This window comes from Pseudomonas fluorescens (genome assembly GCF_902497855.1).
GTDB classification, from domain to species: Bacteria; Pseudomonadota; Gammaproteobacteria; order Pseudomonadales; family Pseudomonadaceae; genus Aquipseudomonas; species Aquipseudomonas fluorescens_BI.
The window spans coordinates 1-56,988 of record NZ_CABVHU010000030.1 but is presented as its reverse complement, the minus strand read 5'-3'; the positions used below and the strand labels follow the sequence as shown (position 1 = coordinate 56,988).

Annotated in this window: 53 protein-coding genes and 1 pseudogene; 17 read left to right on the top strand and 37 right to left on the bottom strand. The window is 60.2% G+C overall.

Features of this window, described 5'->3' with window-relative positions; translation table 11 throughout:
* Both F8N96_RS33730 and F8N96_RS33725 read left to right on the top strand, forming a co-directional pair.
* On the top strand, positions 1–204 hold a 204-nt coding region (locus F8N96_RS33730; RefSeq protein ID WP_412071837.1), incomplete at its 5' end, for a c-type cytochrome.
* Between the two features lie 87 nt (positions 205–291).
* A complete protein-coding gene (locus F8N96_RS33725; protein WP_150801462.1) occupies positions 292–1,074 on the top strand; it encodes a TSUP family transporter in 783 nt (260 codons plus the stop codon).
* Between the two features lie 8 nt (positions 1,075–1,082).
* On the opposite strand, the gene dsdC is transcribed toward F8N96_RS33725, so the two are convergent.
* The 6 genes from dsdC to F8N96_RS33695 form a co-directional block, all read right to left on the bottom strand.
* Complete coding sequence (gene dsdC / locus F8N96_RS33720; RefSeq protein ID WP_150801461.1) at positions 1,083–2,054, bottom strand: DNA-binding transcriptional regulator DsdC; 972 nt, start codon at positions 2,052–2,054, stop codon at positions 1,083–1,085.
* Between the two features lie 161 nt (positions 2,055–2,215).
* Positions 2,216–3,568, bottom strand: coding sequence for a D-serine ammonia-lyase (gene dsdA / locus F8N96_RS33715; protein WP_150801460.1), 1,353 nt, complete (start codon positions 3,566–3,568; stop codon positions 2,216–2,218).
* A gap of 44 nt (positions 3,569–3,612) precedes the next feature.
* Entirely contained in the window at positions 3,613–4,953 is a 1,341-nt protein-coding gene (locus F8N96_RS33710; protein ID WP_150801459.1) for a gluconate:H+ symporter, read from the bottom strand.
* Positions 4,954–5,080: 127 nt separating this feature from the next.
* Complete coding sequence (locus F8N96_RS33705; RefSeq protein WP_224789568.1) at positions 5,081–5,575, bottom strand: cytosine permease; 495 nt, start codon at positions 5,573–5,575, stop codon at positions 5,081–5,083.
* Positions 5,576–5,868: 293 nt separating this feature from the next.
* The gene (locus F8N96_RS33700) at positions 5,869–6,852 is read right to left on the bottom strand and encodes an MDR family oxidoreductase (protein ID WP_150801458.1); all 984 of its coding nucleotides are present in this window, start codon (positions 6,850–6,852) and stop codon (positions 5,869–5,871) included.
* A 46-nt stretch (positions 6,853–6,898) separates the two neighbouring features.
* Entirely contained in the window at positions 6,899–7,525 is a 627-nt protein-coding gene (locus tag F8N96_RS33695) for a TetR/AcrR family transcriptional regulator (RefSeq protein WP_150801457.1), read from the bottom strand.
* A gap of 351 nt (positions 7,526–7,876) precedes the next feature.
* Here F8N96_RS33695 and F8N96_RS33690 point away from each other — a divergent pair, with 351 nt between their 5' ends.
* Complete coding sequence (locus F8N96_RS33690; RefSeq protein WP_150801456.1) at positions 7,877–9,460, top strand: ABC-F family ATP-binding cassette domain-containing protein; 1,584 nt, start codon at positions 7,877–7,879, stop codon at positions 9,458–9,460.
* A 6-nt stretch (positions 9,461–9,466) separates the two neighbouring features.
* On the opposite strand, the gene F8N96_RS33685 is transcribed toward F8N96_RS33690, so the two are convergent.
* Positions 9,467–9,805 carry a hypothetical protein gene (locus tag F8N96_RS33685; protein ID WP_150801455.1) on the bottom strand — a complete coding sequence of 113 codons (339 nt, stop codon included), beginning with the start codon at positions 9,803–9,805 and terminating at the stop codon, positions 9,467–9,469.
* A gap of 450 nt (positions 9,806–10,255) precedes the next feature.
* Between F8N96_RS33685 and F8N96_RS33680 the strand changes: the two genes are divergently transcribed.
* From F8N96_RS33680 to F8N96_RS33660, 5 genes are read left to right on the top strand one after another with little or no spacing between them, the layout of a single operon-like run.
* Entirely contained in the window at positions 10,256–11,722 is a 1,467-nt protein-coding gene (locus tag F8N96_RS33680) for a c-type cytochrome (RefSeq protein ID WP_150801454.1), read from the top strand.
* 50 nt (positions 11,723–11,772) lie between these two features.
* Positions 11,773–13,548 (top strand): cytochrome c oxidase subunit I, encoded by a 1,776-nt coding sequence (gene ctaD, locus F8N96_RS33675; protein WP_150801467.1) that lies wholly within the window; start codon positions 11,773–11,775, stop codon positions 13,546–13,548.
* Positions 13,545–14,237 (top strand): cytochrome c oxidase subunit 3, encoded by a 693-nt coding sequence (locus F8N96_RS33670; RefSeq protein ID WP_150801453.1) that lies wholly within the window; start codon positions 13,545–13,547, stop codon positions 14,235–14,237. Before ctaD ends, F8N96_RS33670 begins: the two co-directional genes overlap by 4 nt.
* Positions 14,238–14,243: 6 nt before the next feature.
* Positions 14,244–14,957 carry a heme-copper oxidase subunit III family protein gene (locus F8N96_RS33665; RefSeq protein ID WP_150801452.1) on the top strand — a complete coding sequence of 238 codons (714 nt, stop codon included), beginning with the start codon at positions 14,244–14,246 and terminating at the stop codon, positions 14,955–14,957.
* 13 nt (positions 14,958–14,970) lie between these two features.
* The gene (locus tag F8N96_RS33660; protein ID WP_150801451.1) at positions 14,971–15,288 is read left to right on the top strand and encodes a cytochrome C oxidase subunit IV family protein; all 318 of its coding nucleotides are present in this window, start codon (positions 14,971–14,973) and stop codon (positions 15,286–15,288) included.
* A gap of 48 nt (positions 15,289–15,336) precedes the next feature.
* On the opposite strand, the gene F8N96_RS33655 is transcribed toward F8N96_RS33660, so the two are convergent.
* The 21 genes from F8N96_RS33655 to F8N96_RS33555 all read right to left on the bottom strand — a co-directional run bounded on the left by F8N96_RS33655 (position 15,337) and on the right by F8N96_RS33555 (position 38,285).
* Positions 15,337–15,897: a magnesium transporter gene (locus F8N96_RS33655; RefSeq protein WP_150801450.1), complete on the bottom strand. Its 561-nt coding sequence runs from the start codon at positions 15,895–15,897 to the stop codon at positions 15,337–15,339.
* Positions 15,898–16,233: 336 nt separating this feature from the next.
* Positions 16,234–19,194, bottom strand: a complete 2,961-nt coding sequence (locus tag F8N96_RS33650) for a DUF6701 domain-containing protein (RefSeq protein ID WP_150801449.1) — start codon at positions 19,192–19,194, stop codon at positions 16,234–16,236.
* On the bottom strand, positions 19,191–19,562 hold the full coding sequence (locus F8N96_RS33645) for a hypothetical protein (protein WP_224794172.1): 372 nt from the start codon (positions 19,560–19,562) through the stop codon (positions 19,191–19,193). Before F8N96_RS33645 ends, F8N96_RS33650 begins: the two co-directional genes overlap by 4 nt.
* Before the next feature lie 46 nt (positions 19,563–19,608).
* Positions 19,609–20,505: a prepilin-type N-terminal cleavage/methylation domain-containing protein gene (locus tag F8N96_RS33640; protein WP_150801447.1), complete on the bottom strand. Its 897-nt coding sequence runs from the start codon at positions 20,503–20,505 to the stop codon at positions 19,609–19,611.
* On the bottom strand, positions 20,505–20,960 hold the full coding sequence (locus F8N96_RS33635) for a prepilin-type N-terminal cleavage/methylation domain-containing protein (protein ID WP_224789558.1): 456 nt from the start codon (positions 20,958–20,960) through the stop codon (positions 20,505–20,507). The genes F8N96_RS33640 and F8N96_RS33635 overlap by 1 nt, the downstream gene beginning before the upstream one ends.
* Positions 20,957–21,409 carry a type II secretion system protein gene (locus F8N96_RS33630; protein ID WP_150801446.1) on the bottom strand — a complete coding sequence of 151 codons (453 nt, stop codon included), beginning with the start codon at positions 21,407–21,409 and terminating at the stop codon, positions 20,957–20,959. The genes F8N96_RS33635 and F8N96_RS33630 overlap by 4 nt, the downstream gene beginning before the upstream one ends.
* Positions 21,409–21,858: a prepilin-type N-terminal cleavage/methylation domain-containing protein gene (locus F8N96_RS35835; RefSeq protein WP_150801445.1), complete on the bottom strand. Its 450-nt coding sequence runs from the start codon at positions 21,856–21,858 to the stop codon at positions 21,409–21,411. The genes F8N96_RS33630 and F8N96_RS35835 overlap by 1 nt, the downstream gene beginning before the upstream one ends.
* Positions 21,859–21,963: 105 nt before the next feature.
* Positions 21,964–23,196 carry a type II secretion system F family protein gene (locus tag F8N96_RS33620; RefSeq protein ID WP_150801444.1) on the bottom strand — a complete coding sequence of 411 codons (1,233 nt, stop codon included), beginning with the start codon at positions 23,194–23,196 and terminating at the stop codon, positions 21,964–21,966.
* Between the two features lie 61 nt (positions 23,197–23,257).
* The gene (locus F8N96_RS33615; protein WP_150801443.1) at positions 23,258–24,982 is read right to left on the bottom strand and encodes a GspE/PulE family protein; all 1,725 of its coding nucleotides are present in this window, start codon (positions 24,980–24,982) and stop codon (positions 23,258–23,260) included.
* Positions 24,983–25,000: 18 nt separating this feature from the next.
* Positions 25,001–26,395: a tetratricopeptide repeat protein gene (locus tag F8N96_RS33610; protein WP_150801442.1), complete on the bottom strand. Its 1,395-nt coding sequence runs from the start codon at positions 26,393–26,395 to the stop codon at positions 25,001–25,003.
* Positions 26,392–27,318, bottom strand: coding sequence for an ExeA family protein (locus F8N96_RS33605; RefSeq protein WP_150801441.1), 927 nt, complete (start codon positions 27,316–27,318; stop codon positions 26,392–26,394). The genes F8N96_RS33610 and F8N96_RS33605 overlap by 4 nt, the downstream gene beginning before the upstream one ends.
* A gap of 4 nt (positions 27,319–27,322) precedes the next feature.
* Entirely contained in the window at positions 27,323–28,945 is a 1,623-nt protein-coding gene (locus F8N96_RS33600; RefSeq protein WP_224794171.1) for a pilus (MSHA type) biogenesis protein MshL, read from the bottom strand.
* Between the two features lie 8 nt (positions 28,946–28,953).
* Positions 28,954–29,301: a Type II secretory pathway component gene (locus F8N96_RS33595; protein ID WP_224789560.1), complete on the bottom strand. Its 348-nt coding sequence runs from the start codon at positions 29,299–29,301 to the stop codon at positions 28,954–28,956.
* Positions 29,294–29,962 (bottom strand): type II secretion system protein GspM, encoded by a 669-nt coding sequence (gene gspM / locus F8N96_RS33590; RefSeq protein WP_150801439.1) that lies wholly within the window; start codon positions 29,960–29,962, stop codon positions 29,294–29,296. Before gspM ends, F8N96_RS33595 begins: the two co-directional genes overlap by 8 nt.
* A complete protein-coding gene (locus tag F8N96_RS33585) occupies positions 29,959–30,564 on the bottom strand; it encodes a PilN domain-containing protein (RefSeq protein ID WP_150801438.1) in 606 nt (201 codons plus the stop codon). Before F8N96_RS33585 ends, gspM begins: the two co-directional genes overlap by 4 nt.
* Positions 30,564–31,442: an MSHA biogenesis protein MshI gene (locus F8N96_RS33580; protein ID WP_224794170.1), complete on the bottom strand. Its 879-nt coding sequence runs from the start codon at positions 31,440–31,442 to the stop codon at positions 30,564–30,566. Before F8N96_RS33580 ends, F8N96_RS33585 begins: the two co-directional genes overlap by 1 nt.
* Before the next feature lie 269 nt (positions 31,443–31,711).
* Positions 31,712–33,028 carry an MFS transporter gene (locus F8N96_RS33575; protein ID WP_150801436.1) on the bottom strand — a complete coding sequence of 439 codons (1,317 nt, stop codon included), beginning with the start codon at positions 33,026–33,028 and terminating at the stop codon, positions 31,712–31,714.
* A 121-nt stretch (positions 33,029–33,149) separates the two neighbouring features.
* Complete coding sequence (locus F8N96_RS33570) at positions 33,150–33,971, bottom strand: enoyl-CoA hydratase (RefSeq protein ID WP_150801435.1); 822 nt, start codon at positions 33,969–33,971, stop codon at positions 33,150–33,152.
* Positions 33,968–35,407, bottom strand: coding sequence for an aldehyde dehydrogenase family protein (locus F8N96_RS33565; protein ID WP_150801434.1), 1,440 nt, complete (start codon positions 35,405–35,407; stop codon positions 33,968–33,970). Before F8N96_RS33565 ends, F8N96_RS33570 begins: the two co-directional genes overlap by 4 nt.
* Positions 35,404–36,198: an enoyl-CoA hydratase/isomerase family protein gene (locus F8N96_RS33560; protein WP_150801433.1), complete on the bottom strand. Its 795-nt coding sequence runs from the start codon at positions 36,196–36,198 to the stop codon at positions 35,404–35,406. Before F8N96_RS33560 ends, F8N96_RS33565 begins: the two co-directional genes overlap by 4 nt.
* Positions 36,195–38,285: an acetate--CoA ligase family protein gene (locus F8N96_RS33555; protein ID WP_150801432.1), complete on the bottom strand. Its 2,091-nt coding sequence runs from the start codon at positions 38,283–38,285 to the stop codon at positions 36,195–36,197. Before F8N96_RS33555 ends, F8N96_RS33560 begins: the two co-directional genes overlap by 4 nt.
* A gap of 75 nt (positions 38,286–38,360) precedes the next feature.
* Between F8N96_RS33555 and F8N96_RS33550 the strand changes: the two genes are divergently transcribed.
* On the top strand, positions 38,361–39,353 hold the full coding sequence (locus tag F8N96_RS33550; protein ID WP_224794169.1) for a LysR family transcriptional regulator: 993 nt from the start codon (positions 38,361–38,363) through the stop codon (positions 39,351–39,353).
* 36 nt (positions 39,354–39,389) lie between these two features.
* On the opposite strand, the gene F8N96_RS33545 is transcribed toward F8N96_RS33550, so the two are convergent.
* The 8 genes from F8N96_RS33545 to F8N96_RS33510 form a co-directional block, all read right to left on the bottom strand.
* Positions 39,390–40,604, bottom strand: coding sequence for an MFS transporter (locus tag F8N96_RS33545; protein ID WP_150801431.1), 1,215 nt, complete (start codon positions 40,602–40,604; stop codon positions 39,390–39,392).
* A gap of 84 nt (positions 40,605–40,688) precedes the next feature.
* Positions 40,689–41,408 carry an IclR family transcriptional regulator gene (locus F8N96_RS33540; RefSeq protein ID WP_150801430.1) on the bottom strand — a complete coding sequence of 240 codons (720 nt, stop codon included), beginning with the start codon at positions 41,406–41,408 and terminating at the stop codon, positions 40,689–40,691.
* 81 nt (positions 41,409–41,489) lie between these two features.
* Complete coding sequence (locus F8N96_RS33535) at positions 41,490–41,867, bottom strand: hypothetical protein (protein ID WP_412071836.1); 378 nt, start codon at positions 41,865–41,867, stop codon at positions 41,490–41,492.
* Between the two features lie 50 nt (positions 41,868–41,917).
* Positions 41,918–42,058, bottom strand: coding sequence for an MFS transporter (locus F8N96_RS33530; protein ID WP_150801428.1), 141 nt, complete (start codon positions 42,056–42,058; stop codon positions 41,918–41,920).
* A 42-nt stretch (positions 42,059–42,100) separates the two neighbouring features.
* The gene (locus F8N96_RS33525; RefSeq protein ID WP_150801427.1) at positions 42,101–42,958 is read right to left on the bottom strand and encodes a sugar phosphate isomerase/epimerase family protein; all 858 of its coding nucleotides are present in this window, start codon (positions 42,956–42,958) and stop codon (positions 42,101–42,103) included.
* A gap of 67 nt (positions 42,959–43,025) precedes the next feature.
* Entirely contained in the window at positions 43,026–44,201 is a 1,176-nt protein-coding gene (locus F8N96_RS33520) for a dihydrodipicolinate synthase family protein (protein WP_150801426.1), read from the bottom strand.
* A gap of 19 nt (positions 44,202–44,220) precedes the next feature.
* Positions 44,221–44,991 carry a 3-ketoacyl-ACP reductase gene (locus F8N96_RS33515; protein WP_150801425.1) on the bottom strand — a complete coding sequence of 257 codons (771 nt, stop codon included), beginning with the start codon at positions 44,989–44,991 and terminating at the stop codon, positions 44,221–44,223.
* Positions 44,988–46,133 (bottom strand): acyl-CoA dehydrogenase family protein, encoded by a 1,146-nt coding sequence (locus F8N96_RS33510; RefSeq protein ID WP_150801424.1) that lies wholly within the window; start codon positions 46,131–46,133, stop codon positions 44,988–44,990. The genes F8N96_RS33515 and F8N96_RS33510 overlap by 4 nt, the downstream gene beginning before the upstream one ends.
* Before the next feature lie 190 nt (positions 46,134–46,323).
* Between F8N96_RS33510 and F8N96_RS33505 the strand changes: the two genes are divergently transcribed.
* Positions 46,324–47,835, top strand: a complete 1,512-nt coding sequence (locus F8N96_RS33505) for an acyl CoA:acetate/3-ketoacid CoA transferase (RefSeq protein ID WP_150801423.1) — start codon at positions 46,324–46,326, stop codon at positions 47,833–47,835.
* Between the two features lie 56 nt (positions 47,836–47,891).
* Here F8N96_RS33505 and F8N96_RS33500 read toward each other — a convergent pair whose 3' ends face one another.
* A complete protein-coding gene (locus tag F8N96_RS33500; protein ID WP_150801422.1) occupies positions 47,892–48,548 on the bottom strand; it encodes a TetR family transcriptional regulator in 657 nt (218 codons plus the stop codon).
* A gap of 227 nt (positions 48,549–48,775) precedes the next feature.
* On the opposite strand from F8N96_RS33500, the gene F8N96_RS33495 reads away from it, so the two are divergent.
* The 7 genes and pseudogenes from F8N96_RS33495 to F8N96_RS33465 form a co-directional block, all read left to right on the top strand.
* Positions 48,776–50,287 (top strand): aldehyde dehydrogenase family protein, encoded by a 1,512-nt coding sequence (locus F8N96_RS33495; protein WP_224789562.1) that lies wholly within the window; start codon positions 48,776–48,778, stop codon positions 50,285–50,287.
* Positions 50,288–50,324: 37 nt separating this feature from the next.
* Positions 50,325–51,977 (top strand): GMC family oxidoreductase, encoded by a 1,653-nt coding sequence (locus tag F8N96_RS33490; protein ID WP_150801421.1) that lies wholly within the window; start codon positions 50,325–50,327, stop codon positions 51,975–51,977.
* A 193-nt stretch (positions 51,978–52,170) separates the two neighbouring features.
* Complete coding sequence (locus F8N96_RS33485) at positions 52,171–53,277, top strand: sugar ABC transporter substrate-binding protein (protein ID WP_150801420.1); 1,107 nt, start codon at positions 52,171–52,173, stop codon at positions 53,275–53,277.
* An 86-nt stretch (positions 53,278–53,363) separates the two neighbouring features.
* On the top strand, positions 53,364–54,308 hold the full coding sequence (locus F8N96_RS33480; RefSeq protein WP_128869958.1) for an ABC transporter permease: 945 nt from the start codon (positions 53,364–53,366) through the stop codon (positions 54,306–54,308).
* Between the two features lie 9 nt (positions 54,309–54,317).
* A complete protein-coding gene (locus tag F8N96_RS33475) occupies positions 54,318–55,820 on the top strand; it encodes a sugar ABC transporter ATP-binding protein (RefSeq protein WP_150801419.1) in 1,503 nt (500 codons plus the stop codon).
* 12 nt (positions 55,821–55,832) lie between these two features.
* Complete coding sequence (locus F8N96_RS33470; RefSeq protein WP_150801418.1) at positions 55,833–56,780, top strand: ABC transporter permease; 948 nt, start codon at positions 55,833–55,835, stop codon at positions 56,778–56,780.
* A 27-nt stretch (positions 56,781–56,807) separates the two neighbouring features.
* Positions 56,808–56,988, top strand: a pseudogene (locus F8N96_RS33465) (electron transfer flavoprotein subunit beta/FixA family protein); the annotation flags it as partial.

Below are 56,988 nucleotides of genomic sequence, written 5' to 3'. Positions count from 1 at the left end.
CACGCGATCGATCATAAGGTCGTCGGCCCGGCCTATCACGAGGTGGCGGCCAAGTATGCCAATGACCCGCAGGCACTGGCCAAGGTAACGTCCAGCATCCAGCGCGGCAGTACCGGCAAATGGGGGGCGATCCCCATGCCGCCGTTCGCGCAGTTGAGTGCGGACGACCTGCACAGTGTGGCGACTTTCATTCTGCACCAGTAATCCCGGTCCCGGCCCGGCCGGTACCTGAGGGTACCGACCGCCCCGGGCGTGCGGCCAGAACAACAACCGATCCCGGCAGGATGATCCATGGAACTACACTCAGAACTGCAATCGCTGCTCATCATTCTTGTCGCGGTGGCCGTTGGCAGCTACCTGCAAGCGTTCACCGGGTTCGCACTGGGCATTGTGGTACTGGCGATTGCCGTACTCACCCACGCCGCCCCCATCGCTACCGTCGCCACCACCATCACCATCGTCGCGTTGCCCGGCATCGTCATCGCCCTGTCTCGCCACTGGCGGCACATCGATCGGGCATCGTTCCTCCAGACGTTCGTTGGCGTGGTACCGGGCACGCTACTGGGTCTGTGGTCACTGGGGATCATGGGCGAAGAGCATACCGCGCTGCTGCAACTGTTGCTGGGCGGACTGATCGTGGCCGGCGGTATCGCCTTGTTTATCAAACCACGTCCTCATCCATCCCGCTCAAGCCGCATGAGCTTCGTCATGATGGGGGTGCTCGGCGGCCTGTTGGGTGGCCTGTTCAGCGTACCGGGGCCGCCGATGATCTATCACTACTATCGTCAACCGGTGTCCATCCAGGCCATCCGCACCAGCTTGCTGGCGCTGTCCGGCGCCATGGCCCTGGTCCGCTTGATCATGCAGGGCCTGCAGGGGGAATTGAACGCAGAGGTCATGTCGCTGGGCATGCTGTCGATCCCGGTCGCCATGCTGGCCAGCTGGCTGTATGTGCGTTTTCCGCCGCAACTCTCCGACCTGAGCATGCGTCGCGGTGCCTTCGCCCTGTTTGTCGCGATGGGCAGTTTCATCCTGCTCACCGCGATGCTACCGAGCAGCCTGGCCGCCCCGTGAAACAGCGCTCATCCGAGCAGGTCTTCGTTCGCACCCAGGGGGGATGATTGACTGGCGCACTCGCGCAACCAGTTCATGAACACCAGCAATCGTTTGGGGATGGTGTCGAGCGGCGGGTGGACCAGATAATAATCATAGTGGCCCGAGCGGCTGAAACCGGCGAGGGGAAGCACCAGTTCGCCGCGATCGACGCGCTTCTGCACCAGCTGTTGACGGCCAATCGCGATACCGGCGTGGTTCATGGCTGCCGTCACACTCAAATCGGAGCGATCGAAGGTCAAGGTGCGTTTGGGCAGTGCCGCGAGCAGGTTGTGCTGCTCTGCCCAGAGCGTCCACTCTGCATCATAGGCCGCATGATCCCAGGCCAGGGAGTCATGCAAGGTGGTGCAGTGCCGCAAGTTCTGCGGGTTTTCCGCCAGGCGATGGCGTCGCGCATAGTCGGGACTGCACACGGGGGCCAGTTGTTCTTGCATCAATCGATGGCTCGTCAGACCGGGGAATTCGCCGTTGGCGTAGTACAGGGCCAAGTCGATTTTGCGGGTCCGGAAGTCGACATTGTCATTGCCTACTCGCAGGTCCAGTGACACCAGGGGGTAACGGTCGACAAAGTCCGCCAGCCGCGGTACCAGCCAGCATTGGGCGATGGAAGGCCTTACGTAGAGCGCGATGGAGCCAGCCACTTCAGCTTGTGACGATTGCTCAAGAGCTTCGGACAATTCCCCCATCGCATTCTGCAGTATTTCGAAGATCCGTTCGCCTTCATCAGTCAGGCTGACCTGCCGGGTCAGGCGCTGGAACAGTTTCATGGCCAACGCGGTTTCCAGCCGGCTTATGCGGTGGCTCACTGCGCTGGCGGTCAAACACAGTTCCTCCGCCGCACGGGCGAAGCTCAGGTGACGGGCGGCTACCAGAAAGGTGTGAAGGTTCGCAAACTGGCTGCTGTTGAGCCTGGAACTGATACGAGGAGGAAGGTTGAGCACGACAGTTTTCCCTCGAGCACAAAAGCCGCGGGTGCAGGACGCATTTGCAGCGGTCAAACGTACCCGGATGCGGCAAGTCGTTCATCTTGCCACATCCGGTTTTGCCCTTGAATCAGCGTGTACCCGGGTGCATCCCTGCCGCGCGGATACCTATTGCCCGATCAACCCTTGCCGAGCAATGCACGGCCCTTGGCCAGATACGCGTCCATCTCGTCGCCAGGCACCATGTTGCCGCCGGTTGCCCAGACCAGATGGGTGGCTTGCACCATGGCCTGCTCGTCCAGGCCCGCGCGGGCCAGGTAGCCTTGCCGGTCGGCATGGACTCGGGCAATGCCGGGCACGCCGGCGAGCGCGGACGGTTCGAGGCGCATACCTTCACAGCGCTCCAGCAGAGCCAGCAAGCTGTACATTTCCTCGTCGCTGACGGTGTAGAAACCATCGAGCAAGCGCTGCATGGCCTTGCCGACAAAACCTGAAGCGCGGCCGACGGCCAGGCCGTCGGCAGCCGTCACGTTGTCAATGCCGAAGTCTTGCACGCTCACTTCGTCGTGCAGCCCGGTATAGACGCCCAGCAGCATGCAGGGCGAGTGAGTGGGCTCGGCGAAGATGCAGTGGACGGCGTCGCCGAAGGCCAGCTTCAGGCCGAAGGCCACGCCGCCCGGCGCGCCACCGACGCCACAGGGCAGGTAGACAAACAATGGATGTTGCGCATCCACGGTGATATGGGCCTGCGCCAATTGCGTTTTCAGGCGCTCGGCGGCTACCGAGTAGCCCAGGAACAGGTTGACCGAGTTTTCATCGTCCACAAAATGGCAGGCGGGATCGGACTCCGCTTGTTGGCGGCCTTGCGCAACGGCCACGCTGTAATCGGAGGCGTACTCGACAACCGTGACGCCGTGCGAGCGCAACTTGTCCTTCTTCCATTGGCGCGCGTCCGCCGACATGTGCACGGTCACCTGGAAGCCCAGCGCAGCGCCCATGATGCCGATGGACATGCCGAGGTTACCGGTCGAGCCGACGGCAATTTTATACTGGCCGAAAAACGCCCGCGCCTTATCGCTGTCCAGCACGGCGTAGTCGTCGTCAAGGGTCAGCAGATTGCCGGCCAGCGCCAGGTCCTCGGCATGCTTGAGCACTTCATAGATACCGCCGCGCGCCTTGATGGAGCCCGAAATGGGTAGATGGCTGTCCCGCTTGAGCCACAGCGCCCCGGCCAATGCCTGGCCGTAGCGCTCGCTCAGCGCTTGCTGCAGGTGTGGCACCGGCACCACGTCTGACTCGATGATGCCGCCACTGCCTTGGGTTTGCGGGAACGCACGGCAAAGGTAAGAAGCAAAGCGCGTCAGGCGAGCGCTGGCATCGGCGACGTCGTCGGCCGTCAACCCTGCATCGCTGATCGATTCCGCGACCGGAGCCACGGCAGGATTGAACCAGGTGGTTTCTTGCAGCGCGACCAGATCGCGAATCAAAGGATGACTGGCGTACCAGCTTTCAAGTGTTTTTCCCAAAATCATGACGTGGTCCTTCTAAACAGATAAGGCTGAAAATACAGGTTGATTCAAACGAAGTTCGACAGCAGCAGGGTCAGCCCCAGCGCGACCAGGGACGCCAGTACGGTGGCCAGGGTGAATTTCTTCAAGGCTTCGGCGAGGGAGACACCCAGGTATTCCTTGACCACCCAGAAGGCGGAGTCCGTCACATGGGTCCAGCCAATGGCGCCGGCGCCGATGGCAATGCAGATGATTTCCTTGCTCACGGCGGGATGCGCGCCCAGCATCGGCAGCACCATGCCAGCCGCGCTGATCATTGCCACTGTCGCCGAGCCGACGGCGAAGTGCATCAACCCGGCCACCAACCACGCAAGGACGATGGGGTTCATGTTCAATTGCGTCAACGAACCGGCCAGCGCGTTACCCACGCCGCTGTCGACCAGGATGCCGTTGAATGCCCCGCCAGCACCGATGATCAGCAGAATGCTGGCCAGTGGGGGAAAGCTCTTCTGAGTGTGCGCGAGCAAGTCAGGCATCGATAAGCCGCGGCGCAGGCCCAGCGCCCAATAGGCGAACACCACCGCAATGGACAGGGCAATCAGTGGCGTGCCCAGGAACGAAATGACACTGAGTGCGCCCGAGTCATGGGGCAGGGCGGTCGCGAGGCTTTTCCCTACCATCAGCAGCAGTGGCAACAGGATGGTCAGCAGCGTCAAGCCGAGGCCTGGCAAGTCCCGGGTCGTGCTGTCGTCGCAATGTTCGTCCAGAAACGCCGCTTGAGTTTCAGGCGCTTCACTCTTGCAGACCAGCTTGATCCACAGCGGCCCGGCAATGATGGCGGTCGGCAGCGCGACAATGAGGCCGTACACGATGACCTTGCCCACATCGGCGCCCAGCATCCCGCTAATCGCCATGGCTGCAGGGTGCGGGGGCAACATGCAATGAACGGCCATCAGCGACACGGCCAAGGGCACGCCCAGGTACAGCAGGTTGATCCTGGTCTCTTTCGCGACCACATAGATCAGCGGAATGAGCAGGACGAATCCAACCTCGAAGAACACGGGGATGCCCGCAATGAACCCGACGAGCATCATGGCCCATGAAGCACGCTCTTTACCCATGGCGCTCAATAGCGTGCGGGCGATGCGTTCCGCGCCACCGGACTCTTCGAGCATTTTTCCGAGTATGGCGCCAAGGCCTATGACCGTTGCCAGGAACCCGAGTGTTCCGCCGACACCTTTTTCATAGGAAGAGGCCATTTGCGCCAGTGGCATGCCTGAACCGATCCCCACCACAAAACTCGCTGCGGTCAAGGCCAGGAAGGCGTGGACGCGAACTTTGACGATGAGAAAAACGATCAGAAAGATGGCGCAAAACAACACCAGCAATAAAGTGGGACCGCTGTGCATGGTATCTCCTGGAAGAGCTTTTATTGTTGAAATCAGTGATAGGGATCACTGGCTTCGCGGCATTAGAGGCCACTCTTCAGGGACTGACAAAGGATGGATTATCAAGGTATGGATGACGTGGGATCATCTATGAGGGGAAGGGCAAGGGGCTCCTGCCAGCTTGATGACCTGCCGCTTCACCAGGTAGTTTGATGAAGTTGACCGGAAGGCCCCAGAAGTTGCCCTTTTTCATCACGGATTCGCTCTTGGCAAAGCGTGACGTCTGTACCCCGTACCAGACGATGCCGACGATCCCGCGCACGGTCGCTGCCAGATTGGCGCCCATCACGCCGAAGGACAGGCGCGCGACCACTGGAAACGGAATGCCGTACTTTTGCGACGGCCTGCCGATCAGGTTCATCAGAAAGTAGACAATCTTGATCCCGACCGTCATCGACAGCAGCACCTGCCAGCCCGCCAGCCCCAGAAAGAACAGGCTGGCGGCAAAGGTATAGCCGCCGACCGAGTGCACGTCGGACATCCACATCGCGAACAGGCTGAACGTTCCCCAGGTTCGCCCCTCTGGCTGTGTGGGGACGAGGTCCTGGTTGCAGAGCTGGGAGAGGGCGCTCGGGATAACCACGCTCAAATTAGTGTGCCCGTATTTCCCGCAGGATGAGAACACGACTCCAAAACTGATAATAGCTACCTATACTGGAGCCATGAACGATTCTGGAACCTCCAGGCTGAAGCCAGTGCTGGCGGCGCTGGTGCAGCAGTTCATGGGGTTTAAACCCAGTTGAGTCTCACCACGAAAACGCCTCATCCGTAGGAGCGAGCTTGCTCCGGGCGGCGTTCCGACGATGGACTCCAGAACACCGCGGTTATCCAGCAATCACGCGTTATCGTTGGCGACCATCGCGAGCAAGCTTGCTCCTACACATCCATTGCCACCACCAGACGTCCTCGTACCTGGCCAGCCAACAGTTGCCGGGCCATCGGTATAATGTCTTTGAGCGCGACCGTCTGGGTGATCCGCTCGAGCAGTTGGCGGTCCAGATCGCGATCCAGCCGATTCCAGGCGTCGATCCGGTCCTGCCGTGGGCGCATCACGCTATCGATACCGGCCAGGGTGATCCCGCGCAGAATGAAGGGGGCCACGCTGGCAGGGAAGTCCATCCCCTGGGCCAGTCCGCAGGCGGCGACTGCACCACCGTAGCGGGTGGCGGCACAGGCATTGGCCAGGGTGTGGCTGCCCACGGAATCGATCACGCCCGCCCAACGTTCCTTGACCATGGGTTTGCCCGGCTCGCTCAAGCTGGCACGGTCGATGATGTCGCTGGCGCCCAGCGCCTTGAGGTAGTCCGACTCCTGCGGTCGGCCGGTGGACGCGACGACCTGATAGCCCAGGCCGCTCAATAGCGCGATGGCGAAACTGCCGACCCCGCCGTTGGCGCCGGTCACCAGGACCTCGCCATTGCCGGGCGTGACACCCTGGCGTTCCAGGGCCATGACGCAGAGCATGGCAGTGTAGCCGGCGGTACCGATGGCCATGGCCTGTGCCGCGGTGAATCCGGCGGGCAGGGGGATCAACCAGTCGCCGTTGAGTCGTGCCTTCTGCGCGAGGCCGCCCCAATGATTTTCACCCACGCCCCAACCATTGAGCAGGACCTGATCGCCGGCCTTGTAGGCCGCGTTGTTGCTGTGCTCGACGGTTCCGGCCAGGTCGATGCCGGGGACCATCGGAAACTTGCGCACCACCGGGCCCTTGCCGGTGATGGCCAGGGCATCCTTGTAGTTCAGGGTGCTGTAGTGAACGCGTACCGTGACGTCACCCTCGGGCAACTGCGCCTCTTGCAGCTGCTGAAGGTTGGCGCGATAACCCGCGTCGTCTTTCTCAATCAGAATGGCGTCAAACATCGCTCTGCTCCTTTTAGACTGATCGTCTACAAATAGTGCAAAAAAGTCAGGCTCTAAGTCCTGACAAGAAACCGCGCAGGAAAATATCCAACGGATGAGTGTTGCCAGTCAGGCGCGCGCGCAGTACCGCACCCTCCCAACCGATCCAGAAAAACGCCGCCTGGTCCTCGCAATCCACCGCCGGGTCCAATTCGCCGCAGTCCTTGGCCACTTGCAGGCACCGACTCAAGCGTGTTTGCCAGGAGATGATCACAGCGTCCAGGCGTTGTTTAAAGCTGGCCGGCAGCAGGGTCACTTCCTGGCCCAGGTTACCCACCAGGCAGCCACGCCTGAATTCATACTTGGTCATGCCGCGTTTGGCGTCTTCGACGAAGGCGGCTACCCGTTGCAGCGGCGTCAGGTCTTCATTGAGGAAATGCCGATCCAGGCGCCGTGCGAAATAGTCGGCATAGTTGTCCAGCACGGCATGCCCGAAGGCTTCCTTGCTTTCGAAGTAATAGTAGAACGAGCCTTTGGGCACACCGACCTGCGCGAGCAGCAAATCGATGCCGGTACTCATGAAGCCCTGCTCGGTCAGCAGGGCGGTACCGCTACGAATCAACGCATTGCGGGTGTCGGGATTGGTGCGGGGGCTTTTCGGCGGACGCCCGCGGCGTTTAGGCAAGTCGGTCATGGCATGAATATAGACCGATCGTTTATTAATGCAAGCTGAAAAAAAGATCCGTGCCTGATGTAGGTCAAATGTGTCGATGCAGACGTCCGGACGCAATGAGCGTGGCAACTAACCGGCGAACCACTTTGGCGACCAGGGCACTGGCCAGCGAGCTGTCCCGCAGTTCGACCAGCCAGTGAAAACGCCTTCCAGTCTCCTGACTGGGCATCGAGCCCGGTCCAGTCTTTGCGTGACAAACCGATTTTGATACGGCACGTCTGGTCGAGTACATTGGCCCTCGGTGCCGGATGCTGTTGCGCACCATCAGGGAGTGGTTCAGTGCCTATCGGGCCGATTGTTCAAGGACGCGTCATGACTCAACGGTTACTTCAACTTGATCAAGTGTCGTTCAACCTGCCCGACGGGCGCATGCTGTTCGAGCACTTGAACCACACCTTCAGTACCAGGGCCAGCGGCATCGTGGGCGCCAATGGCTGTGGCAAGTCCTTGCTTGGCCGGCTCCTGACGGGGGAGCAACTGCCCACCGGCGGCATCGTCCGTCGCGAAGGGCAGGTTTACGCCGTGGCGCAGTTACTGGAGCCCGAGCGCTATCCCAGCGTTGCCGCGCTGGCCGGGGTCGCCCCTATTCTGGCGGCGCTGGATCGCATTGCCCAAGGCAGCGTCGACGATGACGACCATTCGCTGGCGGTCGACCAATGGGATTGCGCCACACGCCTCGAGGCGCAACTGCAGCAGATCGGCCTGGGCCATTTGAATGCCGACTCGCGCACCGACGCCCTCAGTGGCGGCGAACGGCAACGGGTGGCGCTGTTGGGGGCGTGGTTATCCCGGGCCGACTGGCTCATTCTGGATGAGCCCAGCAACCATCTGGATATCGAGCAGCAACACAAGCTTGCGCAGCAGATCGATCGCTGGCCCAACGGCCTGGTGTTGATCAGTCACGACCGGGGTCTTTTGGAGCACGTAAACGAAATTGTCGAGCTTTCGCCATTGGGGCTGGCGGCCTATGGCGGCAACTACAGTCAGTATGCGGCGGCGCGCGAGCAGGAACAGCAGGCGTTCCAGTCGGCATTGCAAGGGGAGCGGGCACAGGCCAGGCGCGAGCAACGTGAGATGGCCGTGCAGATGGAACGTCAGCAACGGCGTAATGCCCGCGGCGACCGTCAGGCCCGCGACGGCAATCAGACCAAACTGATCACCAATGCCCAGAAAGAGCGCAGTGAAAACAGTCAGGGAAAATTGCGCCTCAATCAACAGGTGGCCCGGGAGCAGCAACAACAACGTATCGACGAGGCCCGGGCGCGCTGTGCGCCAGACATTCAGCGCATGATGCAGTCCCCGGAAAGCATGGTGCCCAATGGCAGGCTGATATTGCAGCTCAACGACGTCGTGCTGCCGTTCGGTCACACGGCGCCGGTCAATCTGACGCTGACGGGGCCGATGCGCATGGCGATCCTGGGCGTCAACGGCAGCGGCAAGTCGACCCTCTTGCGAGTGATCGCCGGCCAGCTGCCGATGCGCGAAGGCGAGCTCATACGCAGTTGCCAGGTCGGCTGGCTGGATCAGCACGCCGGATTACAGCATCCCGAACGAACAGCGTTGCAATGGCTTCATGAGAGTAATCCGCAGTTGCCCGAGGCCGAGGCGCGAACCCGGCTGGCCCAGATGGGGATTGATGCGGGCCGTGCGATGCTCAAGACTTGCCAATTGAGCGGTGGCGAACGCCTGAAAATAGCCCTGGCTGCGCAGCTATACGCACAGCGCCCCCCGCAATTGCTGTTGCTGGACGAGCCGGATAACCATTTGGATCTGCCCAGTAGAATCGCGCTGGAGCAGATGCTCAATCAGTACCAAGGGGCATTGATCGTGGTCTCCCACGACAGCGCGTTCTTACAGGCCATTCATCTGGATGCCGAACTCCATCTCAACAGCTAGAGGTGGCTACTCAAGCAACTGATCAATCAAAATCGCGTTGCTATAGATCAAGCTTCCATCACTCGCGCGATGCCCGACCAAATGGAACTGGCCGCGCTCGAGGTGTATATAGACGCGCATCTGGCAGTCGGACAAAGGTCCGTATCCCTCTGGCAATTTCAATTCCAGCGTGTTCATGTCGACATCGACCATGGCTTCGGGCTCATGGGTTTTCTGCAGGCGTTCTTCAGCTTGCTCCAGACCCAGATGGAGTGGGCCATCGACGTAAAAATGGATTTCACCTGTCGGGGTCGGCTTTGGTTCTCCGTTGACTTTGCACCAGCCTTCGATCGTCAAGGCACTCATGGCGAAATCTCCGTTGTGGACGGCTGGACGGCTGGACGCTATCGCTGTTGGCCGTCGATTGTCTGACTGCTATGCATAGGCGAGGATCTTTGCGGGCGCTGTTAACCGATCTTTGCCTTCCGTAATCCGACTTTGATTATAGCTGGCAACCGGACCTCGTTTGCCCGACGTGTCGTTCAGGCGAGATGTGTTGCTCATTAGTTACAGTTATATATAGCGAATAGGTTTCAAGTGAACAAGTTGACGCTGAAGTCGGAATATCCAGGCAGCAAGGCTTTTTTGGAAAAGCGCTGGTTCCGGCCATGAACTATACTTCCTGCGGACTTTGCCACGAAGACAGGTGGTAGTTGTCTAGCCTGTTTTGGCGTCAGATCAGTATTGATTTGACGATGTTGTTCTGTGGCGATGCTGATGCATGCCGATGAGTAACAGGAATAGGATGAAAGTAAAATGGCAATGGCAATTATTCTTGTACTAATCGTTATTGCATCCGTGCTGTTCCATCTACTAGCGCCTTGGCATGCGACACCGGCAGCTTCCAACTGGGGATCCATAGACACCACCCTGTTCATCACCCTGATCATCAGCGGAATATTTTTCATCGCCATCACGGTATTCATGGCAGTCGCGGTGATGCGTTATCGTCACAAGGAGGGTGCCAGGGCGGCCTACCAGCCAGAAAATAAAAAGTTGGAAACATGGTTGATCATCGTGACCTCGGTAGGTATTGCTGCGATGTTGGCGCCGGGCCTGGTGGTTTACAGTGACTTCATCCGGGTGCCGAACAATGCTTATGAGCTTGAAGTGGTCGCCCAGCAGTGGCAGTGGGCCTTTCGTTTTCCTGGCCAGGACGGGAAGCTGGGAAAATCGGATATCAAGTTTGTTGATTTCACCAATCCCCTCGGCCTTGACCCCAAGGATCCTGTTGGGCAAGACGATGTCATTATAAGAAACAATGAAGTTCACCTTCCGCTCGATCAGCCAGTGAAAGTTTTACTGCGTTCCAAAGATGTGCTGCACAATTTCTACGTGCCGCAAATTCGCAGCAAGATGGACATGGTGCCGGGGATGGTGTCGTACTTTTGGTTTACGCCGACAAAAATCGGTAAATATGAAGTCCTTTGCGCTGAATATTGTGGCGTAGGTCATTACAACATGCGCGGCCAGATGATCGTGGAAGAGCAGGGGGTCTTCGATCAATGGCTGAACAGCCAACCGACTTTTGCGCAGACATTAACCACAGCTGCCAAACCCAGTCAGGACAGCGTGCTGGAAAAAGGTCGCCAGTTGGTCGAACAATATGGCTGCGGTGCCTGCCATAGCCAGGATGGCAGTCCTCGTCTCGGCCCGGGATGGAAGGGGCTGTACGGCCGCACTGAACAGTTTGCCGATGGCACCAGTGCGCTGGTCGATGAGGCCTACCTGAAAGAGTCGATCCTCGATCCGAAGGCCCGACTGGTCCAGGGCTACCCGCCAGTGATGGTGGCCTATACTCTCACTGAAGATGAACTGGGTGCTGTCGTCGCCCTGATCAAATCACTGGGTGCCGCGCAGCAAGCACCTTCTGCCAGCGACAAGTTGGACAAAGGTGATGACTTGGCGACGCAGGGGCAGCGGCTGGCCGAGTCGCTCGGCTGTCTGGCCTGCCACAGCGTCGACGGCAGCAAGGGTGTCGGCCCCAGCTGGCAGGGCCTGTATGGCGAGACCGTCTCCCTGGCCGACGGTACGAGTATCAAGGCCGACGAGGGCTATTTAAAGGATTCGGTTCTTAATCCGGGCGCCAAAATCGTCAAAGGCTACGCAGCCGTCATGCCGGTCTTTACCCCGAGTGATCAGGAGTTGGACGCACTGATCGCCTTTATCAAATCCAAAGCGAATGCCGACGCCGATGCGAGCAAGGCGGAGCCAGGGAAGTAGCCGTAAAGCAGCCAGGAATGCACCGAAACTTCGAACCGGAGGATGACGTGATGGCTTATGCGGAGCAAGCCGAAACAGAAGCACTGCACGAACCCAAAAGTTTCCTGACCAAATATATCTGGAGTCAGGACCACAAGGTCATCGCCATTCAATATTCCGTGACGGCTATATTCGTGGGCGTTATCGCCGTGGTGCTGTCCGGCTTGATGCGCATACAGATTGGCTTCCCCGGCGCTTTGGAGTTCATGGACGCCAGTGCTTACTATCAGGCGATGACCATGCACGGCATGATCATGGTCATTTACTTGCTGACGGCCTTGTTTCTGGGGGGCTTCGGCAACTATCTGATCCCGCTGATGGTGGGCGCCCGCGACATGGTCTTCCCCTATGTCAACATGCTGAGTTATTGGTTCTACCTGCTGGCGGTAGTGGTGTTGCTCTCCAGTTTCTTTGTCCCTGGCGGTCCCACCGGTTCGGGCTGGACGCTGTATCCGCCACAGTCCATTTCCCAGGGCACACCGGGGGTCGAGTGGGGGATCGTCCTGATGCTCGTCTCCCTGGCGATTTTTATTGTCGCGGCCACCATGGGCGGGTTGAACTACGTCACCACGGTGTTGCAGGCGCGCACGCACGGCATGACATTGTTTCGCATGCCGCTCTCCGTATGGGGCATCTTCATGGCCTCGATCATGGCCTTGCTGGCGTTCCCGGCGTTATTTGTCAGTGCGGTCATGATGCTGTTTGACAAGCTGTTGGGCACCAGCTTCTTTATGCCGGCGATGGTCTCGCTGGGGCAGCAGATCGATCATCAGGGTGGCAGCCCGATATTATTCCAGCACCTGTTCTGGTTCTTCGGCCACCCGGAGGTCTACATCGTTGCGCTCCCTGCGTTCGGTCTGGTTTCCGACTTGATCAGCACGCATGCGCGTAAAAATATCTTCGGCTACCGAATGATGGTGTGGGCCATTATTGCGATTGGCGTACTCAGCTTTGTGGTGTGGGCGCACCATATGTATGTCAGCGGAATGAACCCGTACTTTGGCTTTTTCTTCGCCGTTACCACCTTGATCATCGCGGTGCCGACCGCACTGAAAGTCTACAATTGGGTGCTGACCCTGTGGAAGGGCGACATTCATCTGACCGTGCCGATGCTGTTTGCCCTGGCCTTTATCGTCACCTTCCTGGTCGGCGGCCTGACCGGGTTGTTTCTGGGCAATGTGATCGTGGATATTCCGCTCTCGGACACCTATTTCGTCGTCGCCCATTTTCATATGGTCATGGGCGTCGCGCCGGTGCTGGTGGTGTTCGGCGGCATTTATCACTGGTTCCCGAAAGTCACCGGGCGCATGTTGAACGACACCCTGGGCAAATTGCATTTCTGGATTACCTTTCTGGGCACCTACGCCATCTTCTTCCCCATGCACTACCTGGGATTCCAGGGCATGCCACGCCGTTACTACGCCTATGAAAACTACGCGTTCATCCCGCAGTCGGCGCAAGAGTTGAATGCCTTCATTACGGTGATCGCATTGACCGTCGGCGTTTCGCAGCTGCTGTTCCTGTTCAACCTGGCCTGGAGTGCATTCAAGGGCAAACCCGCAGGCAGTAATCCCTGGGGTGCGGCCAGCTTGGAATGGCAAACGCCCGATACCCCGCCGAAACACGGTAACTGGGGAGCGAAGTTGCCGATCGTGCATCGCTGGGCCTATGACTACAGTGTGCCGGGGATAGAACAGGATTTCGTTCCTCAAACGGTCTCCGCCGAGGAGTTGGAGCAGATGCGGCAACTGAGTGCCGGAACCAGGATAGCGGACGTTAAAACATGAGCAGGTTACTGTTGAGAAACGCCGATGGCGCTGATCCCGGTGGCAGCTGGAATCGCGATCCGGAGGGTATTCAGGCCCCCCAGGGTGCCGATAGAAGCCATATCGCAAGAACGGGCCTGCGCTTGTTCCTGGTCGTGGTGAGTTCGTTATTCTTTCTCTTCCTGATCGCCTTTATTGCCCGTTCACAAATGGCCGACTGGCGACCCCTGACAGAGCCCTTGGCGCCGTTAGCCAATCTCTGGCTGCTATGGCTGAACTCGGCTTTTCTGGTATGCAGTTGCGTCGCACTGCAGTGGTCGCGCATGGCGGCCCGACAGGCTCGACTGGACGCTACGGTGATTGGTTTTGTAGTGGGGGGGGTATTTGCCATTGCCTTTCTGGCGGGACAACTCTGGGTCTGGCAGCAGTTTGTCGCCTGGGGTTATTTCGTCGCCAGCAATCCGGCCAACAGTTTCTTCTACTTGTTGACGGGTATGCATGGGCTCCACCTGCTGGGCGGGTTGATCGCCTGGAGCATAATCGTCGCTAAATTCCTGCGTCGCGTGCCGTTGCCGCAACTCAGCGTCAGCGTAGAGCTCTGCACCATCTATTGGCATTACTTACTGGGCCTTTGGTTCGTGTTATTCGCTTTGCTGGCCAGCACGCCGCAAACCTACGAAGCCATCGCCAGATTCTGCGGCCTGAGGTGAAAAGCCATGGCATTACACCCACTTGCCCCAGGCGAATCCAGTTCATCCAATCCACCAGACTCACCGCCTGCACCGGGATGGCAGGGCATCGCCAGCGACTGGGCCTCGGATAAGGAGGCTTTCAAGCAAGTCCCCTGGGGCAAGGCGATGATGTGGATATTCCTGCTCAGCGATACTTTTGTATTTACCTGCTTCTTGACCGGCTACATGTCGGTGCGCATGACCATCACCACCGCCTGGCCGAACCCCAGTGAAGTGTTCGCCTTGACCATCGGCGGTCAGGCGATCCCACTTGTGTTGATCGCCATCATGACCTTTGTGCTGATCAGTAGCAGCGGCACCATGGCCATGGCAGTCAATTTCGCCTATCGCCGTGATCGTGCGAAAACCACTGCCATGATGCTGGCGACCGCTGCCTTGGGGGTGACCTTCGTCGGCATGCAGGCATTCGAATGGAGCAAGCTCATCGCAGAAGGGGTGCGTCCCTGGGGAAACCCTATGGGGGCGGCGCAGTTTGGTGCCAGCTTTTTCATGATTACCGGTTTCCACGGACTGCATGTATCAATCGGCGTCATCTACCTCACCACCGTGGCGCTGAAAGTATTGCGGGGAGATTATGAGCGTTCCGCAAACTATCAGGTCGTCGAGATAGCCGGGCTTTACTGGCACTTCGTGGACTTGGTGTGGGTGTTTATTTTTGCTTTCTTCTATTTATGGTAGAGGAGCACGGGTGATGGCACATGCTCAGGGTCAGCAACATCCAATCAGCTTGTACCTTAAAATCTGGGGGCTGTTATTCGTCCTCAGCACGCTGTCGTACCTTGTCGATTATTTCCACTTCCATGGTTACCTTAGGTGGACCCTGATTATCACTTTCATGTTGTTGAAGGCAGGTTTAATTGTCTCCATCTTCATGCATATGGCCTGGGAGCGGTTGGCCATGGTCTACGCCATATTGGTGCCACCTTTGTGTTTGCTGGTGCTCGTCGGACTGATGGCCTCCGAGGCGGACTATGTTTTCCTCAGCCGGGTCATTTCCTTCGGCCAATGAGCAGCCTCCAGTAGCTTGCGCTTCCGGATGGCCTTGAATCTGAGGGGGCTAACCCGATATCACTCGCTTGAACTGATGCCATTTGTGTTGCCAGGCTACTGTCCAGTGGGGGGCTGCCGTTCCCGTGCCGGCGATCTTCAGGGCTGGATGATGTTCGATGACCCGATCCAATACCGACTCCTGACCCGGGTCGACATCCACAAAGAAGATATATTTACCCTCGTCTACCACCTGTTTAAAACTGCGGAAATGAGCGTTGGGCACCTGGAACCCCAAAAAACCGCCTTCCCAGATGCAGAAGCCGAATATTACAACCGCAAGGAAGATAAAAGGCACCCAGCCAGCGGCGGATTCGCTCCAGCCCATCCAATGGGCGCCACCCAGCACCAGCGCCGCGAGTATCACGCCGATCACCGCACCAATCTCCCCGGAGTGAACAGCATCTTGCTTCATTAACGAGTTAACCTCGTGAAGGTGATGTTGTTCAACATCAGCAACTTCTTCACTGAGTACATGAATTTGTTCGGAATTGATGCCGCTGGCTTCCAGTTCATTTTCAACGGTTTCAAGATCGTCGAGATTGTCACTGATGTAATAGTGTCGGTTCATGCCACACCTCCCATCTCGCGTTTGCTGTAGACCTCCTCTGTCCTGCAGCTTTAACCGAGATTTGCAGTCGGTATCTGTACCCGTGGGGAACGTTGTACACGTGATGCATTCCGAAAGAAGTATAGCACCCGCTAGCATGAGGGGACGGGCCCCTACAGCCCCTGAGTCAGTTGAGGACTCGACCCGGGGGCTGGACGATGAACGCCTGGCTGAATTGAAGGCAGGCGGTGTCATCGAGCAGCTCGGCGAGCGCTGACAGGCATGGCCTGGCACGCCGCCTTTTGCAGCGCAGTCCATTGTACGACCCAGGTCAACCGGCTTATCGAACCCCGGCGCTTAGCGATAAACCTCCCGGTGAAATATCATCGACGGCGAACCTCGATAGATACCGAATCTGGCCAGGCCCGTTGCCGCCTCGCGGCCCTGGCCATTCCAGTCATAGAAAAGCCAGGACGGCATGGCCGGCAACTGACCGAGAACTGATCCATTGACACCGGGCGGCTGCAGGCGCAACAGGCCCAGGCCAGCGCTCGGTGCGATTAATGTCACCTGGTCATTTGCGTAGTTTTGCTGGCTGAGCTGCCCCGTGTATGAGGTTAGCCCTGGCGCCTGCAAAACGGCTGCCGTGGTGCAGGTATCCAGGCCTTCAACCCGAAAGCTGCCACCTGCGACGTTTTGCCAGGTTTCGATGCTCAAGGGCAGGTCCAGACGCTGAAATTCCGAGCCATGGGCGTTGCCCAGACGCAAGCGGCCGAGACGGACTTCGCTGCCAGGGTTGTTGGCGAAGTCATAGTGATAGGCCGAACAACCATGGCCATCACCAAAACACGCACCATCGCTATCGGTCAATGTCGCAGCGCTGAAGCTCCCGGCAATGGCCGCAATAAATGGCCGGTCATCGGCCAATGGCACGATTGCCGGGGTGTACTGCAGGGTTTCGTTGCTCCAGCGGTAGCTCTGGCTGCCGTCGCCATCGTCGACACCACCTCGCGTCAGACTTGCTCCGCCACTGTTGGTCAGGCGCCCGCTGGCATCCAGGCTGAGCTTGCCGGTAGTAGAGGTGTATGCATCCGGCACCGGTGGCGCCAACCGCCAGAATGCGCCGCGATCATAGTTACGCGTGATGCTGGCGGCGCGATTGAAACCGGTGACCTTCAGGTCAGGCTCTTGCCCGGCGGCAAAAGACATGGGCTGACCCTGATAACTGAAGGACGAGTCACAGCCGGGCCTCAGGCTGGCAGTTGCCTGGACACCCAGATAAGCGGGTATCAAACGTCCGATCAAGCCGCTCTCACCGCCACTGACGGTTTCACCGAAATAGGCATTGGCCAATGGCGTGGCGCGCAGTCGAAATACGCCGACTTCGGAAATGGAAGTGAGGGTCGTCGTCTGGCTACCTGAAGCATGACTGTAGTGAGCCGGCGAGACTGTTCCGTTGTCACCGGGCAGGGGAGCGACCACTTCGCTGGCCAGGGGAATGTCCGTCATTCGGAAATTACGCGTGACGATGTGGTCGCGGCACAACGCAGCCGCCGTCCGGGGCTCGTCGTCCGCCAGCCAGCCGACCGCCTGGATGCGCAGGGGAAACGAATCACCCGCGCGCGCATCGGGGAACACCTTGCAATCGCTATCGACACCCGCAACGCTGCACGTTGAATCGGTCTGCAGGCACAAGCCATAGGGTTTGGCGACGAACACATCGCTCCCGCTCATGCCGAGGCCGGCATCGTTGTTGGCGGCGCGGCCCTGGTAGCTGGCAGTGAGTATCATCTGCCCGGCGTCGTCGTAACGGACGGCAAGGGGCGTGCTGCCGGTGCTGTCGAAGGCCAGGTCCAACTCGCGCGGGCTGCCCGTAACCGGGGTGCCATTGACCAGCACCGGTTGGCTACCCGTACCGGGATCAAGCCAGGCCGAGGTAAAACTCAGTGTGCGGGTGACATCGGAAAAACCCGGCACACAGGCCTGCGAAGTGTCGCTTTTTTTCACGGCGCGCAAGGCAATATTGCTCTGTGGTCGGGCAGAGATCAGGGTCGGCACATCGAACATAAAACCGCTCTCGGCGTAGCCGATCGTACAACCACTGGTGGAGCAGACGACCGGCCCGGTGCTTGCAGGGACCGACGAAACGACAGCCAGGCTTACATTCCCCACGGAGCCGCTGCGCAACGTCGCCTGGGCACTGCCGCCGCTGAAGGTAATGGTGTTACCGCTCATGACCGCGGGCGGTGTGGCTGTCCAACCGCTGGAGGGGCTCAGGGTAATACTGACTGGATCGGCGTACAGGCTGCAGCCGGCGCTGCTGCAGGCACTGATTGTGATTGGCTGCGGATTGCAGGTCAGCGCTGCGCCCGCATAGCTGAAGGCGAAGTGATCGAGGGGCGTGGTCGGCGGCGTAGCCTTGCAACTAGCGTGCACCGGACTGGATGAGCACCCGCCGGTGATGCTGGTGGCGCCGCCCGCCATGACAGTGCCTTCGATACAACTGTCAGTGGCGGTGACAGCGCCGCCGGCCTGGACATTGCTGCCGACAGTGGTGCGGGTGAGGGTGATAGCGTCACCGGCCAGAACACTGCCACCGATGCAGCTGTCGGTAATGGTGATGGCGGCGGCCGCATTGACATCACCCCAGACGCTGCCGCGCACCAGAGTGATAGCGGCCGCGCTGCTGGTCAGGTTGCCAGTCGCCGCGAAATCGGTCGCGGTAATGACACCAGCGGCCAGGACATTGCCGCCGACACTGCCACCGGTAAGCGTTATGGCGCCCGAGTGGCTGGTCAGGTTGCCGGTGACCGAGGCACCCGTGGCCGTAATCGCCCCGCCAGCCTGGGCATTGCCGGCAATCGTGCCGCCAACCAGGGTCATGGCGCCGTTGGTGGTCTGGACTGAGCCTGCCACGGTGGCGTTGGTCATGCTGATTGCGCCATCGGTGGAACTCACCGAAGCACTGAACGTACTGCCGGTACCCACGACCTCAATCAAACCGGCAACGGAGACCAGTGCAATTGTTTTCGTGTGGGTGCCGATCGCGTTGGTGTCCAGTGCAAACCCCTGATTCGCCACCACGGTAATGTTGCCGAAGATCAAGATACTGGTCGCCAATGCGTCCCCGGCACCGAGGGTCATCTGACCACTGCAGGTGAACGTATTGCCACTTTTGCTCCAGCCGCCTGAGCATGGAGCGTTGGTACCCAGCAAGCCAAAGGTATAAGTGCTTGCGGCGTGAGCCAGGCTGGTCAGCGCCAGGCCCGCCAGCAGCACAACGCACAAGCCCCCCCGCATGAAAGCTCGTCTGCTCATGGCGTCTCTTTCTCCAGGGTCGCGGCAAGCTGTCGGTAGGCGTAATCGAAGCGGCTGCCTGGTGTGCCGTTCTGCGCTGTGGAAGTGAAACGGAAGATCTTTGAGGCAGAGCCGTCATTATCCAGATAGCTGTTGCTGCTGCAGGTCACGCCGAGATGGAACCCGGCAAGATTATGGGCGCTCAGGTCGGGCTCTCCCGCCACGCAATTGCCGGTTTTCATCGCCTGGCTGATGCCCCACTCCAGGCCGGCCCGTGCAGCCTGATAGGCCCGTGCTTGCTGGATGGCCAGACTGTTGCTGCCGTGTTGTGCAGCCGACAGGCGCGCCATGGCGATCACCACCAGTGTGACCACAATGAGTAAAAACATGGCCGCCACCAGGCCAAAACCCTGGGCGTGTCGAGGCCAACGGGGATCAGGGCGCATTGTCGACATGGACCTGTTGCACGAGCTGGAAGCTTTCGCCCTCGAGGGTGATCCGCAACACCAGCGACAGTAAGCCACTGCGCTGGGTACTGCCGGCCTGGTAGGTGAAATAGGTTTGCCCACAGTCGACATGGCGTGCCATCGGCTCGGGATTGGAGTCGGCGGGTGGGTCGGCAGGGAGCGCAGGCAGCAGTCGGTTATAGCTGTAGCGAACCAGTTGAGCATTTTGGCAGCGAAAACCCACCACCGAACTGGCCAGGTACAAACGATGCTGCGGCGATCCATAGGCGAAGCGAAAACCGCCGACGGGCAGGTTGCCCACCGCGATCAGGCTTTCCGCGCCGGGTGCACCCGGGATCAGACTGAAGGTGCTGCCTGTGGGGGTCATCACTCCCGGGTCAGCCGGTGCCCAGAGATTGCTCCCGGCGACCGGAACACCCCCCGACTCGGCGCCGATGTTGTACAGCACCATCCACCGCGCGCCTGCGGGATCGAACGCCGGGTCCAGCACCTGCACCTCATTGCAGCGGCCGCCGACGGTGGTGCTGGCGCAGGTGCCGGCAGCCTCCCCGGAAAAACGCAGGCCTTCGCTGTCATGCCGGTTCGAGCGGTAGCGCGCGGCACTGTGAATCAGCAGCAGCTCCACCGCTTGGCCATCCGCCGATACCCGAATCGAATTGGGCACCGCCAGGCGCACATCGCGGGTCATCCGGTCCAGTGCGCTGGTCGCTTGATCCACCAGCGCGCCGCGTCGGCTCTGATCGACGAAACCCTGTAACGGATGCGACAGCACGCTGCCAATCATTACCAGGACCACGCCGGCCAGGGCGATCACCAGTACCAGCTCGACCAGGGTGAAACCGCGGGTGCGTGCCGAGCCGCTCATCAATAACGCGTCCGATAGGCGCCGAGCACCAACGACTGGTTGGCCGGGTCGGTCACCCTGACTTCCACATACAGCACATCCGCCGCCGGCAGACCTGCCCAGGCCTGCGGACTGACCGTGACACTCACCCGGTAGCCGGCGAGGGCGGCGATCGGCGCGGCATCGGCTTGACGGACCCCGTTGTCATTCAGCCCGGCGTAGTCGCAGACCCGTTGATACTGACTGCGGCTGGCCGCAGCGGCAGGGCAGACGACGCCGCTGGGGTCGGCGAAATCCTTGAGCAGGATTTCCTCGAGATAGGCTTCGGCAATGTCCAGGCTCTGCTGGCGCAGCAACGGGTCGGCCGAGCGACTGCTGAGAGTAGCCATGGCACTGAACAGGGCCGCCGCGGCGATACCGATGATCACGATGGTGATCACCAGTTCGATCAGGGTCATGCCCCGTTGGCGCTTCAATGCACCAGGCCTGTTTCGGCCGTTACGTTGAAAGTGAAACCGTCGTTGACGGTGCCGACAGTGGCACTCGCCGCGCTGGACGGACGGCCCAGCGAGTCGAATATCACGGGAAAATTGACCGTTGTCAGCGTCACATCAGTGGGCGCTGCAGCGGCAAAAGTTGTATCGCCATCCGGGCTGCGAACCTCGGCGCTGTAGGCGCCGCTGGTACAGTTGGCCGCCTGGCGCAGGTGGTAACCGCCGGGATCGAGGCTGACCTGGGTCAGGCAACCGCTGGCCAGGGCAACTTTGTGCCCATAGCGAACGGCCGCCAGGGTTTCTTCGAAGAACAGGCGTTCATCGAACACCCGTCGATCAAAGAACCGTGGCCCGACCACGGCCGCGAGGATGCCGATGATTACCATCACCAGAATCAACTCGACCAGGGTAAAGCCGCGGGTGTTGGGCATTAGCAGCCAGTGGGGGTGGAGGTAATGGAAGGGGGGGTTGTTGCTGACGTTGCCTGCGCGTAGACAACGGTACAAGTAGCGGCCGCCGCAGCGCCATTGGGGCTCACTGTCACGCTCCCAACTGCAGGAGTTGCATGATTTATGACGTAATCTTCCTCAGTAATTCCTGCCGCAATCACTATGCCCTCCTCGGTTGGGTAGCCGTTCTCCATCGCGACAGGAAGGCCTTCAATCGTGATAGAGGCGGGGTTATTACCCGCTGTTAGAAACGCCGAATGCGCAATGGCAGAGGCTGAGCGCATGGATCCCGTTGCGCCTTCGATGGTCGCTCTCCTCGCGTCACCGCTCAGATCAGCAAACCGCGGAAGCGCAAACGCCGCCAGGATGCCGAGAATAACAATCACAATGATCAACTCGATCAGGGTGAAACCACTTTGTTGATTTTTCATTGTGTAGTTCCTTCGTGGGTAAATTCAGTTAACGCTGCTGGATACGTCGCCGGTGCCGGCGTCATAAGTAATTGCGTTGTTCTCGTTGTCCGGCCCTCCTGAGCCTCACCCGTGGCCCTTGGCAGCCGAGGACAGATCCCACATGGGCAGAAACACGCCCAGGGCCAGGACCAGCACCATCACCCCCATGCCCACGATCAGGATCGGTTCAATGGCGTCGGCCAGTTGCTTGAGGTCGTAATCCACCTCTTGCTCATAGAAATCCGCGACCTCGATAAACAGATCGTCCAGGGCACCCGTTTCTTCGCCGACCGCCATCATCTGCAGCACCAGCGGGGTGAACAGGCCGCTGGCCGTCGCCGTGCGAGTCAGGGCTTCGCCGCGCTCCACGCCCTCGCGCATGCTGATGATCGCCTGGCCGATATAGCGGTTGCCGACGCTGACACTGTTGATGGTCAAGGCCTGCAGCAGCGGCACCCCCGCGCGGTACATCATCGCGAACGTGCGGGTAAAGCGGCCCAACGCGATGCGTTCGAACAGGCCGCCGACAATCGGCAGACGCAGCTTGATCCGGTCCCATTGCAGGGCCCCGGCGTCGGTTTTCGTCCACGCCGAGAATCCATAGATGCCTCCTGCCACCACCAGCCCCATCAGCCACCAGTAATCCTGAAAAAACTGTGAGGTGCCGATCAACAAACGGGTAGCCCAGGGCAATTGCGCGTGAAATTGCGCAAACACCTTGGCGAACGCGGGGATGACCAGCAGGTTGATCACGGTCAGGCCCACGCCCATGGCAATCAGCACAAACATCGGATACCGGGTGGCCTGCTTGACGCGCTTGCGAGTCTCGCGTTCCAGCTCCAGGTAAATGGCCAGTTGGCGAAAAGCCAGGTCCAGTTGCCCGGTGTTCTCGCCGACGCTGATCATGCTGATGAACAGGGTGCCGAATACCGAAGGGTGCGCATTCAGCGACACGGCCATGCTCATGCCGCCTTCAAGATCACTGCGCACCTGCAGCAGTACTTCACGAAAGTAGCGATTGCGCTGGGATTCGGCCAAGCCGCCCATGGCGCGGATGATGGGCACGCCGGCTTTGCTCAGGCTGTGCATTTGCCGACAGAACATGATCAGCACCAGCAGGTCGACTTTTTTGCTGCGCAGGCGTTTGGCCAGTACCGCCAGTGCGTTGACGGTTTGTCCGGCCGGAGCCTCGATGGTCAGCGGGGTAATCTGCTGAGCCAGTAACTCGCTGGCCAGCGAGTCGGCCGAACCGCTATTGCGGCTGCCACTGACCTTGGCGCCCTGGGCATCGCGACCGGTAAATCGAAACAGAGTCATTGGGTCAGGCCCCCTGCAGGGAAAACATGAAGGGGGGAGGGGCGCTGCAAGACGCTGGTCATCAGATCAGTACCTCGTCTGTGCGGGTGACGCAGACCTTGAGCACTTCCTCGACGCTGGTCAGTCCGGCCAACGCATAGTCCAGGGCACACCTGGCGAGCGGGCGATAATGCGGGCTGGCGAGTGCCGCGTCGGCGAAGCCTTGTGGATCGTCACGGCGCAGCGAGCTGATCATCGCCTCGTTCATTTCCAGCAGTTCGAAGACCCCCAGGCGCCCCGAATAACCGGTGTTATGGCACTGATGGCAGCCAGAACCGTGCTGAAAACCGTGCCCGGTCAATGGGGCGCCGTGCAGCTTCTCCAGCCAGACCAGTTGGCTCGGTTCGGGAACGTGCGGCCCGCGGCAGCTTTCACAGACCCGGCGAATCAAGCGCTGGGCCAGCACGGCGTTCAGCGCAGTGGCCACCAGAAAGGGCTCTACCCCCATGTCGACCAGGCGCATGGCGGAGGTCGGGGCATCGTTGGTGTGCAAGGTCGACAACACCAGGTGGCCAGTCATCGCGGCGCGCAGCCCGATCTCGGCGGTTTCCCGGTCACGCATTTCGCCGATCAACAGAATGTCCGGGTCCTGACGCAGGGCAGAGCGCAGCACCCGGGAAAAACCGAGGTCGATCTTGGTGTTGACCTGTACCTGGTTGATCCTTGGCAGCCGGTACTCTACCGGGTCCTCTACGGTGATGATCTTCTTCTGCGGGGTGTTCAGCTCGCTGAGCCCGGCATAGATCGTCGTGGTCTTGCCGGAACCGGTGGGGCCGGTGACCAGCACCAGGCCGAAAGGCCGCTGTAGCAACTGGCGAAAACGCGCGAGCATGGGCGCCGGCATGCCACCCGCATCGAGACTGGTAATGCCGTGAGTCTGATCGAGCAGGCGCATGACCACCGACTCGCCGAACTGCACCGGCATGGTCGACATCCGCACGTCGATGGTGTGGTTCTTGACCCGGATATTGAAGCGGCCATCCTGGGGCAGGCGCTTCTCGGAAATGTCCAGGCCAGACATGATTTTCAGGCGCATGACCAGGGCCGAGGCCACCCGCGCTTCTTTCATGATGTGCTCGCTGAGCACGCCATCGATACGCTGGCGAATGCGCAAGATGCCCTCGCCGGGTTCGATATGGATGTCCGATGCTTTCATTTGCAGCGCATCTTCAAACAACGTTTTCAACAGCCGCACCACCGGGGCTTCGCTGTTGCTATCGGCCCCCAGCGCGGACAGGTCGAAGTCGTTGTCCTTGAGTTCGCCTTCCAGTTCGCCAGCGATCAAGTCCATCTCGCTGGTGCGCCGGTACAGCATGTCGAGGGCCGTGAGCAGTTCAGCCTCACGTACCACGGCGGGCTGGACGCGGGTCTTGAGCAAACGGTCCATCTCGTCCAGCGCGAACAGATCGAGCGGGTCGCTCATGCCCACCACCAGGCCTTCGCCCAAGCGGGACAGAACGATGACGCGGAAGCGCCGGGCCACGGCTTCAGGCAGCGTTTGCACCAGGGCTTTGTCGAACTTGAAGTGCTTGAGTTCGATAAAGGAGATGTTCAATTGCTCGGACAAGGCGGTCAGCAGGCGCACCTCGTCGACGAAGCCAAGATCGACAACGGTCCGTCCGAGCTTGAAGCCGGTACGTTTTTGTTCCTGCAAGGCTCGCTGCAACTGAATGTCGTTGAGCAGCCCTGCGTCGATCAACAGGTCGCCAAGACGCACCTTGCCCCGACGCAAATCTTCCTTATCCATTGAGCCTTACCCACCTGGTCATCTGCTTCCCAGCGCCCGTGCGCGTTCACTGGCGAAGCGTCGAGCGCCATCGTCCAGACCTTGTCCCTGTTCGGCCAGGCGGTAGTGCACCGCCGCCCTGGCCGAGCGATCCAGGCGCTCCAACGCGATCGCCAGGCCTAACTGCCAGGCCGCCTGGCCGGGCCGCAACTTGATCAATTGTTCATACAGCGCGACGCTTTGCGGCCATTGCCCGGTCTGTTGGTAACAGGCCGCGAGCAAGGCGTGGTAGATAAGGTCTTGGGCCAGTGGCGGGGCGTTCTGCTCCAGAGTCGCCACCGCGCCCCGGGCGTTGCCCGATTGCAGTTGTGCTCGGGCCAGCAACAGGCGTAATTCGCTGTCGTCCGGCCACTGTTTCAAACGCGGCGGTAACCACGTCAGGAGTAATGATTGTTGGCCGTCGGCCAGGTAGGCGCGGGCCAGTCCGCGTACCACATCTAGGTCATTGCCCCGGGACGCCAGCAGGGTGTTGAACTCACGGATGGCGCGCGGATAGTCACCGTTCTGCAGGGTTTGCAGCGCCAGAGTCAGGGCGTCCGGTTGGTAGGTCGTGATATTCATCTGCGGCGGACCACTGGCCACGGGTGGTTTTACCAGCGGGGCGGCAGGGGCGGGGCGCGGCTGTTTGTCTGCCGTCGGCACCGGTGCGTAGGCCCAGTCTGGCAGCGGTTCTTCAGCGCTGGCGGGATCGGACGCCGGGGTTTCAGCGAACGGTTCGTCCATGCCCATTGGCGTGTTCGCCGCATCGAGGGTGGCGGTCTTCGTCGCCATAGGCACTTCGATCCACAGACGCCAATGATTGCCTGAAGCCTCCAATCGATCGCGAACTTGCAGGTTATCACCCAGGCCCGTCAGCAACACTTGCACGCCCTGGTCCAAGGCCTGAACGCGCCAGGACAGACTGTGGCCGTCGCGTTCCAGACGGCCTTGGGGCTGTTCAGCGCCAGGTGCCGTGCTGAGTCGCACCCCCGGAAAGATCAGGGCAACCGAGCCGCTTTCATCACGACGCTGGTAGGTGGCCGAGCGGTCCAATAGCAGTTCCAGGATCAGACCCTGGTCATCGTGCCGAGGCAGCACTTCCATAATACGAGCAGGGGTGATCGCCGGCGTGCGTTGGCTCGCGGCAGGTGCGGCAGGCACTATGGTTGCGACCGGCGGCGGTGCTACGGGCTTCACCAGCCGGTTGATCAGCAGCCCCGCGGGCAAACCGATCAGGATGATCAGGATCAACCCGGCGAGGATTATGCGCAGACGCCCAAAGCGCTGGGCATTGCCGGCCTCGTCAACGGCTACCAGACCGTCCAGCCGCGACCGCTCGGACGGTGCGGCACGGCGCCGTTCAAGGTCGTGGAGCATGTCATTGACCAGGCTCATGCCAGGCTTTCCCAATACCGGGTCAACCAGAGCCCGACGCTGGCCAGCAGCAACAGTGACAGAAAGGCCACTCGCCAGAGCGGTCGAAACGAACTGTCCCGCACAAACGGCAGAGCGCCTTCGGTATCGCGCTGGGCACGTTGCACATGCCTGGTCATGACCTGGCGCCGGCCCTCACCGTAGGCTGCCATCAGGGCTTTGTGCGCAAGAATATTGAGCAGCCTGGGAATTCCGCCGCTGTCGTGGACCAGTCGGCGTACCGCAGCCGGAGCAAACAGGGGCTCGCCACGATAACCGGCGACGGCCAGGCGCTCGTTCAGATAACGGGTGGTTTCCTTGAGGTCCAGAATGCGCAGGCAGTAGGAAAAAGTGATGCGCTGGCGAAGTTGACGAAGGTCATTGCGCGCCAGAGTGGCATCCAGTTCCGGTTGGCCGAACAGCACCACCTGCAACAATTTAGCCTGCTCGGTTTCCAGGTTGGTCAACAGCCGCAACGCTTCCAGCGTGCCCACAGGTAAACCCTGAGCTTCGTCGATCAATAACACCGTGCTTTTGCCGGTCGCAGCCAGTTCGATCAACCGCCGCTGCAGAGCCTCCAGTACGCCCTGGGTATCCAGCTCTTCAACGTCGGCGATATGCAGCTCGCGCGCCAGGGCCTGGCGCAGTCCAGTGGGGCTCATGCCGGGGTTGGGCAGGTAGGCCAATTGATAGTGTTCGCTGTCCAGTTGCTTGAGCAGGGTGCGGCAAATCAGGGTTTTGCCGGTACCCACCTCACCGGTCACCTTGATGAAGCCTTCACCTTCGCCCAAGGCAACGTGCAGCAGGTTAAGGCAAGCCTGATAGGGCGCCAGCTTGACCAGAAATCCGGTATTGGGGCTCAGCGCGAACGGTTTCTCGCGTAGACCGAAGTAGGCTTCGTACATGGCCTTACCTGAGTTCCTTGAAGGTCTCGGCGGTTTTGCGCAAATCCCCCAGCCATACGTCGTCGTTCACCACTTGGGGACGCATGAGGATCACCAACTCGCTTTTGTTCAGTGCCTTGCGCTGTTGCTTGAACAGATAGCCGATCACCGGCACTTTGCTCAGCCATGGAATGCCAGCGTCGGTGTCGTCGCTGTCGTTTTGCAGCAACCCGCCGATCACTACCACCTGGCCGCTGCGGGCTCGCACGATGGAGTCGGACTGGCGGGTGGTCGACAGCGCCAACGGCAGGTTCAGTACGGTGTTCTCGCCCAGGGTGATGGTCTTGTTCTGATCGGTCACGCGGCTGACGGTCGGCCGTACATGCAGGGTAACGACGTCGTGTTGATCGATCTGCGGAGTCACGTCCAGCGAGATGCCGGAAAAGAACGGGGTCAGCGTAACGTTCTGGGTCGGTTGGGTAATCCCGGCAACGGTGGTGGTGCCCGATGTCGACGACACATCAGTGACAAAAAATTCGTCGGAACCGACCTTGATCACCGCCTTCTGGTTGTTCAGCGTGGAAATCCGCGGGCTGGACAGCACGCGCACTTCGCCCTGGGTTTCCAGCAACTGGATCAGCCCGTTGAAGTCGCCTGTACTGATGGTGCTGCTGAATACCCCGCCGACACCGATCGGGCCGGTCAGCGCCACGCCCGCCAGGCTGGTGCCTATATCGCCGCCCAGCTCGGTCCAACTGATCCCGGCCTGGAAGCTTTCGGACAGCTGAACTTCGAGAATCTTGGTTTCCAGCACCACCTGACGCTGCAGGTTGTGCTGCGCCTTTTCGAGAAAGCGCGCGACGTTTTCCTGGTCGGCGGTTCTGGCACGGACCACCAGCAGGCTGGCCTGTGGATTGACCACCACGTTGTTGCCGACCTCGTCGCCGACGATCATCTTTACCACGACGCTGACCTCTTTCCAGAAGTCGGCGTCGCTGGTCGTGGTGACCTGGCTCGCATTCAGGGTAGACGCCGTGCTTTGGCCATTTTGTTGGTCGATGCCGTTGCGATTGTTGCCGCTATAACCGCCGTTCTCGCCGTTATTGTCCTGGTTGCCGCTGTTGCTGGTCATCTGCCCCGCACTGACCCGGGTGTCGGATTTTCCGAAGCGCTGCAGGTTCAGGTAATTGAGGTCATAGCTGCGAGTGATCATGCTGTTGGGCAGGATCTGATAGCCATAACTGGTGCGGCGAAAATCATAGCCGTAGGTATCGCGTACCGCGCTGAGCACTTCTTCGAGCGTGACCCGGCGCAAGCTGAACGTGATGTCGCCGGTGACGTCCGGGTGTACCACAAGGTTATGCCCGGCACCTTGCATCAGGCTCAGGAAAAAATCGCGAGCGGGCATGTCTTTGGCCGAGACGTCGAATCGCGGATCGCCGGTCAAGGACCCTTGCGGGATATAAGCAGGAAGCAACGCCGCCTGGACCGAAGGCGGAGGCATCACTCGCGCCTGTGCCTGTTGCAGGCTTTCGTCGAGCAACTGGTTGCTCTGGTTATAGAGCACCTGGTCGCCGCCCTTGAATGACTGGCAGGCAGTCAGCAAGCACAAGAGGCCAGACAGGCCTGCGCCCGATAAGTACTTCATCATGGGCATCATCGGCTCGGTTGTAGAACAGGTTTGGCCAGGCGCAAATATTCGCGTTTGCCGTGGCGTTCGATCAAAACAGTCTGAGGATCAATGGTCATTACGCGCGCACCGGCATGGGATTGGCCGACGCGCAGGGTCTGGCCGTCGATGACCGCCCGGCTGCCCCGCGGGCTTGACAGGATTTCTTGCAGCACCAGTGGTCGGACTTGTTCTCCAGGTACTGCCGCTGACGTCGGTGCACGGTTGGCGGGTGGTTGGGTCGGATCAAGGGGGGCTGCGCTGGCGTCTTGGGCTATGGCGCCTTGGGCTATGGCGCTGCATAGCAGCACGCTGACGATCAGCGTTTTAAACACCGATCCACCCCGCGTAGCGACTCAGCGTATACAGCTGCAGGCTGATCTGTGCGTGCGCCGCACCTGCCTCGCCGACCCGATAGTCGAGGCTGTCCCAGTTCAGTGTCCACTGGGTGCCCTGAACCGCCTGCAAGTAACGCAGCAGCTCAAAATAGCCGCCCTCCAGCTTCAGATGTACGCCATGCCGATACAAGACCACTGGGCTGGCCGGTGTCAGGGTTTTCGTGGTGGCGACGGTCGACAACTCGACGGGCGTGGTGAAACTCTCCAGGCTCACCAGTTGCAGCCCCGTTTGAGCCTTGAGCAAATCCTGAAGCACTGCGCGCATATTGGCTGGAGAGATCAACTGCCCGGTGCTGTGATCGATCTGCGCCAGCAACCTGGCGCTGTCGGTCGAAGCCGATAGCAGGGCGCGGTTGTAAGGGATGTTGGGGTCAGCCTCCAATGCAGCGTGCAACTTCGCCAGGGTGGCCGCGGTTGCAACGCCTCGCGCCTCGACAGCCTGGTAATCAGTCGTCTGGCGGGTGAACCTGGCCGCGATCGGAGTACCGATGAACTGCACATATAACAAGCCGCACAACGCAAGGCCGGTACCGTACGCCAGCCATTGCTCGCGTGGCGCCAGGGCTCGCCAACGTTGCAACCATTTGTCCGTGTTCATGGGATGTCCTTTGGATCGGTAACCCGGGAGGACAGGTCAAAATGGAGTAACCGGTCTTCACCGCGCTGCACATTGAAGCGTGCAAACTCACGGCCCTTGAACGCGGGGTTCTGACCCAGTCGCCGCAGGTACTCGGGCAACAGTTGTTGATGCTGGCTGAGCCCCTGCAAGCGCATATGCGCCCCACCTTCGCTCAAGGAAATGGCATTAAGCCAAAGCCCGCTGGGCGGGTGTTGATCGGCCAGCGCCGCGAGCGGCGCCACGAAGCCGATCCGCTGCTGGCGTGCCAGCGTCTGCAGATAGCCAACCAGGCGCGTCAAGGCGCGGTTCTGAGCCTCCATGTCGGCCAGACGCAAGGGCAGTTGCGCATCCAGTACCGGCTGGACGAAGGAGGCTTTGGCCTCTTCGAGCTGGCGCAGCTGCTGTTGCTCCAGATTCTGCGCCTGGACCAACCGTGCCGCGCCGATACGCAATTGCCAGCCTTGCCAAGCGCCATGACCCAGGCAGAGCAGGACAAGAATCGCCAGACCGCCCAGTAGTTGAAGTCTATGGGGGCCAATGCGAACTGCTTGTTCTATTTGATAGAGGTTTAGATTCTGCATCAGGCAACCGTCTGGCGCAGAGCTGCGCCGACGGCTGTCATGCAGGAAGCCTGCGTCTGTTCGTCCAGTTCTGCCGCGGATTGTCCATAGAACAAGTCACGCAGATCCAACGGCTGCAATTTAACGGTGAGCCGGCTAGCCAGCGCTTCCAGGGCTTGCTTGCCATCGCGTTTCATGGGCAGCAACAACAGGCGGTTGATGTGCCCTTTGCCAAGTTGGCTTTCGAAATAATCAAGAGAGCGCTGAATTTCCAGCGTGGCCGAAGAAAAGTTCGGCCCGGCCTGCTCCAGGCCATGTTCGATAGCGCGCGCCATATACAAGTCGGCGCCATGCTGCACGCAAATCAGGCCGCCGGTGGAGCGCAGGCGCAGCATGGCGATGTTCAGATTCTCGGCGCCAGCCAACACGCCGAGATTGCGAATGGCCATTTCAGTGACATCGATGCTGGCGAGCTTGAGTCCGGCCTTGTTGATCAGGGTGCTCCAGCCTTGCATCCGCGTTTTGTCGAGCACGGCACAGAAGGCCATGCGCGATCGCCCACGGTAAGCGTCCGCAGGCAGGGCGAAGGCATCTATGACGAGACCTTCGAGGGGTTCACTGATGAGGTCCTTGATACGCCAGCGCATGGCGGCGCCCAAGTCTTCTGCGGGAACATCGGGGCATTCGAGAAGCAGCATCTTGTATTCGGCGGGGTGCAATACAAGGTTGACCGGCAAGCCATCAAGCCCTGACTCGCTGACCATGCTTTTCAATACGGCGCAGTGTTGTTCTGGCACTGCTTCGCGGAAGCGGCACTGGAGCAGACGGGGGGGATGGTCAGGGCTGCCTCGAATCTGGGCCAAGGCGATGCCGGTTGGACTTATCTCCAGGCCCAGCAAACTGCCAGCAGTGGTTTTAATGCTTGAAAACCACATGACTTCTAGTCCCTTAGCTAGCGCGGTACGCTAGTAGCGAAATAATAGCACGTTTTGTAGGGGTAATTCAGTTACTTTGCGGACTGAGCGTTTTTCGAGCAAGACCATGAAACTGGAGGGAACGCCTGGCCGAGTTAAAGGCATGCGGTGTCATCGAGCAGCTGGGCGCGCGCTGACAGGTATGACTTGGCACGCCGCCTGAGTTCACCAGGGGCGTGCCCGATGCGGTGATCTTATCGGTTGACCATTTTGGCAGGCACGAACACCAGGATGGTCATGGCCGACAGCAACACGCAGCCAGCGACGATCACCAGGCCTGTGGTCATCGATTGAGTCAAGTCTCTGAGGGTTCCAAGCAGCGCCGGTCCGGCAAAACTGGCCAGGTTGCCGGTGGAGTTGATCAGTGCAATGCCGGCTGCCGCGCCTGCTCCCCCCAGGAAGGACGTTGGCAAAGCCCAGAACATGGGCAGTGAGGTGATGATCCCGGCCGTTGCAATGACCAGGCCGATAATGGCCAACCAAGGTGTCAAAGGGAAGAACGCGCAGATCAGAAAACCTGGCACGGCCACCAATAGTGGAATCACTGCGTGCCAACGACGCTCACGGTGGCGGTCAGAGCTTTTGCCGGCCAGGTACATGCCCAGCAGGGCGGCCAGATAGGGCACTGCCGAAATGATTCCGATCATCCGGGGATCAGTGATACCCGAATTGCTGATGATGCTGGGCTGCCAGAAGCCGATGGTGCTGGTACCCATGACCAGTAAAAACAGAATCGCGCACATCAACCACACTTTGCCGCCAAGCAGGCCCTGGCGTACCGTACTGTGGGTCTTGGTGCTGTTGTCGTTGCTGATTTCCTCGGCTACCAGAGTTCTTTCCTCTTCGCTCAGCCATTTGGCGTCGGCGACTTTATCGGTCAGAAAGAACATCACCACGAAACCCAGTATCAGTGCCGGCGCAGCTTCAATGATGAACAACCATTGCCACCCCGCCAGGCCATGCACAGCATTCATGGTATGCAGGATATAGCCCGATACCAGGCCGCTCAGGATGCCGGAGACGGGATTGCCTGCCATCAGGAACGCCACCATCTTGCCCCGTCGATGAGCAGGAAACCAAAGGGTGAGATAGAGCACGATGCCCGGGAAAAAGCCTGCTTCGGCAATACCCAGGAAGAAGCGCGCGATGTAGAACTGCATGGGTGTCTGCACCAGTGCGGTCGCCGCCGAGATCAGCGACCAGGTGATCATGATGCGGGCGATCCAGCGTCGCGCTCCGACCCGGTGCAGGATCATGTTGCTGGGCACTTCGGCAAAGAAATAGCCGATGAAGAAAACACCGGCGCCCAGGCCATACACCGCGTTGCTGAAGGACAGGTCGTTGAGCATGGTCAGCTTGGCGAAGCCGACGTTGATCCGGTCCAGGTAACTGACGACGTAGCAAAGGAACAACAATGGCATGAATCGCCACATCACCTTCTTGAACGTTGATTCGGCGAGGGCAGGGGCCTCCACGCCGGAATGTTGCTCGGCTGTATTGAGAGTAGTCATCGCTGACTCCTTTTTATTGTTATGGAGTGCTCGTGATATCAAATGCCGTGTCATCGTCAGCGCAACAGTCGAAGAGACGCTCCACTGACGATTGTCGCAGCACTGCAATGATTCGGGATAATCAGGTGCCGCTGAAGCGCGCCGGTCGTCGTTCGATGAAGTGCGCCACACCTTCTTTGAAGTCATCGCTCTGGATGCTCAGGAACATTTCCCGGTTAGCCTGTGCGATGGATTGCGTGAGTGACTGAAAAGGCGATTCGCCTAACTGCTGCTTGATGACTCGCGTAGAGCGAGGCGAGACATTGAGTGCCAGCTCTTCGGCGTATTTCAGTGTGTGCTCCAACAGACTGTCTGGCGCAAAGAGCCGCTCGACCAGCCCCATGCTCAATGCCTCCTGCGCCGTCACCTTGCGTGAAGAGAGCAGCAGGTCGGCGGCGTGGCCTGGCCCGACGATACGTGGCAGCAACCAGGCAACGCCGTGTTCGGCAATCAGCCCGCGCTTGGCGAAAGCCGTGGAAAATACCGCCTTGTCACTGGCGAAACGCATGTCGCTGTACAGGGCCAGCACCAACCCCAGCCCCGCGGCTGCGCCGTTGATCGCACTGATGATGGGTTTTCGTACGCCAGGAAAATACGAATAGCGGCTTTGATAGTCGGCACGCCGGTTCATGTCGTAGGCACGCATCCAGGCCATTTCACTGATGTCGTCGGGTGGCAGCACCTCAAGTTCATCAATGTCCATGCCGGCGCAGAATGCCCGACCGTTGCCAGTCAGCACGATGACACGAACGGAGTCGTCGCGATCCAGTTGAGTGAAGGCTTCACGCAGTTCAGCCTCCATCACCTTGGTCAGCGCATTCATTTTATCCGGGCGCATCAGTGTCACCACGGCAACGTGCTCCCGGGCACCGAAGCGGCTGAGTTCGATTTGCTTGAAGTTCATGATGTTTCCCTCGCACTGCTGACGGGCATTTGAATGGCGCGTATCTCCACAAACTCCTCGATGCCGTACTTCCCGCCTTCACGGCCCAGACCGGAATCACCGAAGCCACCGAAGGGGGCTGCCGGGTTATACGGCGCGCCATTGACGTCGACTTGGCCTGCGCGTAATTGACGGGCGAGTGTCAGCGCATGATCGGTAGTGCCTGCCCACACGGCAGCGGCCAGGCCATAGGCGGTGCCGTTGGCAATGTCGATGGCTTGCTGTTCGTTTTCGTAAGTGATGACACTGAGCACCGGACCAAACACTTCCTGTTGCGCCAGTGTTGATTGAGGTGGGACGCGACCGAAAATTGTCGGGGCAATGAAGTAACCGTTCGCTGGCACTTGTGCCTGGCTGCCACCGGCAATCAGGTCCAGGCTTTGAGATTCACCCTCGACGATCATCGCGTGAACACGATCTCGATGCGCCGCTGACACCAGGGGGCCCATGCGCGTGGCTGGATTCAGGGGATCGCCTAACGTCAGGCGAATCACAGCGTCAGCAAGCAAAGCGCGATAGGTGTCGTACAACTCGATCGGCACGAGCAGACGGGTCAGCGAGTTGCACGATTGGCCCGAGTTCAGAAAGCACGACCCGACCACCTGACGCACGACGCTTTCAGCGGGGGCATCCGCGGTGGCGATGCAGGCTGATTTACCCCCCAGTTCCAGGGAAACACGCTTCAAGGCCTGGCCAGCCGAGGCTGCGATACGGCGGCCCACGGCGGTCGAACCGGTGAAAGACAGCAAGGCGACATCCGGGTGATCGACCAGCGACTGGCCGGTTGTCGCATCCCCCATGACAATGTTCAGTACGCCTTTGGGCAAGCCTGCGGCCAGTGCCGCTTCACCCAATGCACGAGCGGTACAGGGGGCCAGTTCGGAAGGCTTGAGTACCAGGGTGCACCCAGCGACCAGGGCGGCGGCGACCTTGGCGGTAATCTGGTGCAACGGGTAGTTCCACGGCGTGACTGCACCGACGATGCCTACCGGGACGTGGTTGAGGGTGGAGTGACCAAGCGAGACGTCCGCCAGACACTCGACCGCAAGATCAGCCGTTGCGCGCCAGGCCAGAATCGGCATCTGCACCTGTATCCGGCGCGACAGCTTGAGCGGCATGCCAACCTCCGCGGCAACGCCTTGGGCAAGCTGCTCGACCTGTTCTTCCAATTGATTGGCGATGCCGCGCACATAGTCCGCGCGGGTGCTGACGGGCAACGCCGACCATGATGCAAAGGCGTTTTTTGCCGCCCGAACGGCGAGGTGGATTTCTTCGCGTGTGCCGTGGGCGACTTGCCCCAGTTCGGCGCCGCTTGCGGAATCGTGGATCGTGGTGTTTTCGGCGGATTGCGCCGCCGTCCAGATTCCATCGATCAGGTGATGTTGATAGGCAGTCATTGAGTGATTCCTTTACGTGCACGCGCGTCCAGAAACGCGCTCATCAGGGTTTGGGGCTCGCCGCTGGCGTAGCATTCAAGCTGGGCGCGAATGCCTGCCGTGCAGGCATCGTCAAAGCCCGGCTGGGTCAGCGCGCGAAAGCGTTGTTTGGATAAACGGATGGCGGTTGCGGGGTGTTGTGCCAGCGTGCGGGCGCGTGCCAAAGCAGCGGCAATCACGTCGCAGGCATCAAGCTCGGTGACCAGGCCCATCTCATAGGCGCGCTGCCCACTGACGAGTTCACCGGACAAAGACAGCTGTGTGTTGTGGCTCAGGCCGACGTGCAATGACAACAAATAGGAGCCGACGATGCTGGCCAGGCCGGCTTTTACTTCCGGTTGACCAATCCGGGCATCAGGCGCAGCAATACGCCAGTCGCCACAGAGTGCCAGTTGCATCCCGGCACCGGCGGCGACGCCATTGATGGCAATCACGCAGGGTTTATCCAGATCGCGTACGGCCTGATACATGGCGCGTTGCGCGTTCAGCCACGGGGCGATCTGCTTCCAGTCGACTGCGCTCGCTTCTTCCAGATCCTGCCCGGCACAAAACGCCCGGTCACCGGCACCGGTCAGCACGAGTGCTTTGACTTCCGAATCCCGATTGAGCTGCGCCAGCGTATCGATCAATGCACTGCGCAGGGGGTGATTGACGGCATTCAGATTCGCAGGGCGATTCAGCGTGACCAGTGCCACCTGATCCTTGATCTCCATCAGTACGCTGCGCGGGTGATCGAGATGACTGATGTTCATGGTGCCTCCCGGTATTCGATAACCGCGTCCACAGCCACCACGCCCTCGGCCAGCACCATGACCGGATTGACGTCTACGCTTAGCAGATCCGCCTGGTGTTGCAGGGCAAAATTGCCCAGTGCCACTGCAGCTCGGGCCAGGGCATCGACATCGAGTGCCGGCTGGCCGCGAGCGCCCTTGAGCACCGGGGCAATGCGCAGTCGGCTGATGGCTTCCAGCACCTGTGCCTGTGTGAACGGGGCGAGCAACGAAACGGTGTCCTGGCGAATCTCGACCAGGGTTCCACCTTCACCGATCACCACCAGCGGGCCGAACAAGGGATCGACGACGACGCCGAGCATGAACTCATGCAGGCCCTTGACCGAACGCGCGACGATCAGCTGGCCATGGGGAACACCCAATTGGTCCAATGCCCCCAGGCACAGGCGCGCCGCCGCCTGCACTGCTTGCGGATCAGCGAGGTTCAGATGAACCAGGCCGTGTTCGCTCTTGTGCGGGACCTGTGCTGCGCACCCCTTGATGACGATGCGTCCACCGAAGTTGGCGGCGATACGTGCGGCGCTTTCAGGGTCGTGGCACACCGCGTGCTCGACGACCGGCACACCGGCGTCCGCCAGCAATTGCAGACTGACAGCCTCGTCCTGCAGGCCGGTGTGTGAGCCCGGCTGCGCGGCCGACGGCGCGGGCAGGGGAGAACCTTGCCATTGGCAATGACGGGCATACTGACGAAGCGCCGCTACTGCGTCGCTCTCATGACGAAAGCTCGGAACACCCGCATGCTGGAAATGGGCTCGAACATCGGCCTGTGGCGCTGTCATTACCACGGGCTTGCCGGTCTGTCGCATGAACCGGGCTGTGGTTTGAGCCAGTCCTGGCACGTCGTAACCCGGGCCTGCTACCGGGATCCCGATGAGAAACATGTCCGCCTGCGGGTCATCGCCAAGGGTTTGTAGAACGGCAGGAAACATTGCTCCGTTGCCGAGCAGCGCTGCGGTGAGATCCAGCGGGTTTGCAGCGCTGGCAAAGTCAGGAATCAGGCCTTTCAAACGTTCAGTGGTACCCGGGGCCAACTCAGTCAGTGGCAGTCCGACACGTTCGGCGGCATCGGCGCACAGCACCCCCACTGCACCGCTGTGACTCATCACGACCGTGCGCCCGGCACCGGGAGCAAAGCCGTCGAGATACAGAGGTGCTGCGTTGACCAGTTCGTGAATATCGTGGGCACGCCAGATGCCGTGCTTTTCGAGGAAGGCATCGAGGGCGCCGTCCTGGCCCACCATGGCTCCGGTGTGGGAGGCGGCGGCGACAGCGCCCTTGTGACTCACGCCGCCTTTGAGTAGCACGATGTGCGTGCCGTTCTGCCGGGCTATGTGTGCTGCCTCAGCGAGCAGCAGCGGATTCGAAACGGTTTCCACGTACACCAGAATCAGGCGAATGTGCGGGTCGTCCACCAGTAGCCGGGTCAGCTCCGAAACGCCCAGGTCTGCATCGTTGCCGGTGGCTGCCAGGTAGCGCACGCCGTAACCCTGTTCACGCAACATCGCGTAAGGCATGACACTGGCCGCGCCACTTTGACTGACAATCGCAATGGGCCCGTCCGCCGGGGGCACTTCCATGAACATGGTGCTGAAATTCAGCACCGCGCCGTTGGCAAAGTTGGCGAAACCCTGAGCGTTGGGTCCGATCAGGCGCATGCCATGCAGGCGGGCACATTCCACCAGTTCATTCTGCACCTGGCGACCGCTTTCGCCTGTCTCGGCAAAGCCTGAGGCCATGACCACGACGGTGGCGACACCGAGCCTGGCGCAGGCCTTGATGGCTTCTACGGCCGCCAGACCCGAGACCGCGATAATGGCCGCCTCCGGAATTATGTCGAGTGCGCCCAGGTCGGTATAACACGGCAATCCTTGAACCGACTCGCGCTTGGGATTGATCGGCAGAATGCGGCCGGCGTAACCGAACTTGCGCATGTAGTGAATGGGCCGTCCACCCACTTTATTGGGATCATCCGACGCGCCAATGATGGCGACGCTTGAAGGGTCAAACAGCGACAGCGCTGTTGAACCGATTTTATTGTTATGGGCCATGGGGGCTCTCGATTCTGAGGGTTGGCTTCAGGTTTGATTCCAGTCTAGGGAGCGGGGTGGCCATGCGGAAGCGTCATGAAGGCGATATCAAATACATCAAAAAGTGATGGCTTGGGCCGCGTGTGTCGTTTATGTTTCGACCTCTGGAACATGGGCGAGAGGACAAGGCCGATGAATCTCAAACAGCTGCAAAGCGTGCTGCTGATGGACGAGCTCGGGTCTATTTCCCGAACGGCGGTCGCGCTAGGCACCGCCCAGTCGCTGGTCAGTCGCCAACTGGCGCAACTGGAGACCGAGTGGGGCGATCAGTTATTCGTGCGCACCGGGCGAGGCTTGGTAATGTCGGACTTCGGGCGGCTTGTGCTGCCAGAAATCCGTTTGCTGCTGGCGCAGGCCGAGCGCCTGGAAACCTTGGTCAGGGAGTCCTCGGGCGTCCCGGCGGGGACGGTGCACATCGGTGTCCTGCCGTCGATGTCGAGAAAGCTGCTGCCGATGCTGTTCACTGAGTTGCAACGCCACGCGCCTGGCGTGCGACTGCATGTGGTGGAGGGGTTCAGTGGTGATCTGGATGAACAACTGGCGGCGGGCTCCCTGGACCTGATTGTCGTCAATCGGTATGGCCTATCCACCGCTCGCGACGAAGAGACGCTGGGCGTTGTCGATACCTACCTGGTGGGTAAGGCGGGAAGCCTTACTGGAGATGGAAAACCGATTGCGTTTGGTGCACTGGCGGGTTTGCCGCTGATTTTGCCTTCTCGGCCAAACGGATTGCGGACAACGCTCGACCAATTGGCGCGTAAACATCAGGTCGCTTTGAACGTTGCCATCGAGGTCGACACGTTGAACGCAATGAAGGATGTCGCGGCTGTCGGAGGCGCGTTCACGATCCTGCCTTTTCTGGCAGTACAGGACGATGTCGAACGCGGATTGCTGGATGCGGTGAGGATCGACAAGCCGCAGATAAAAAGAACGATTGCCTTGGCGTTCACTCACCAGCATCCGTTGTCCAAGGCGGCCAGAGTCGTAGGAGGGTATGTCCGTGAGTTGAGTCAATCCTTGCTTGCTTAGGGGGGCGGGCGTTCAACGGCAATAAAGACGCGGACTTCATTCATGTATTTCAACTTTGTAAGAGGCGCTGCGGCGTGCATGGCGCTGATCTTTACGATTGAGCGATACCAGCCAAACCAGCGGCAACTGTGCAAGGATCACCGTGACAACACCCGCCCAAGGTGTAAGGGCGATCTGCCCGTTGTTGACCAAGGCACTGCCGCTGGTTTCTCCCAGGGCGATGCCCAGGTTGAATGCCGAGATGTTCAGCGCCGAAGCGAAGACCACCGCCTGTGGGGTAAAGCGCTCGGCGGTGGCCAGCATCCCGGCCTGCGCTGCGGGAGACAGGCCGAAGGCCAGCGCGCCCCAGAAAAACAACATCACCACCATCGGCACTTGATAGGGCAGCAACAGCGCGACACCGGCCAGTACCACCGCCAGCAGTACGAAGATCAGGCGCAGTGCAGGTTGCCAGCCCATCGTGGCGGCCAGCCGGCCGCCACCGAGATTGCCCGCCAGTGTCGCGATGCCGAATACGACCAACAGCACATTGGCGGTGGCGGTGGAAAAACCGCTGATGTCGGTGAGGATCGGCGTGATGAAGGTGAATGCTGCGAAGCTTGCGCCGAAACCCAGCACGGTCACCGCCATCATCGCCAGAATCGCTGGATGCCCGAGTGCCGCCAGTTGAGTCAACGCCTTGCCCGATGGCGGCGTCGGCACGTCAGGCAACCATCGGACGGTAGCCCCCAGGGCCAGTGCGGCCAACAGCGCGACGGCATAAAACGGCAGTCGCCAGCCCAGGCCATTGCCCAGGAAACTGCCCAGCGGCACACCGACAACCATTGCCAGCGTCAGGCCGGCGAACATCGCGGCGATGGCTTTGCTTGATTGTCCCTTCGGCGCCAGGCTGGCGGCGACGGTGGCCCCGATAGCGAAGAAACTGCCATGGGCGAGCGCTGTCACAACGCGGCCTGCCAACAGCGAGGGGTAATCGGTGGACAGTGCCGCCAGCAGGTTCCCCCCCAGAAACAGCGCAATCAGCGTCAACAGCACCGGTTTTCGCGGCAGGCGTGCCAACGCCAGGACCGTCAATGGCGTACCGATGGCCAGCGCCAGCGCGTACAAACCTACCAGGCTGCCTGCGCGCGCCAGGGGGATGTCGAGGTCGGAGGCGATAGCGGGAAGAATGCCCACGACAATAAACTCGGCCATACCGATAGCGAAGGCGGTCACCGCCAAAGCCAGTACGCCGGGATGAATACGTTGCATTCGGGACTCCATTGAGTAAAACGACAGGGCCCCGATGATCCCGATGATTGCTTTTCAGGGGAATATGCCCCAAGCCATTGGTGACTAAAGTTTGAGCATGTCGAACATTTCCCGCATGGCCTGGGTTGCCAGCTTGTGCAGCGCTTTTTTCGGCAAGCGTGACGCCGGCGCCGCGACACCGAGTGCCGCGACTACCCGACCTTGCAAGCGCAGGGGCAGCGCTACGCAATTGAGCCCGGCCTCGGCTTCTTCCAGGTCCAATGCATAGCCATCCGTGACGATGCTTGCCAGTTCATTTTCCAGTTCCACAGGCAGCAATTGCGCTCGGCGCAAACTGCGGCGCAAGTCTTCGTCGAACGCCAGGAATATCTTGCCGATGGCCGAGGTGGTCAGCCCTGCGCGGCGCCCACGCGGACTGGCAACGCGCAGGCTGCCGGTGCCTTCAAGGGCGTCCATGTAGAAGTATTCGCGAGTGCCGCAAGGTGCCGCGAGAAAACAGGTTTCGCCAGTGCGTTCAGCCAGCGTGCGTAGTGCAGGGGCGAAGGCTTCGCGCAGTAACGCATCGGCGTCGTTCAACGGCTGCGCTATCTCCCGCAAACGCAAGCCCAGGGCGTAGTGCGTGCCGCGCCGGGCGATGTAGCCCATGGCGGCCAGGGTATTGAGCAGTCCGTGCAAGGTGCTTTTGTGCAAGCCCGATTGCGCCGCAAGGTCTACCAGGCGGATTTCGCCACCTGCCGCCGCGATGGTTTCAAGGATCATCATTGCGCGTTCGACGGACTGTATGCCTTTGTTCTCGTTGATCATGTGCGCAACTTTCGTTTTCCTGTGTCGAGTCTTCGGGCCACGAAGCGTTACGGTCTCGTGGCCCGGCCGGAGTCCTGGCGATCAGGATTTAAGGGGTTGCTGAAGCAAGGGCGCACCGCGGTTGGCCATCAATCGCATGATTATCCACGCCGTCAAGTAAGAACTCGCACACACAATGAAAATCAGGTTGTAGCCGAGGGTGAGATTTTCCAAGGCCTTGTAGTGTTCCAGAACGATGCCGACGATCAAAGGAAAGATCATCCCGCCCACTGAGCCCGCCGTGCCGCCAATGCCCATGACCGAGGCGACTTGCGAGCGTGGGAAGTTGTCTGCAACGGTGGTGAACAGGTTGGCCGACCATCCCTGGTGGGCTGCGGCTGCCAGGCTCAAAAGGCCAACCATGACCCACATATTGTCGATATAGCTGGAGAAACCGATCGGCAACACCAGCGCCGCCATGATCAACATCGCCCTGTTGCGTGCTTTTTCCGTCGACCAGCCAGCGCTGATCATCCGCGACGAAAGCCAGCCGCCCCCGACACTGCCGATAGAGGTGGCTTGAGCAGGCCGAGCACCTGGCGGTCGAGGTAATTGATGGTGGTGGCGAAAAACAACAGCGCACAGATTTGCCAGCGGTATTGATGGGACATGAGAGCCTCTCTCTTTTTATTGTTCTGCAGGGCGTACGAGGTTTAACAGCAGCCTTGCAAGCGTTCGGCACAGGTGTGCAGGACGTCGGCTTCGTCGCGTTTCCACCAGGTATCACGGGAAAATATTTCCACTTCGACGGCGCCGTCATAACCCGCCGTTTCAACCTGTTGGCGAATGCCGCGCAGATCAATCACGCCATCGCCCATCATGCCGCGGTCCAGCAGCAGGTCCCGGGTGGGCACCAGCCAGTCGGAGAGGTGCAGGCCCAGGATGCGTTTTTGCGCGCCGGCGCGTTGTATCTGCTCGGGCAGCTTGGGGTCCCACCAACAGTGGTAGACGTCCACCGCGACGCCCAGGCTGTGGCAGGTTCCCGGCTCCAGCATGTCGCACAGGTCCAGGGCCTGTTCCAGCGTCGACAGGCAGGAACGGTCTGCCGCATACATCGGGTGCAGGGGTTCCAGCGCCAGTGAAACCTGATGCTGCCTGGCATGCTCAAGCAGCAGGGCCAGGCCTTCGGCTACCTGATCCCGTGCGGCCGACAGGTCCCTGGAACCGTCGGGCAAGCTGCCGACCACCATGATGAACGAATGCGCGTGCAACTCGGCGGCCTCCTCGATGGCCCTGAAGTTGTCGGCCATGGCGGCGTCGAAGCCCTGACGCGTGGCGGCCGGAATGAAGGTGGAACGGCAATAGGCATTGACCTTGAGTCCGGCGTCGCGCAAGTGCCGGCGAACCTGGCCAGGCGAGCGGCCCTGCAAATCCCGGCGCCACGGGGCGACGTAGCCAAATCCCGCGCGGGCGATGAGATCCAGGGTCTGCTCGAGGGGCAGGCGATGACCGAGGGTGGCGGTGTTGATCGAGCAGCGATCGAGGCGGTTTTCCAGCGAAGGGTATGACATTGAGTTCTCCACGATTGCCAAGGGTTCAGTCGCGAAGCGGAGCCATTGCGGCGCTCCGCGGACAGCCTTAAACGCCGATGCCATAGAGCCCGAGGAAGGTTTTCATCCGGGCCACGGCCAGTGCCGGGTCGCTGAGCAGGCCTGCCTGGTCGGCGAGGCGGAAGATCTCGCAGAAGTAGGGCAGGGGCCGCATGGCTTGCTGGCCACCCAGCATGATGAAGTGTTCCTGGTGACCATTGAGGTAGGCCAGGAACACCACGCCGGTTTTGTAATACTGGGTGGGGCTGCTGAAGATCAATCGCGCCAGTGGCACGGTAGGGTCGAGGAGTGCGTAGTAACGCGCCAGGTCGCCTTCGGCCAAGGCCGCCAGTGCGTGGGAGGCGGCAGGGGCAATGGCATCGAAGATACCCAGCAAGGCATGGGAGAAACCTTGTTCATCGCCAGCGATCAGTTCCGGGTAGTTGAAGTCGTCGCCGGTGTACATTTTCACCGATTCAGGCAAGCGCCGACGCAGGAGGATTTCCTTCTCTTTGTCGAGCAGCGAGATTTTGATCCCGTCGACCTTGTCGGCATGCTCGTGAATGATTTCAAGGCAGGTTTCCACAGCCTCCTCATACTTCTGACTGCCCCAATAGCCCGTCAAGGCGGGGTCGAACATATCGCCCAGCCAATGCAGAATCACCGGCTCCCGTGCATCGGACAGCACTCGGCCATACACTTTTTTGTAGTCTTTCGGACCTTTGGCGACCCGCGCCAAGGCACGACTGGCCATGAGAATGATGCGTCCATCGAGCTTGTCGATGGCGCTGTGCTGTTCGTCGTACGCCTTGAGTACATCGTCAAGGCTGTTGGCATCACTTGCGGCCAACTGATCAGTGCCGCAGCCGGAAAAAATCACGGCATGCCTGATGTCGCGGGTTTCTTCGAGCGTGCGCCTGATCAGTTCCAGCGCCGTTGGCCAGTCAAGGCCCATTCCGCGCTGGGCGGTGTCCATCGCCTCGGCAATGCCCAAACCCTGCTGCAACAGGTAGCGTCGATAGTGAAGGGTTTGTTCCCAGTCGATGGCGGCTTTGCCGCCGGGCTGGCTTGCGCTGAACGGATCGGCGACGACGTGCGCGGCGGACAAGGCGATTCGGTTGGCGGGCAAGGGCCTGGCAGGCGGCAACAGCGGCTCGCCAGTCAATGTGTAACGCTGCAGCGGACGGTCCGCGTCAGAGGTCAACAAGTCGATAGTCAAAGGCATGGGCTTATCTCCTGGCAGATTAAAATTTCGGAATCAGCAGACCACCGTCCACCGGCACTGCCTGGCCGACGGTGTAGGGCAAGCCCCCCGTGGCCATGGTGGTGACGACACGCGCGACATCTTCGGGCTGTCCCCAACGCTTGATGGCAGTCAGGCCCCGTTCGATTTCAGTGTCGTAGCGCGCCTTGGACGGCGCCGTCATTTCGGTGGCGATCAGTCCCGGCTGTACCTCGTAGACACCGATGCCTTCATCCGCCAGGCGCACGGCGAACAGGCGCGAGGCCATGGACAAACCGGCCTTGGAAATGCCGTATTCGCCGCGCAAGGTCGAAATCGCGTGCACGTTGGAAGAGGTGATGGTGATGATGCAGCGATGCTGTTCGCACGGTACTTGCCGCCGTAGGCGGCGGGCGAACGCCTGGGTCAGAAAGAACGTGCCCCGGGTGTTCACCTGATGGCAGCGATCAAAACTCTGCGGGCTGACCTCCAGCAAGTCACCGCGTGACAGCACCGACACCCCGGCATTGTTGACCAGGCACGACAGCGAACCGATCGCGGCCTGTGCCGCGTCCAGCAGCGTTTCATGTTGCTCGATGGCCGAAATGTCGCCGGCCAGTGCAACGGCGTTGGCACCCAGATCGGCCGCCAGTCGTACGGTTTCCACCAAGGCCTCATCGACCTGCAGATCCGCCACGGCCAGATCGAAACCGGCTTGCGCCAGGCCCACTGCAATGGCGCGGCCGATGCCACCGCGTGCGCCGGTGACCAGCGCGGTAGGACGCGGCATCATGTGCGTGCTCCGTGATTGAACAGCTCGCGCGCGATGATCGTGCGCTGGATCTGGTTGGTGCCTTCATAGATCTGGGTGATCTTGGCATCACGGTACAGACGCTCGACTTCAAAACCACGGATAAACCCGCTGCCGCCAAACAGTTGCACGGCATTCGCCGTTTGCGCCACGGCGACGTCGGCGGCGAAACACTTGGCCATTGAACAGGCAATCGTGGCGTTGTCAGCGCGGTCCAGACGATCCGCGGCATCCAGTACCAGCAAGCGTGCGGCGCGAATGTCCTTGGCCATGTCCGCCAGGATCCACTGCAAACCCTGGTTTTCGGCGATGGGCTTGCCGAATTGTTTGCGCTGCGGCACGTACTCGAGCGCTGCTTCGAGACCTGCCTGAGCAATGCCGACCGCGAGCGAAGCGATACCGACCCGGCCCTTGTCCAGGGCACTCATCATGATGTGAAAACCACGACCTTCCTGGCCGAGCAGGGCATCGGCGGGCAGTTCGACGTTGTCGAAGTTCAAGCCGCCGACCTGCGACGCGCGTTGCCCCATCTTGTGTTCCTTGGGGCCTTTGGAGACGCCCGGCAGATGACAATCGACGATAAAAATACTCATGCCACGCTTGCCCGCTGCCGGGTCGGTGCGTGCCAGCACGAACGCCAGGTCGGCCACCGGCGCGTTGTGAATCCACAACTTCGAGCCGTTGAGCAGCCAGCCGTTCTCGGTGCGAACCGCCGTGGTGCGGATACCGGACACATCCGAACCGGCTTCAGCCTCGGTGATGCAGTACGCCGGATGTTGCTGTGCGCTCAGCAGTGACGGCAGAAAACGCTCGCGTTGCGCGGCGCTGCCGTGAACCGACAGCAAGGTGCCAATGAGTTCCAGCAGGCCGCACTGGTCGGCGACCGAGGCATAGCCGCGCGACAACTCTTCCATCACCAGCGCATAGGCAATGGTATCCAGGCCAGTGCCGCCAAATGCCTCGGGCACGGTGATGCCGAACAGGCCCAGTGCACCCATCTGCCGGTACAGCTCGGCGGGAAAACTTTCGTCGTGATCGAGCTTCTCGGCCAGCGGACGGATCGCCTGGTCGGCAAAACGGCGGGCCACGTCGCGGATCTGCAGGTGAGTCTCAGAAAGCTGCATTGTTTTTTTCCTTTCTGTTGCGCGATGGGAAAGACCTTCATCGCTTGGGTTGTGTTCTTTTTTCAGCTGGATTAAAGTGGATTTAAGTAACCAACCGGTTATTTATTTAATGCGTCCTTTCGGAAGGCGTCAAGCGCTCTCTGAAAAAATCGGTTTCGATTGCGGCAAGCGGATTGATGAGGAAAAAACAATGAAAAGAAGCTGTTCATCAGCGTCGGATGTGGCCAGCCGGATTGCCGACGGGGCCACCATCGCGGTCTGTGGTTCGGGGACTCTGCTGGAACCTGACGCACTGCTCGCAGCCATCGAGGATTCGTTTCTGCGTACGGGCCACCCCTGCGGGCTGACCGTGGTGCATGCCTTGGGCATTGGCGACGGGCAGGGCAGCGGTCTGGAGCGGCTCGCTCATGAAGGGTTGGTGACCAAGGTCATCGGCGGGCACTGGAGTTGGTCGGCCAAGATGCAGGCGCTGGCGCGCAATAACGCCATCGAGGCTTACAGCTTGCCCGCCGGGGTAATCATGAGTCTGATGCGCGAAATCGGTGCGGCGCGCCCGGGTCTGATTACCCATATCGGCCTCGGGACGTTCGCCGATCCGCTGGTTGCCGGCGGAAAATGCAACGCGCGGGCCACCGAGGCCATCGTCGAGCGCCTGGACATAGAGGGCAAGACGTACCTGCGCTACAAGCCGTTCAAGGTCGACGTGGCGATTGTCAGGGGCAGCCTGGCCGACCCGAGCGGCAACATTACCTTGTGCCACGAAGCGGCGGACCTGGATGCCTATGCACTGGCGCTGGCGGCCCATAATAGCGGCGGCAAGGTGTATGTGCAGGTTCGTGAACTGAGCGACAGTGCTTTTGTGCCGGCGCGACTGGTGCGGATTCCCGGCGTGCTGATCGATGAGGTGGTGGTCGTACCCGAGCAACGCCAGTGTGTGGCGGCTGATTACGACCCGGCCATCAGTGGCGAATGCCTTGCGCAATCGGCTGAGGCCGAGCAAGCCATTGCCGATGACATTCGCCGGATCATCGCGCAACGCGCCGCTGATGAATTCATGCCCGGCATGTCCTTGAATTTCGGGTTTGGCATCCCGGGCGGCATCCCTTCATTGCTCGCCGAACGCGGCCTGCAAGACAGCTATTGGGGCAGCATCGAGCAGGGCATTCACAACGGCCGGATGATGGGCGGCGCGATGTTTGGCGCCGCGCGTTACCCGCAAGCGATCGTGACGTCCCTGGATCAGTTCGATTTCTACAGCGGTGGCGGGGTGGACCTGGCGTTTCTCGGCATGGGCGAAATGGACAGCCAGGGCAACGTCAACGTGTCGAACCTGGGGGGCACGCTGGTCGGTCCCGGTGGCTTCATCGACATCACTCAGGGCGCGCGCAAAGTGGTGTTTTGCGGTGCGTTCGAAGCCAAGGGGCTGGAGGTGGCGAAGGTCGGCGTCGAGTTGCAACTCAATCGCCTCGGCGAGGTGCCCAAGCTGGTGGAGAAAGTCCGTCACATCACCTTCAGCGGCCCGCAAGCCATGCTCGCCGGACAAGAGGTGCTCTATGTCACGGAGCGTGCAGTGTTCAGGCTTTCGCCCGATGGCATCGAACTGATCGAGGTCGCACAAGGCATCGATATCCAGCGTGACGTGCTGGATCGCATGGCGTTCGCGCCGATCGTACGTGATGTGAAAGTGGCAGGGCTGGTGTGATGTCGGCCCCTTCTGGCTTGCACCTGAGCGAAAAGGGGCTGATGCGTCGCGGGATCTCAGTCGGGGCGCAGCATGCCGAGGATCGTCTGGATGTTGAAGTCGATCCGGGTTTGCAGCGCTTCGGGGGACATCAGGTCGAAGCCATAGATGATCTCGCCGGTGAAACGGTTGTTGAGGTAGTAGTAATTGATCGCTGCAATCGTGATGTTCAACTGGATCGGATCGATGCCTTCGCGGAACACGCCTTGGGCGACACCGCGATCAAGGATCTCGGCAACCATCGACACCATCGGCGCGTGCATGTCATGCATCTTTTCCCGGGAGCGCTTCAGGTGCGCGGCCTTGTGCAGGTTCTCGCTGTTGACCAGGGTCAGGAAATGAGGGTTTTTCAGGTAGTACTTCCAGGTGAAGCTCACCAGTTTGCGGATCGCTTCCACCGGTTCCAGTTCTTCGAGCTTGAGCTTGCGCTCGGCCTGGCGGATGTCTTGATAAGCCAATTCAAGCACGGCTTCGAACAAGCCTTCCTTATTGCCGAAATACTCGTAAATCATCCGTTTATTGGATTGGGCTCGCAGCGCGATGCTGTCAATGCGAGCACCGCCAAGGCCCAATTTCGCAAACTCGATTTTCGCCGCGTTGAGAATTCTCAGGCGCGTGGCATCGGAATCGCGAGTCGGTCGGGCCGGCGCCTCTTCGGTGGTTTTCCTGGGCATTTAAAACGCTCTCCAGAGCATAGGTACTGTTCCTCATACGCTGATAGGGATTGGCACAGCGATAAGGGCGATGAGCTTAGCCGTGGGGCACCCGGCTGACAAATAAAGCTTAGCCTGAGGCTTGCATGTAAACAACTGGTTAGTTATATATCTTTGGCTGGCAGCCCATTTTCTCCGAATTGGAGCATGGGCCGCCTGAATCGAACGCTGTGCAGAGGACGTTTTTTGTGAATAACAACAATGGCACCACCCGGCCCCATCAACTGCCAACGCAGCCGCGACGCTTCGACATGTTCATCGACGGGCAATGGACCCAGGGTTCGGCGCTCAAGCAGGTGACGCGCCTCAGCCCTGCGCACAATGTGCCGGTCAGCGTCTATCCATCGGGGGGCGTGGCGGATGTCGATCAGGCGGTGGCGGCGGCTCGGCGGGCTTTCGATCACGGACCATGGGCCAGATCCGCGGCGGACTTGCGTGCCACAGTGTTGCTGCAGACTGCCGCATTGATTCGTCAGAACAGCGAAGAACTGGCGCTGTGCGAAACCCTCGAGACCGGAAAGCCGATCAATCAGTCCCGTGGTGAAGTGCTCGCTGCCGCGGGTATCTGGGAATATGCCGCCGGGCAAGCCAGGGCGCTGCACGGCGACTCGTTCAACAACCTGGGCGACACCATGCTCGGGCTGGTGACGCGCGAACCCGTCGGTGTGGTGGGCCTGATTACACCGTGGAACTTTCCGTTTTTCATCCTCGCAGAACGTTTGCCCTTCATCCTCGCCTCGGGCTGCACCGTGGTGGTAAAACCCAGCGAGCTGACGTCCGGCACCACCTTGATGCTGGCCGGGCTGTTGAAACAGGCCGGCTTGCCCGACGGCGTGGTGAATATCCTGACGGGGCCGGGGTCGGTGGTGGGCCAGGCCATTTCCGAACATGCGGACATCGACATGGTGTCGTTCACCGGTTCCACTGAAGTCGGTCGCCTGACCATGGCCGCCGCTGCCGGCAACATGAAGAAAATCGGCCTGGAATTGGGCGGCAAAAATCCGCAGATCGTCTTCGCCGACGCTGATCTGGATGCCGCAGCCGATGCGATTGTCTTCGGCATTTGCTTCAACGCCGGGCAGTGCTGCGTCAGTGGCAGCCGCTTGGTGGTGCATCGCAGCGTCGAACAGCAATTGACCGAAAAAATAGTGGCGCTGATCGAAAAAGTCCGGATCGGCGACCCGCTGGAAGAGTCGACGCAGGTCGGTTCTATCACCGAGCAACGTCATCTGGAGCGCATCCTGGGTTACATCGAGCAAGGCCGCAAAGAGGGGGCCGAACTGGTTCATGGCGGTAGCCGGATCGACTCCGCGCAAGGGCTTTATCTGCAACCGACGGTCTTCAGCCAGGTGACTGCGCAGATGGTCATCGCCCGGGAAGAGATCTTTGGCCCGGTATTGACCATCACCGCGTTTGACGATTTCGACGAGGCCATGCGCCTGGCCAACGACACCCCGTTCGGCCTGGCCGCGAGCATCTGGAGTCGTGACCTGCAAACCTCATTGCAAGCGATGCGGCAAATCAAGGCCGGACGGGTGTGGGTCAATACCACCATTGCCGGCGGTCCGGAATTGCCTTCCGGCGGCTTCAAGCAATCGGGTATCGGACGGGAAACCGGTCGCTACGGGGTTGAGGAATACACTGAACTCAAGTCTGTCCACGTGCAGCTGGGTGAGCGTCCCCGCTGGGTTGAAGCCTGAACTCTGTCAGTACAAAAATAAGACTGGAGACAACAAAATGTACGATTTCGTCATTATCGGCGGTGGTTCGGCCGGTTGCGTACTGGCCGCGCGGCTGAGCGAGCCGGCGGATGTCCGAGTACTGCTGCTCGAAGCCGGGCCTGCCGACACCAACCCTTACATTCATATGCCGGTCGGCTTTTTCAAGATGACCGGCGGTCCCCTGACCTGGGGCTATGACACGGTGGCGCAGGGCGATATCCAGAATCGCTCGATCCTGTTTCCCCAGGGTCGGGTCCTGGGCGGCGGTGGCTCGATCAACGCGATGGTCTATACCCGAGGCAACGCCAAGGACTACGACGATTGGGAGCAGGAGGAGGGCTGTCGCGGCTGGTCTTACCGCGATGTGTTGCCGTATTTTCGAAGGGCCGAGGACAATGAGCGGTTCTCCAATGAGTACCATGGCACCGAAGGGCCCCTGGGAGTCTCCGATCTGATCACGGTCAACGAGCTGACGAAGGCGTTTGTGCGGTCTGCCCAGGAGGCCGGTATCCCGTATAACGCCGACTTCAATGGCGCCCGGCAAGAAGGCTGCGGCACCTATCAAGTCACGCAACGCGGCGGGCGCCGTTGCAGCGCGGCGCAAGGCTATTTGAGCAAGATTCGCAATCGACCCAACCTGACCATCCAGACCGAATGCCTGGTCACGCGGATTCGCATCGAAAACGGTCAGGCCACCGGCGTGGAGTATGTTCAGGGCAGTGGTTCACGGGAGGTGAAGTTCGCCGCGGCCGAGCGCGAAGTGGTGGTCGCCGCGGGCGCTATCGGCTCACCGAAAATCCTGATGCTGTCAGGGATCGGCCCGGCTCAGGAACTGGCCAGCCTGGGCCTTGCCGTGCAGCAGGATTTACCGGGTGTAGGGCAAAACCTGCAAGACCATTTCGACATCGATATCGTGTACGAACTCAACGGCTCGCAAAGCCTGGACAAGTACGCCAAACCGCACATGATGCTGATGGCCGGGCTGGAATATAAGCTGTTCAACAAAGGCCCCGTGACTTCCAACATCGCTGAGGCGGGCGCTTTCTGGTATGGCGACTCGCGCTCCAGCACGCCCGACCTGCAGTTTCACTTTTTGCCGGGGGCGGGTGTCGAGGCCGGTATCCCGCCGGTTCCATCAGGTTCCGGCTGTACGCTCAATTCCTACTTCCTGCGTCCTCGAAGTCGCGGCAGTGTCAGGTTGCGCAGCGCCGATCCGCTGCAACCACCGTCGATTGACCCCCACTACATCAGCGACCCATATGACCTGCATGTTTCGGTCGAGGGCATCAAGCTCAGCCGTGAAATCATGGCGCAGCATTCGCTGAGTCGCTACCTCAAGTCCGAGCATTTCCCCGGCAGCAGCGTACGCACCCAAGCGGACTATGAAGACTATGCACGACGCTGTGGGCGCACCGGTTATCACCCGGTCGGCACCTGCAAGATGGGGGTCGACGACATGGCGGTGGTCGACCCGCAACTGCGGGTGCATGGTGTACAGCGCCTGCGCGTGATCGACTCTTCGGTGATGCCGCGCCTGATCAGCGCCAACACCAACGCACCTTCTATCATGATTGCCGAAAAGGGCGCCGACCTGTTGCTGGGGCGTACGCTGGCGCCTTCCGAGGTGCAGGTCAGGGTCGGCCGTCAGTCCCGGGATCAAAGGGTATAAGGCGCGGGCTCCTGTGCATCGAACGCTGTTTTCGATGCGCAGGAACTTGATTCCGTTCGACCATCCGTAGATTTTTTTCCCCCCGCAATCGCTAAGGATTGCATCCTCGCTGCAATAGTTTTATAAATAACTAGTTGGTTACTAAAAATACAATAAAGCGCTAATCACCCGGTGCGGCGCACCCGGAGGTCACATGAATAACAACAATGAAAATGATCCAGCCCGGCTCCTGGAATTGAGCCGTCGCAAGCTGCTGATCGGAGCCGCCAGCCTGGCTGGAGTGGGCGCGGTGGCGGGCTTGTTTCCCACACTGCTGTGGGCCCGGACGACGCTGACTTTTTCCAACTCCTTCCGTTCACTGACCAACCCCTACCACGCGACTTTCAATCGGGGCGGTGAAACCTATGCCGCCAGTCAGCAGCTGCCGTATTCCCCGCTGGTCACCGAAGGCAACAGCCAGAAGGGCATCGCCGACATTCGCGCGTTGATCGCCAAGACTGACGGCAACCTCATCCTCAACGTCGAACCGAACGATTCCGCCGACGCCCGGGTCATCATCGAGCAATGCGTCAAGGCCGGCGTCTACGTCACGACCATCTGGAACAAACCGGATGACATGCATCCCTGGGATTACAGCCCGTATTGGGTGGCACACATTGCCGAGGATGGCGAAGCCGTGGGTGAAGCGGTGGCCACCGAGCTGTTCGAGGCGATGGGGGGCAAGGGCGGCATCGTCGCGTTGGGCGGTATCTTCAGTAACGTGGCCTCGATCGGCCGCCGCAGCGGTCTCGACGCCGCCTTGAAAAAATACCCGGACATCAAGCTGCTGGATTTCCAGGCGGCCGACTGGAGCGCCAACAAGGCGTTCCCGATCGTACAGTCGTGGCTGACGCGTTTTGGCAGCGAGATCAAAGGTATCTGGTGCGCCAATGACGACATGGGCATGGGCGCGCTTGAGGCGTTGCGCGGCGAAGGGTTGGCCGGGGCGATTCCGGTGGTCGGGATCGATGCCATCGAACAGGCCATAGAAGCCATTCGTACCGGTGAATACATCGCAACCTCCAGCCTGGACCCGTACTGGCTCGGCAGCATGGGGCTGGCCCTGGCCCATGCGGCCAAGACCGGTCGACTGGATCCGGCCAAAGAGCCTCACGAGCATCGCGAGTTCTATGTTCGTCCGCAGTTGATTACGAAGAATAACGTCGAGGCGTTTTACGCGACCAGCGTGAAAGCGACGCCGGCGGTCGATGTCACCGATTTCTGGGGACGAGTCGCCGGGCCCATCCGCTACAACTCGTAATCGTCCAGTCACGGTCCTGCTTGTTCCTGCAGCCCCTCGCCCCCTGCGGGGGGCCGTTTTTCATGTCTGTTTATGGAGTTATCGTCATGGTCCGCCTGCGACGGTTTTCATCGCTTATTGTCCTGCTGCTCATCGGCCTGATCATTGGTTCGGTCAATCCCAATTTCTTTGACCCGATGAACCTGGCGCGAATCGCCACCACCTCTTCAATCCCGCTGCTGATGGCGTTGGGTGGGATGTTTGTCATTCAAATGGGCAGTATCGATCTGTCCGTCGAAGGGGTCGTTGCGGTCTCGGCGGTCTGTCTCGCCTTGCTGATCGGCAACAACCTCAATAGTCACGCGATTGGCTTCTGGGCGCTGCCGCTGGCGATCCTGGTCGGTGCCTTGACCGGTCTTATCAACGGGCTGTTACAGGTCAAACTGCGAATCCCCTCGTTCATGGCTACCCTGGGCGTCGGCTTCGTCGGTATTGGCCTGGCCACGGCGCTACTGGAAGGCAACACCGTGCGGGTACTCGACATGAATATCCGTGCGATTGCCCTGCATCGTTTGATGGGCTTGCCGTTATCGGTGTGGATCGTGGTGCTGGCGCTGGGCGTCGCGCACTTCGTTTCCCGGCACACCGTATTGGGCCGTCACGCGTTGGCCATTGGCGGCGGGGAAGACCTGGCGCGACTCAACGGGGTTAACGTCAACCGCACGCGAATCACTGTTTTTGCCTTGGCCGGTGCCTTCTACGGGCTCGCGGCCATCCTCGCCGTTGCCCAGTTCGGGCAAGGGCATGCGTTGATTGCGCAAGGCCAACTGTTCACGGCGATCACTGCGATCGTCGTCGGCGGCGCCTCACTGGCGGGTGGCAATGGCAGCCCGTTGGGAACCTTGCTGGGTGTCTTGATCGTGGTGGTGGTCAGCAACGGCATGGTGCTGATGGGCGTCGCGCCTTACGTCCAGCAAGGTGTGCAGGGCGTGTTGATTATCACGGCTGTCGCCATTGCCCTCGACCGTGCGAAAGCACGGATCGTCAAGTGAGGAGGCCCCATGCTCACGCTCAATAATGTGTGTAAACGGTTTAACGGCATCACGGTGCTGAAGAACATCTCGCTTGAAGTGCGCAAGCACGAAGTGGTGGGGTTGATCGGTGAAAACGGTGCCGGCAAATCGACGCTGATGAAGATCCTGACCGGTGTCTACCAACCGGACGAAGGTCACCTGGAGCTGGACGGTTCGCCGATCGTGCTGGACGGGCCGCGTGGCGCAACGGCGAACGGCATTGCGATGGTGTATCAGGAGCAATCGATCCTGCTCAACCTGTCGGTGGCTGAAAACCTGTTCATGGGCCGCGAGGACGAGTTCTCGCGCTTCGGTTGTTTGAACTGGAAAAAACTGCACCGTGCAGCACGCCTGCAGTTGGCCAAAGTCAATCTGGATATTGATCCGGGCCTGCTGTGCAGTGAGTTGAGCTTCGGGCAACGGCAGATGATTGAACTGGCCAAGGCCCTGGCGCTGGAAGAGCGCACGGAGGGGCATTTGGTCATCCTGCTGGATGAACCGACTTCGGCACTCGAACAACGGGAAATCGACACCTTGTTCCGCTTGGTGCGGCAACTCAAATCCCGTGCATCGTTCATTTTCGTGTCCCATCGACTGGACGAGTTGCTCGACCTCAGCGATCGGGTTTATGTGATGAAGGACGGTGAAGTGGTAGCAGAGATGCCCGCGGCCGAGGCCTCGAAAGAGCGCCTGCACACCTTGATGGTCGGTCGTTCGCTTCACGCCGAGTACTACCGCGAATCCCTTCAGCAGCCGTGTTTGACTGACGTGGTGATGTCGGCCCGCGACCTGGCGCTGGAGGGCAGTTTCTCCGGCGTGGACTTCGAGCTGCATCGCGGTGAAATCCTGGGTATTGCCGGGGTCATTGGCTCCGGGCGTGAAGAGTTATGCCGGGTGCTGGCCGGTTTGATGCCCAAGAGTTGCGGTGAAATCCAGGTGCAGGGCCGTCGCCTGGATGGGGCGGGGCCGGGACCGGCGATTCGCGCCGGAATCGGCTACATCCCCCGTGAGCGCAAAGTCGAAGGCATCGTTTCAATGCTCAGCGTGGCGCAGAACATGACCTTGGCACGCATCGGCCAAGTGACCTCCTTTGGCCTGCTCGACGAGCGCAAGGAGCGCTCGATCGCCGAAGACTGGATCAAGCGCCTGAGCATCAAGACCCCCGGGCCCGATGCTTTGCTGCTCAACCTCAGCGGTGGCAACCAGCAAAAAGTGGTGTTGGCCAAATGGCGCAATGCCGGGTCGACGATCCTGATCCTCGACCACCCGACTCGCGGACTGGATGTGGGGGCCAAGGAAGACGTTTACCAGTTGATTCGCGAAATCACAGCCCAAGGTGTTTCGGTGATTCTGACCGCCGACACCCTGGAGGAAATGATTGGCTTGAGTCACCGGATCCTGGTCATGCGTGACGGTGAAGTTGCACAGTCCTTCGACTGCCTGCCCGGCGCCAAGCCGCAGCAGGTAGACCTGATCAAGCACATGGTTTGAGAGAGCACAGACATGCCCATTTCACTTAGCGGATTTCGTAGCCAGGCGCCTTTGTTCGCCTTGATTGTCCTGGTGGCACTGATCGCCGGGTATGACCCCGGCTTCATTCAACCCAGCGCTGTTCTCGGCCTGATTGCCGACACCTCGACATTGTTTGTCATGGCGACCGGTATCACCTTTGTGTTGCTGATAGGGGGGATCGACCTGTCTTCCCAGGCGGTGGCGTCCATGGCCAGTGTGATCGTTGCGCTGCTGTTGCCGGCCTACGGATTCTGGGCATTTCCCATTGGCCTCGGCCTGGGAATCGCGACGGGGGCACTCAGCGGACTGTTGCATACGTGGCTGCGACTCCCCTCGTTCATCGTCACCCTGGCGGTTGGCGGGGTCGTCACCAGCATCACCATGCTCGCGTCGAACAACCGAACGATCAATATCGACGGCGCCGAACGCGACGCCTGGTTTGGTTGGGTCAGCGGGCAGACCGGCGGCATTCCCAATGAAGTGTGCGTGGCGTTCCTGGTGTTGATGCTGTGCATTTTTCTGCAGCGCAAGACGGCCTTCGGGCGGTTCAGCAACGCGATTGGTGCTGGCGAACCCGCGGCCTGGGCCTCGGGTATCAACGTGACCCGCATCAAAATCATGACCTTCGCCGTCTCGGCCGGCCTGGCGGCGTTGTCCGGCATCATCATGGCCGGGCGGCTGTCCAGCGGTTCGCCGACGCTGGCCAATGAATTCCTGCTGCCGGCAATCGCTGCGGTACTGGTGGGCGGCACCGCATTGACCGGTGGCGTCGGGAGTGTCTGGCGAACGCTGATCGGTGCGCTGCTGGTGTCCGTCGTGCGGATCGGCATGACGTTTGTCGGTATCAGCGTGTTTGCCCAGCAGATTGTCTTCGGCGTGATCCTGATCATTGCCGTGGCCTTCACCATCGACCGTTCGAAGCTGCCGGTCGTCAAGTAATACATCCAGAAATGATGGAAAACAGCAATGAAAATCCTCGTGTCAATCAAACGCGTTGTGGATTACAACGTGAAAATTCGGGTCAAGGCGGACCATTCCGGCGTCGACCTCGCCAACGTCAAGATGTCGATGAACCCGTTCTGCGAAATCGCCGTGGAAGAAGCGGTACGCTTGAAAGAGCAGGGCATTGCCAGTGAGATCGTTGTCG

Bases quoted from the DNA above. Each gene is read 5' to 3' on its own strand.
- gspM (WP_150801439.1), bottom strand. From the start codon at position 29,962: ATGAACACGGACAAATGGTTGCAACGTTGGCGAGCCCTGGCGCCACGC.
- F8N96_RS33515 (WP_150801425.1), bottom strand. From the start codon at position 44,991: ATGATGCCGCGTCCTACCGCGCTGGTCACCGGCGCACGCGGTGGCATC.
- F8N96_RS33540 (WP_150801430.1), bottom strand. From the start codon at position 41,408: ATGATCAACGAGAACAAAGGCATACAGTCCGTCGAACGCGCAATGATG.
- F8N96_RS33660 (WP_150801451.1), top strand. From the start codon at position 14,971: ATGGCACATGCTCAGGGTCAGCAACATCCAATCAGCTTGTACCTTAAA.
- F8N96_RS33700 (WP_150801458.1), bottom strand. From the start codon at position 6,852: ATGTTTGACGCCATTCTGATTGAGAAAGACGACGCGGGTTATCGCGCC.
- dsdA (WP_150801460.1), bottom strand. From the start codon at position 3,568: ATGATTTTGGGAAAAACACTTGAAAGCTGGTACGCCAGTCATCCTTTG.
- F8N96_RS33545 (WP_150801431.1), bottom strand. From the start codon at position 40,604: ATGCAACGTATTCATCCCGGCGTACTGGCTTTGGCGGTGACCGCCTTC.
- F8N96_RS33555 (WP_150801432.1), bottom strand. From the start codon at position 38,285: ATGGCCCATAACAATAAAATCGGTTCAACAGCGCTGTCGCTGTTTGAC.
- F8N96_RS33560 (WP_150801433.1), bottom strand. From the start codon at position 36,198: ATGAACATCAGTCATCTCGATCACCCGCGCAGCGTACTGATGGAGATC.
- F8N96_RS33620 (WP_150801444.1), bottom strand. From the start codon at position 23,196: ATGACTCTGTTTCGATTTACCGGTCGCGATGCCCAGGGCGCCAAGGTC.
- F8N96_RS33565 (WP_150801434.1), bottom strand. From the start codon at position 35,407: ATGACTGCCTATCAACATCACCTGATCGATGGAATCTGGACGGCGGCG.
- F8N96_RS33505 (WP_150801423.1), top strand. From the start codon at position 46,324: ATGAAAAGAAGCTGTTCATCAGCGTCGGATGTGGCCAGCCGGATTGCC.
- F8N96_RS33630 (WP_150801446.1), bottom strand. From the start codon at position 21,409: ATGCCCAACACCCGCGGCTTTACCCTGGTCGAGTTGATTCTGGTGATG.
- F8N96_RS33615 (WP_150801443.1), bottom strand. From the start codon at position 24,982: ATGGATAAGGAAGATTTGCGTCGGGGCAAGGTGCGTCTTGGCGACCTG.
- F8N96_RS33585 (WP_150801438.1), bottom strand. From the start codon at position 30,564: ATGCAGAATCTAAACCTCTATCAAATAGAACAAGCAGTTCGCATTGGC.
- F8N96_RS33600 (WP_224794171.1), bottom strand. From the start codon at position 28,945: ATGAAGTACTTATCGGGCGCAGGCCTGTCTGGCCTCTTGTGCTTGCTG.
- F8N96_RS33535 (WP_412071836.1), bottom strand. From the start codon at position 41,867: ATGGCGGCGCTGGTGTTGCCGATCGGTTTCTCCAGCTATATCGACAAT.
- F8N96_RS33725 (WP_150801462.1), top strand. From the start codon at position 292: ATGGAACTACACTCAGAACTGCAATCGCTGCTCATCATTCTTGTCGCG.
- F8N96_RS33670 (WP_150801453.1), top strand. From the start codon at position 13,545: ATGAGCAGGTTACTGTTGAGAAACGCCGATGGCGCTGATCCCGGTGGC.
- F8N96_RS33550 (WP_224794169.1), top strand. From the start codon at position 38,361: ATGAAGGCGATATCAAATACATCAAAAAGTGATGGCTTGGGCCGCGTG.
- F8N96_RS33610 (WP_150801442.1), bottom strand. From the start codon at position 26,395: ATGAGCCTGGTCAATGACATGCTCCACGACCTTGAACGGCGCCGTGCC.
- F8N96_RS33645 (WP_224794172.1), bottom strand. From the start codon at position 19,562: ATGTTTTTACTCATTGTGGTCACACTGGTGGTGATCGCCATGGCGCGC.
- F8N96_RS33530 (WP_150801428.1), bottom strand. From the start codon at position 42,058: ATGTCCCATCAATACCGCTGGCAAATCTGTGCGCTGTTGTTTTTCGCC.
- F8N96_RS33665 (WP_150801452.1), top strand. From the start codon at position 14,244: ATGGCATTACACCCACTTGCCCCAGGCGAATCCAGTTCATCCAATCCA.
- F8N96_RS33695 (WP_150801457.1), bottom strand. From the start codon at position 7,525: ATGACCGACTTGCCTAAACGCCGCGGGCGTCCGCCGAAAAGCCCCCGC.
- F8N96_RS33470 (WP_150801418.1), top strand. From the start codon at position 55,833: ATGCCCATTTCACTTAGCGGATTTCGTAGCCAGGCGCCTTTGTTCGCC.
- F8N96_RS33480 (WP_128869958.1), top strand. From the start codon at position 53,364: ATGGTCCGCCTGCGACGGTTTTCATCGCTTATTGTCCTGCTGCTCATC.
- F8N96_RS33490 (WP_150801421.1), top strand. From the start codon at position 50,325: ATGTACGATTTCGTCATTATCGGCGGTGGTTCGGCCGGTTGCGTACTG.
- F8N96_RS35835 (WP_150801445.1), bottom strand. From the start codon at position 21,858: ATGAAAAATCAACAAAGTGGTTTCACCCTGATCGAGTTGATCATTGTG.
- F8N96_RS33570 (WP_150801435.1), bottom strand. From the start codon at position 33,971: ATGAACTTCAAGCAAATCGAACTCAGCCGCTTCGGTGCCCGGGAGCAC.
- ctaD (WP_150801467.1), top strand. From the start codon at position 11,773: ATGGCTTATGCGGAGCAAGCCGAAACAGAAGCACTGCACGAACCCAAA.
- F8N96_RS33575 (WP_150801436.1), bottom strand. From the start codon at position 33,028: ATGACTACTCTCAATACAGCCGAGCAACATTCCGGCGTGGAGGCCCCT.
- F8N96_RS33605 (WP_150801441.1), bottom strand. From the start codon at position 27,318: ATGTACGAAGCCTACTTCGGTCTACGCGAGAAACCGTTCGCGCTGAGC.
- F8N96_RS33500 (WP_150801422.1), bottom strand. From the start codon at position 48,548: ATGCCCAGGAAAACCACCGAAGAGGCGCCGGCCCGACCGACTCGCGAT.
- F8N96_RS33640 (WP_150801447.1), bottom strand. From the start codon at position 20,505: ATGAGCGGCTCGGCACGCACCCGCGGTTTCACCCTGGTCGAGCTGGTA.
- F8N96_RS33650 (WP_150801449.1), bottom strand. From the start codon at position 19,194: ATGAGCAGACGAGCTTTCATGCGGGGGGGCTTGTGCGTTGTGCTGCTG.
- F8N96_RS33525 (WP_150801427.1), bottom strand. From the start codon at position 42,958: ATGTCATACCCTTCGCTGGAAAACCGCCTCGATCGCTGCTCGATCAAC.
- F8N96_RS33655 (WP_150801450.1), bottom strand. From the start codon at position 15,897: ATGAACCGACACTATTACATCAGTGACAATCTCGACGATCTTGAAACC.
- F8N96_RS33475 (WP_150801419.1), top strand. From the start codon at position 54,318: ATGCTCACGCTCAATAATGTGTGTAAACGGTTTAACGGCATCACGGTG.
- F8N96_RS33485 (WP_150801420.1), top strand. From the start codon at position 52,171: ATGAATAACAACAATGAAAATGATCCAGCCCGGCTCCTGGAATTGAGC.
- F8N96_RS33690 (WP_150801456.1), top strand. From the start codon at position 7,877: ATGACTCAACGGTTACTTCAACTTGATCAAGTGTCGTTCAACCTGCCC.
- F8N96_RS33520 (WP_150801426.1), bottom strand. From the start codon at position 44,201: ATGCCTTTGACTATCGACTTGTTGACCTCTGACGCGGACCGTCCGCTG.
- F8N96_RS33680 (WP_150801454.1), top strand. From the start codon at position 10,256: ATGGCAATGGCAATTATTCTTGTACTAATCGTTATTGCATCCGTGCTG.
- F8N96_RS33710 (WP_150801459.1), bottom strand. From the start codon at position 4,953: ATGCACAGCGGTCCCACTTTATTGCTGGTGTTGTTTTGCGCCATCTTT.
- F8N96_RS33685 (WP_150801455.1), bottom strand. From the start codon at position 9,805: ATGAGTGCCTTGACGATCGAAGGCTGGTGCAAAGTCAACGGAGAACCA.
- F8N96_RS33510 (WP_150801424.1), bottom strand. From the start codon at position 46,133: ATGCAGCTTTCTGAGACTCACCTGCAGATCCGCGACGTGGCCCGCCGT.